The organism is Pseudomonas sivasensis, assembly GCF_013778505.1.
GTDB classification, from domain to species: Bacteria; Pseudomonadota; Gammaproteobacteria; order Pseudomonadales; family Pseudomonadaceae; genus Aquipseudomonas; species Aquipseudomonas sivasensis.
This window is the reverse complement of record NZ_JAAOWU010000001.1, coordinates 225502-283172: the sequence shown is the minus strand read 5'-3', so window position 1 is coordinate 283172 and position 57671 is coordinate 225502. Positions and strand designations below refer to the sequence as shown.

Sequence of the window (57671 nt, the reverse complement as noted above, 5' to 3'; positions counted from 1 at the left end):
CTGCGTCGAAGCAGGCGGGCCGTGCACCTACACCGGTGACAGCATGGCCGAGAGTCACAAGGGCCAGAATGTGAGCCGCAGTGACTTCAATGCGTTGGTGGAGGATTTGATCAAGGCGATGGACAGCGAAGGGATCTCGGTGCCGGTGCAGAATCGGTTGATTGCACGGTTGGCGGTGATGCGCGGTGAAGTGATCGAGCACTAGTTTCATGAGTGCCGGCGGCAAGCGTGGGAGGGGGATTGCTCCCGATAGCAGTGCGCTAGTGACATGAGCATTGGCTGACCCACTGCCATCGGGGGCAAGCCCCCTCCCACATTTTGATCTGTGTTGTTTATGAAAAAGGCGGCTACCTGTGAGGGTAGCCGCCTTTGTTTTGCCGCCGGTAACGCTTAATCCGGCAGTTTGAACGCCATTACGTAGTCACCCTGTTTGGTACCCAGGGAACCATGACCACCCGCCACGACCAGCACGTACTGCTTGCCGTCCTTGCCGGTGTAGGTCATCGGTGTGGTTTGCGCACCCGCTGGCAGGCGGCCTTCCCACAGTTGCTTGCCGTTTTTCACGTCATACGCACGCAGGTACTGGTCGAGGGTACCGCTGAGGAAGGACACGCCACCGGCGGTGGTGAAGGTGCCGCCCAGGCTAGGTACGCCCATGCTCAGTGGGATCGGAACCGGCGAGCTGTCGCGCACGGTGCCGTTCTTGTGCATCCAGATGGTTTTGTGGGTGGTCAGGTCGACCGCTGCCACATAACCCCACGCCGGTGCCTGGCACGGCAGGCCCATTGGCGACAGCATCGCTTCCAGGATCACGCCGTACGGCGCGCCTTTGTTCGGCTGCACGCCTTCGGTTTCGCTGACGCGTGGACCTTGCTTGGCGATGTCGGCAGCTGGGATCAGCTTGGACTTGAACGCCATGTAGCTTGGGTTCACGAAGGCGATCTGGCGCACTGGATCGACAGAAATGCCACCCCAGTCGAACACGCCGAAGTTACCTGGGTAAACGATCGAGCCTTGCAGCGATGGCGGGGTGAACGGACCGTCGTAGCGCATGGATTTGAAATCGATGCGGCACAGCAGTTGGTCGAACGGCGTCACGCCCCACATGTCGCGCTCTTTGAGCGGCGGCGGCATGAAGTTCAGTTCGGACTTCGGTTGGGTAGGGGAGGTACGGTCGCCCGCCACTGCGCCCTGCGGAACAGCCACTTCATGGATCGGCACGACCGGCTGACCGGTTGCGCGATCCAGCACGTAGATGCTGCCTTGCTTGGTCGACGCCATGACGGCCTGCTTCACGCCGGCTTCGGTCTTGATGTCGATCAGCGACGGCTGGCCGCCTACGTCCATGTCCCACAGGTCATGGTGAGTGAACTGGAAGGTCCACTTCACATGGCCGCTGTCGATGTCCAGGGCGGTCAGGCCAGCGGCGTATTTTTCGGAATCGTCGGTACGGTCGCCGCCGTATTGGTCGGGCATCTGGTTGCCCATCGGCAGGTAAAGCATGCCGAGTTTTTCATCCACGGCGAACATGGACCACATGTTCGGCGAGTTACGGGTGTAAGTCTTACCCTCGGCCAACGGGGTGGTGTCGTCCGGGTTGCCGCTGTCCCAGTTCCACACCAGCTTGCCGGTGTGCACGTCGAACGCGCGGATTACGCCGCTTGGCTCGTCGACCGAAACGTTGTCGGTGACGTGACCGCCGATCACGACCAGGTTCTTGGTCACGGCCGGTGGCGAAGTGGAGTAGTAACCACCTGGGGCGAAGCTGCCGATGTTGGCACGCAGGTCGACCTGGCCTTTGTCGCCGAAGTCTTCGCACATCTTGCCGGTGTCGGCGTTCAGGGCGATCAGGCGGGTGTCGGCGGTCGGCACGAAGATGCGTTTCGGGCAGGCATTCGGCGCAGCGGCCGGGCTGGCGCTGCCGGTTGGGCTCTGCTCGGAAGCGTAGACGGCGTCATCGTGATACGACACGCCACGGCAGGTCATGTGCGCCCAACCTTTGAAGTTCTCAGCGCCTTGGCTGCTGATCTTCGGATCGAAGCGCCAGATTTCCTTGCCGGTGTCCGGGTCCAGGGCAATCACTTGGCTGTGCGGCGTGCACACGTACAGCATGCCGTTGACTTTCAGCGGGGTGTTTTCCGCGGTGGTCTCGCCTGGATCGTTCGGGCCAGGGATGTCGCCGGTGCGGTACGTCCACGCCGGAACCAGCTTGTGGGCGTTTTCCGGGGTGATCTGCGCCAGTGGCGAGTAACGATCACCAAAGGCCGAACGACCGTAGGAATTCCAATCGCCATCAGCCTGGGACGGCGCAGCATTGGCCATGCCCGGCACCGCGTCGCGGTCCAGTTGGCCTTTGATCTCACCGGGGTTGGTGAATTGGCTGGCAAGGGCGGCAGCGCCGGCCAACACCACGGCCACGCTCAGCGCGCCAGTGCCCAGCGGGGCAGGTTGGCCACGCAGCAACGGACGGCGAAACCACGGGAGCAACATGACGATGCCGAGGGCGAACAGCAGTGCCAGACGTGGCACCAACTGCCACCAGTCCAGGCCGACTTCCCACAATGCCCACACGGTACTGGCGAACAGCACCAGCGCGTACAGGCCCAGCGCTGCGCGGCGGGTAGCCAGCAGCAGGACGCCGGTGAGGGCGATGCCGATACCGGCCAGCAGGTAATACAGCGACCCGCCGAGCATCGTCAGCTTAATACCGCCGGCCAGCAGGGCCAGGCCCATGATCAGCAGCAAGACGCCTAGCAACCTGGGCAGCAGGCGGCTTGGGCTTGAAGCACCATCAGTGCTCATAGTGTGTTTCTCCGTGACGTTGGAATAATTGTGTAACCCCGTGCTTCACTCACTGTAGATGACGATTCGGCACAGGCTTGGTTCAGCGTTAATTCGGTTTTTCTGAGGATTGCGAGGGTTATCCACAGGCGCGCGATTTATACCCAGGCGCAGGTCGATGTAAGACAGCGCTGTCTTGGTGTGTGGGAATATTCAGCAAGATGGGGTCGACCGGGGAGTGAAACGTTTCAGGTTATTGCCGACAAGGATAAAGCGCGGACGCGTCGAGAGAAAGCGCAAATCGCAAGATGCATCATTTCCGATTTGGTAACAGTGACAGAACGTCGCTGCACAATAAGTGTGGGAGAAGGCTTGCTCCCGATGGCGGTGGATCAGACACCGTTGGGTTATCTGACCGATTGCCATCGGGAGCAAGCCCCCTCCCACAAGGGGTTAGCGGTGTGCGTCAGAAGGTGGTGCGGATGCCGAACTGCACACTGCGACCGGGTGCCGGTGCGATGTCCCGCAGAATCGAGCTGGCATAACGCACAGTCTGGTTGGTCAGGTTTTCACCGTTCACAAACGCCAACCACTGGCTGCCACCGACATTGAAGTGATAACCCGCGCTCGCGCCCAATGTGGTGTAACCGTCGGTGCCGCTTTCGTTATCCGGAACACGGCCTTGGCCTGCCGCGTGTTCCACGTCAATGCGTGCCTGCCAGCGGTCGAGTTCCCACAGTAATCCGCTGTTCAAACGCAGCGGCGCAATGCGCGGCAAGGCGTCGCCGGTGTCGAGGTTGGTGGCGCGGGTATAGTCGCCCGACAGCTCCAAGGCGAATTTGCCGTAGGCGCCTTCGCCGAGCTTGATGTGATCTTGAGCTTCAAAGCCGGCGAAACGTGCACGCACGCCGGAATATTCGTACTCAGGAATGCCATTCGCGTCTTCTTCACCTTCGTCGTTCAGGGTACGACCCGTGCCGAGCAAGCCGATGTAGTTGGAGAAGCGGCTGTAGAACACACCGAAGCTGCCCTTATGCGTGCCATTGTCAAAGCGCAGGGCCAGGTCGCTGGACACGGCTTTTTCTTTCTTCAGGTTGGCATCGCCCAGTTCGTAGGTGCCGGTGGCGACGTGGGCGCCATTGGCGTACAGCTCGTAGAAGGTCGGCGCACGTTCTGTGTAGCCCAGAGTCGCCGCCAGGGACCAGATCGGCGTCAGCGTATACACCGCACCCGAGGACAGGCTGCCGGCGGTGAAATCGTTGGTTTTGTCGGCGCCGGCAAAGCGCGCGTTGCCCTTGGCATCCGGCTCGACGCTGGTGTGTTCCAGGCGTCCGCCAAGGCTGAGTGTGAGGCGCTCGGTGGCCTGCATTTCTTCGAGGATAAACAGCGCGCCGGCGTTGGTGTCGGTCTGCGGTACGAAGGCTTCTTCGCCCAGGGCCGAGAACTCGTTGCGGGTCACTTGGGCGCCGACCACGCCATCGAACGGGCCGATGGGCTGGTGACGCGCTTCGACGCGGGCTTCATAGCCTTTGTTCTTGAAGATCGTACCGGTTTCGCCGCCTTCGATTTCGCGGTGCTCGTAGTCGGTGTAGCCCGCGTCGAGTTTCACCGAGGTAAATGGGCCTTGCAGGTTGCGGATCTCGGACGCAAAGGCGTAGTGATCCTGCTTCATGCGGATGCGCACGTCCTGTTCGGCCGGCGAGCCGTAGTTGGCGTCGTAGCTGCTGTAGGACAGCCCGGCGTAACCGTCGTCCCACGTGTAGGAACCGCCCACCGCGCCACCGTCCTGACGTCCGTCGCTGTTGCCCAGGCGACCGTTTTTGCCGGGTCCGTCTTCGCTTTCCGGTGCATGGCGGCTGCGGGCCTGGCCGGGGATTTTCAGGTCGTTGAATTCCCGTGCGTTGGCGTCCAGGTGCAGGGCGAACGTGCCGTTGCCGGCTTCGAGTTTGCCCGCGCTGCTGCGTGTAGTGTCGGCGCCGCCATAACGCAGTTCACCGGCGCCGTGGATGCCTTCAATGGCTTCGGTGGGGATGCGGTTGTCGAAGGTGTTGACCACGCCACCGATGGCGCTGCCGCCGTACAGCAATGCAGCGGGGCCGCGCACGATCTCGATGCGTTCGACGTTGACCGGGTCCAGCGGCACCGCATGGTCATAAGACAGCGACGACGCGTCCAGGGCGCCCACGCCGTTGCGCAAGATACGAATACGATCGCCGTCCTGGCCACGGATGATTGGCCGGCTGGCGCCTGGACCAAAGTACGAAGACGACACACCCGGCTGCTTGTTCAGTGTTTCGCCAAGGCTGCCTTTTTGTTGCAGGGTCAGGTCATCGCCTTCCAGCACGGTGGTCGGTGAAGCGAGTTGCTCGCTGCCCAGCGGGTTGCCGGTGATGACTTGGGGTTGCAACTCCAGGGCGTGGGCTTCGGAGCTGATCAGCAGGGCGGCGGCAAGCGGGGTCAAGCGCCACAGAGAAGAGAGGGACATCGGACATTCCTTGGCAAAACGACGAAAAGATTTGAAAGTTATAGTTACAATATAACATCTCTTTTTCGCGAGCCACGGGAACTTTTTATCCCTGAGCGGAGGGGGTGATAAGGTGTGCGCCTTCGTGATTACTTTTTTCATAGGCCTGGCATGACCGCGACAAGCAACGACCCCCTTCACGGTGTAACCCTGCAGCACGTCCTCACCACCTTGGTGGAGCACTACGAATGGGAAGGCCTGGCCGAGCGCATTGATGTGCGGTGTTTCAAGAGCGACCCGAGTATCAAGTCGAGCCTGACGTTCCTGCGCAAGACGCCGTGGGCGCGGGAGAAAGTCGAAGGGTTGTACGTAAAGCTGATGCGCACCAAACGTCCGCTGGATTGAATCCATGAAGCGGTTTATAGCGGCGACAGCACTGGCCGGTTGGGTGGGGTTGGCGATTCAGCAATACCTGATTTTCTATTCGCGCTGGTCCAGCGGCGCAAGCTTGCTGGGCGGGCTGATCAACTTTTTCAGTTTCTTCACTGTGCTCACCAACACCCTGGCGGTGGTGGTGTTGAGCTATGCCTTGGTCCAACGGGACTCGGCGGCGAAGCGGTTTTTTCTCAGGCCGGCGATCAGCAGCGGTATCACGGTGAGCATCTTGGTAGTGGGCTTGGCCTACAGCCTGTTGCTGCGGCATTTATGGCAGCCCGAAGGCTTTCAGTTGATCGCCGATGAACTGCTGCATGACGTGATGCCGGTGCTGTTTTTGATTTACTGGTGGCGGTGCGTGCCCAAGGGCAGCCTTCGCCTCAAGCACATCGGCGCGTGGATGATTTACCCGCTGGTGTACTTCGCTTATGCGCTGCTGCGCGGGGATTTGCTCGGGCAGTATCAGTACCCGTTCATCGATGTGGCCACCCTTGGTTATCCACAAGTGTTCGTGAATGCCGGAGGGATTTTGGCGGGGTTTGTGCTGATCGCGTTGGCGGTGGTGGGGCTGGATAAAGTTATCAAGCCCCGACCTTGATTCACGCTTCTTCACTGCCCTCGGCGCGCCAGTAGCCGACGGCCTTAAGGAACGTTTCATCGACCTTGTGCGTATCCAGCAGCACCCGGCGTACCTGGCGCGACACTTTGGTTTCGGTCGCGACGAAGCTGTACAGCGAGCCGCTCGGCAGCGTCAGGTTCTGCACGGTTTCCAGCAGATCATCCTGGCCGCGAATGACCCAGATCACCTCGACATCGGCCTGACTGTGCAGGACCTGTTTCTCTGCGGTATTCGCGATCTCGATCACCGCCAGCACCTTTCGCCCGGCCGGCAGTTCTTCCAGGCGACGACCGATGGCCGGCAGCGCGGTTTCGTCGCCGATCAGCAGGTAGCTGTCGAACATATCCGGCACGATCATCGAGCCCCGTGGCCCGCCGATGTACAGGTGCTGACCCACCTTGGCCTGCTCGGCCCAGGTGGAGGCGGGGCCGTCTCCGTGCAGCACGAAGTCGATGTCCAATTCGCCAATGTTCAGGTCAAAACGCCGTGGCGTGTAGTCGCGCATGGCCGGCTGCGGGCCGTCTCCCTTGATGCTGAACGTCGGGCTTTCCAGCGCCGCTTGCTCGGCGGCATTCTGCGGGAACAGCAGCTTGATGTGATCGTCGCTGCCCAGGCTGACAAAGCCCGCCAGTTCCGGCCCGCCCAGGGTGATGCGGCGCATGCGCGGAGTGATGTCGACCACGCGCAGTACGTCGAGGCGGCGGCGTTTGATTTCGTGGGTCACGCGGTGAATGGCTTGTGTATTCATTGGGCTTTCCCGTCGGCAATGGCTTGGGCGGTGCCGTTGAGCAGCGCCGCGACACGAACGATTTCTTCCGGGCTCCAATGCCCGTGGTGCGAATGCAAGGCGTGACGCAGGTTGTGCACCGCCTCGTGGATTTCCGGCGGGCGATCCTGGCCGCGCAGCGAGCGCTTGCTCACCTCCATGCGCTGGCGAATGCCGTCGAGCGCCACCGCCTGTTCGCTTAAGAAGAGACGACCGGCGTCGGTGATTGTGTAGCGTTTTTTTCCAGCGTCGGCGTCACCGCTGATCAATTCGCTCTCTTCGAGGAAGGTCAATGTGGGGTAGATCACCCCGGGGCTCGGGCTGTAGGCGCCGTCGAACAGGGCTTCGATCTTGCGGATCAGGTCGTAGCCGTGGCAGGGCTGTTCGGCAATCAATGCCGGCAGCAGCAACTTCAAATCACCCGGGGCGAATACCCGTGGGCCGCGGCCGGCACGTTCGCGGCCTGGACGTTTCTCGAAGCCGTCACCGGGTTCACGGTGGGAATGATGGTCTCTCATTGTCATGCTCTCCTTGTGTGGATAAGACATAACGTAAGATATATCTTAATGGATGCATAGCCACAGACGACCAACGGTCAGTGTGGCCTATCGCACATTGCAAGCATTTGGATTGACTTATTAGTGGTGCGGCGATCCAACTAATATTAGAGTTGGAACTCGTACTTTCAAAGAGTCTTTTATAACTTCTGTTTTTTTATGTGTGGTGTTTTTCCTACGGAATATTCACAACGAACGTTGTTGAATAATTCATGTAGTCCATGTCTTACGGAGAAAATTAAAGTTTTGGCAAAGTGCCATATTTTTCTGTATTTGCCCGTATACATTGGCTACGAAGGCATGGGAAGCAGCCTGCATACCTGTTTTTAAAGTTAGTGGATCATTCCTCTCGCGTTGCACTCACTTACGTCTCGCTGCAGCGGACCTCATTGTGTGTTGAATTCACTGTTCAACTTTCAATGGGGCACTAACTTGTCCTCAAAACAGGAACTCATCATGTTCAAGAAGTTTGCAATTGCTGCTCCATTGGCCTTTCTGGCATTGAACGCCTCGACGGCCTTCGCTGCCGGCGAAGCCAACCACACCGTCAACATCAAGGCGAATATCCCTACCACGGTGTTCCACGCGCAGCCACGTGATCCGAACTTCGGCCGCGACGAAACCCTGACCTACAACATCGTCAGCGGTGAGCTGGCGCCGTTGAGCGCTATCTACGACCTGAAGAACACCAGTGGTTCGGTCCACGCCTACATCGAAGGCGGCCCGGCTGTTCTGTTCAACGGCAACGTCGCGCAGAACATCCCGCTGACCACCACCCTGCACGGCGTTGAACTGACCGGCACGCCAAAAGAAGTGGTGAACGAAGCCGACTCCACCCCGGGCGTGGGAGCTGAACTGCGCATCGTGGCAGCCAAGCCTACGGCCACCCAGCGTGGTGCCTACACCTCCGCTGTGGCGCTGGTGTTCGATGCGGTGCCGCCAACGCCAGCACCTTAATGGTGTAGGTGCTCGCCGGGCTTTCTTGCCCGCGGGCATTTGCGTTCGGGCCGGCCGATTTTCCCCCATTGGTCGGCCTGTTTTTTATCAAGTCTCCTGGCCCTCAGAGAGTTCCTTTCATGTTCCCGATGACGCCCATCGCGGTTGCGCTTGCGCTAGTGATTTGTACGAGTGCCTTGGCCGCACCCACGCCAGGCACCGTCACGCCTGGCAGTTTGTTGACCCAGGCTCAGGGTTTGCCTGCCGGGTTCGGCGACCATTTTTTCGACGTACCGCTGGCGGTACAGGTCGAACTGGATCAGCAACCCCTGGGGGAAGCCTTGATTGTGCTGTCCCAGGACGAACGGGTGACGCTGCTGGAGTTCACCGATACCGGCGACAGCAAAGTCCCCGCCACCACCCGCGACACCTGGCAAGCCTTGCTGGAGAGCGGCGTCGGCCTTGGCGCATGCACCCAGGCGTGCCCGCAGCAACTGGTGTCAGTGCACTACAACCTGGAAAACTCACTGCTGTCGATCATCACCCAGAACGTCGAACACACCAGCGACGCACCGCGTTTTCACGCGCAGCCCGAAGGCGGTAGCCGTGGCTTGATCATCAACAACCAGCTCAACCTTAACGGCGGCCAGGAAGAAAACCTGGGCGGACGTTATGGTTTGCAAGCCAGTGCCAGCCTGGGCAATTGGACCCAGGTGTTCAACTTGCAGCTGGCGCGCCAGAGTGGCGACGAAGAACAACTGCGCCATGCAATCCATGAGCTGTATACCCAGCGAGAACTGGAAGGCCAGTTTTTGCGCCTGGGCCATTTCACCCCCAATTCCGACGGCCTTACCCGGCAGTTGCGCAGCTTTGGCGCCAGCCCGGATACCGCGTTAGGCGTCATGTACGGCAGCTCCGACAGCCTGGCGATCAACAATGCCAAGGCCAGCGTTTACCCGATCTACGTCACCGCCAATCGCCAGGCCGCCGTGGAGATTTACCGCAACGGTCTGCTGATCAACACCCAGGCGGTCGCGGCCGGTTTGCAAACCCTGGACACGCGACCGTTGCCCGGCGGCATCTACGAAGTCGAAGTGCGCCTGGTGGAAGACGGCCTCACCGTCAGCACCTCCCAAGAGCTGGTGTACAAACCCAGCAACTGGCGCAACGTCGATGACCGCTGGCGCTACAACCTGTTTGCCGGACGCGAAACCAAGCTGTTCAGCAACTGGGATGAACAGTCTTCCGGCTCGATCACCGCGGGTGCCTCGGTCAATTACCTGGTGCATCCCCGGGTGATTCTCGGCCTGTCGGCGCGGGAAGTGCGTGAGCAACTGCAATACGGCGGTTCGGTGGACTGGACGGTGGCTAACAACACCAGCCTCTACACCAACCTCTACCAGACCCGCGAACACGGCACCGGCCTGGACGTTCAGGGCCTCTACACGTTTGGCGCCACCAACCTGGTGCTCAGCCATAACCGCAGTTGGCTCGACACCCGCGACACCTTCGAGACCCTGCCCGACGGCACCCGCCTGCGGCGCAACACCTTTGTTGGCCAGACCAGTAACTCGGCACTCTCGGTGAACCACCGGGTCGACGCGCGAAATTCCTGGAACCTGCGCCTGTCCCACAGCGAGGGCAATGCCGAAGGCGCCGGGCTCGACCTGGGCTGGAGCCGCCGCGACACCTTGTGGGGCAGCGACGCCAACTGGCGTTTCTCGGTGTTCGACCGACCGGGCACGTCCGGCACCAACGACAAGCGCAACCGCGGCGTGGACCTCTCTGTGAGCCTGGCCCTGGGCGGAGATGGCCGGCAGATTTCCGGCAGCATCGGCACCCGCACCGCGCGGGACGGCGGTCGCGACAACAATGCGTCGGTCACCGTTCGCCAGGACCTCACCGACCACCTGCTGCAAAGCGTCTCGGCCACCGCCATCACCGACACCTACGGCGTCGGGTTCTCGGGCATGGCCAGTTTCGACAGTGATGTGGTCAGCGGCGACGGCTTCATCCAACGCAGCTCGTTCAACGGCGACCTCAGCGGCGGCCTGAACCTGCACAGCACCTTCGTTGCCGGTGGCGACCAGATGCTGATGACCAGCCAGTACCAGAGCAATGGCGCGGGCATGATCGTCGACGTCGAAACCGATCTGGATGAGATCACACTGCGTGCCGACGACTTCAGCGGCGGCGGCGCGATCCTGCGTCCGGGGCGCAACTTCGTACCGGTGGCGGCCTACAAGAGCAGCACGGTGAACTTCGACTTCGACGGCAACCACCCACCGGCGGCCAATATCCAACCGGCGCGGACCACCTACCACCTGAACAAGGGCGGGGTGGACTACCGGAAAATCACCGTCATGAAAACCGTGTCGGTACTCGGGCGCCTGCTCGATGCCCAGGGCCAGCCGCTCAGGGGCCATCACGTGATCAACCACGCCAGCCGTGGGGTCAGCGAGGCCGACGGGTTCTTCTCCATGGAAATGAGCGCCAGCTCGCCAACCCTCGAAGTGCGCTACCGCAACCAATTGCTGTGCCAGTTCCGCCTGGACCCGGCCACCTCCGCCAATGAACAGGACGTGTTGATGATCGGTGACCTGCGCTGCACGCCGGACACCCTCGCCGAACACATATCCAGCACCCAGACCGCAGGTTGAGTGCCATGACGAGAACACTCACGATGAAACCCTTCAACACCTTGATCATGGCCATGGGCGCGTCGCTGTTGTTCAGCGCCAGCGCCTCACTGGCGGACGAGAACATCACCGCGCGGTTCCGGCCTGACCCGGCCAACCCGATGAAGAATGACTTCGAAAACACCACGCCGATCAGTTCGATCTGTGCGGCGCATATTCCGTCCCAATGCAAGGCGTTAGGTATTTTCAGTCTGCGGGATAACGACTTTTCCGCGCTTTCCAATCAGCCAATCCTGGCTAACCATGAAGATGAGCGCAGAGGTTTCATGGTCAAGGTGCCGTCCGACTGGCGCGATCTTCATGTGACCCACGCCGCCACTGGCGAAACGGAAACGGTGCAACTACGGATCGCCGGCATCGGTTCGCTGTGGCATGTCCCTCGACCACCGGGTGTATCCGCTTGGGCTATACCGGGAGCTACTTGGCAGAGTCGATGGACGAATGCGCCCAGCCCCTGTCAGCGTACCGGCCACATTGCAGCGGGGGTCAACTTCGCCTCCTATTTCTGGCTGACACCGGAAGGGGCAGGCCCCTGTAGTCGCCAACCATCTGTTGACCTTAGTTATCTGAGGTTCAACACCATGGAATACGCCTACGAACTCAAGACGCCCAACCCATTAACCATGTCCGGCGGCCAATACTACGGCAGCATCACCTACACCATGGGCCCTGGCGGCGATTATGACTTTGGCGACGTCATGGTCCCGAATAAAAACGCCATCACGTTCAACTTCACCCTGAGCGTGGAGCACGACCTCAAAGTCGACCTCCCACCCGGCGGCAACCGCATCGAACTGATCCCCGACGGCGGCTGGCAAGCCTGGCTCAACCGTGGACGCTCGCCCACGCGGCTGTACCGCGACCAGACCTTCCGCATCGCCGCCAGTTCGCGTTTCAAGATGCAGTTGGAATGCTCGATCGTCATGGGCAACACCTGCGGCCTGCGCAACGCCAATGGCGATGAGGTGCCGTTGCAGGTCGCCGTGACGCTGCCCAGCGGCATCGATGGGCGCGGTAACCAGGCCGTGCTCAAGCGCCCGTTGCGCCTGGACGGTGACGGCACCGAACTGTTCCAGCCGCTGTTCTACGTGAACGACCGCCCGGGCACCTTGCACTTCGAGGTGTTGCGCGACGACATGGCCGACATGCTCAACCATCCGGGCAGTACCTATTCGGGCGTGGCGACCGTGATCTGGGACTCGGAAATTTAGATCGGCCCCACTCCAACGGCGGGCCAGGCCCGTCGCAGTCAATCAACGAGGCGAAGTAAACGATGAAACAAGCAGTGTTATGGATCGGGTTGTGCCTGATGTCGCTCACCGTCCAGGCCGGGCCGCTGATCAACGTCGGGGTGGTGTACGACTACCTCGAAAGTGATCGCAGTTCCTACCTCAAGCGCGTGTTCAATGGCGGCACCAGCACCGCGTTCATCAAGGTCAACGTGTTGGAAATTGTCTACAACGCAGATGGCACCACCCGCGAAATCCCGGTGCCCTCGATCATCGATGACAAGGGCGTCACGACCAGTCGCGACGGCCTGATGGCCAGCCCGTCGCGACTGATCGTGCCGGTAAACGGCCGACAGGGCACGCGCCTGTTGTACATGGGCCCGCGCGACAAGGAACGCTATTTCCGCCTGCGCTTTATCCCCGTGGTCCCGGAAAAGGACGACAACTTCGGTATCAGCGACGAGGAGCGCGCCGACTACAAGGATCACCTGGCGGCCGGGATCAACGTGATGGCCGGCTACGGCACGGTGTTTTTCGTACGGCCCAAGGATGCGCGGTTCGACACCCGCATCAACGAGAGGCCTGACCAATACCAACTGCGTAACGCGGGCAACAGCACCGTGGTGCTCGACGAGTTCCACGACTGTTCGGTGACCAACCCCACTGACTGCGTGCCCACCACCAAGCACCACATCCTGCCCGAGCGACAACTGACGTTCGAGAAAAAACCGGGCCGGCGTTACAGCTTCGTGCTGGTGGAAGGGCTGGATAAAAAACCGCTGAAGGTCGAGAAGACTAACGGGTGATCATGATGTTCAAGCAGCTGACAAGATTCGGTGTACTGGCGGCCTGCATGCTGGCGGGCGCACCCACCTCGGCGATCCAGGAACGTCACTCGTTCGATGTCTCGGTGACCATCCCGGTAAACGAGGCCTATGTGCTGCCGTCCGAACCGGACTGGATGGGCCAGGACCAACTGCTGGCGTGGAACCTGGTGACTTCGCAACTGAGCCGCCTGCGCAAGAACTTCGACGTCAAGCACCTCAACGGCGGCGTCGCGGCCCGCCTTGGGGCCGAGCCGTACTTGTTTAACGGGCGTAACCGTATCGACCTGCAGGTGCAGTTCAACCAGGTAGCGCTGACCCTCGACCCGGTGGAAGTGGTCGGCGCCGCTGAAGCTCGAGTGGGACGCCGGGCCGAGCTGGACATCGCCGCCGTAGAGCCCGAAGGCGGCTATCGCGGCGGCGAGTACTACGGCACGGTGCACCTGGTGTTCGATTTCCTGGCGCCGTGATTGCCTACTCAGTGCTGGCCTTGAGCAAGGCTTCACGGGTCAAACGCCGCGCCAGCTCGTTATAGTCATGCTGGATATGGTCGTAGAAACCCAGCACCGTGCTGTCTGAAAACGCCTCTTCAGTAAGCACCACGCTGTACGGGATCACCAGATCGTCGGCCAGGCGGGTCAACTGCTCGCGCACACTGTCCGTCGGCGCAGCGACCCATTGCTCGTGCAATTCGAGCAGGTCCTGCAGGTGGCTGCCGGCCTCCGTGCGCAGCCTGCGCTGGGCGTTGAAGGCGCCCAGATAGGCCTCGTGCAGATAATCGCTCCAGAACGGCTGCTCCAGCAGGCCATTGATCAGACCATCGCCTTGTTGCAGCTGGCGAATGGCGTGCGCCGCTCGGTCGAGATGGGCCTGAGTGACCTGGGCCGTGTTGCGATACACCATGTGTTCAGACAGCCATGGCAGGTCCAGGCGCGCCTTCAGCCCAGTTTGATAGGCGAGATACACCTGCACGTCATCCACCTGGCCTTGACCGATGCCCAGTGTTTGTCCCAGGCCGCCTTCGTTGATCGGCAGGGTACGGCGCCGCACTTCTTCGCGGGCCAGACGGTTGACTTGGTCCAGGCGCCAGGCTTGCCGCGCCAGTTTTACCAGGCGGCTTTCGCGCTGGAGCATAGCCTGTGGGGCGTCGTCCTTGAGGATCTGCTCAAGCAGGGTTTCGACGCCCATGCGATTGAAGATATGCGCGCCGGCATCCGCGCAATTGGGCGGCGTCGCGGCCAGGCTGAAGATGCGTTCACGAAAGCTCGGGTTCTGGTCCACCGTGAACAGCAACTGCCACACCCGGATGGCCAAATCTTCCCGCCCCTGCTGGAACAGTTGCGCGTCGATCTCGGTCTGGAACTCCACGGGTGGACGCAGCAGTTTGAACAGGTCAAACAAGCCCTGGGAGCCATGCTCCTGTTCCACGTCCTCCCAGACTTTGATGGCCTCGTCGCGCGCCTCGCCGCTCAAGCCAATCAGCCAGTATTCACGGTCGGACGGCTTGCTGCGCGGCGTGGTGCGGTAGGGATCGAAACCGAAGGCACGCCGATACGCGACCACGCGATCTTCGTCTGCCGGTTCCAGGCGGCTGCGGTCGAGCCAACTGCTGGCGACGATGCGGGCGCCCACCGAATCTTCGGCGAACGGTGGAACGCTGGTGATTCGGGTGTGGGTCAGGTCCAACTCAGGGATGGCCAGCCTTGGACTGTCGAGGCCCGCCGGCCATTGGCTGATGCCGGTCCTGCGCAAGGTCAGTCGCCGCAGTTCGGGCAGCGGGCCGATGTCCGGCGGCACGCTCATCAATGCGTTGCCCTCCAGGTTCAGCGAGCGGAGCAAGGGCAGGTGCTTGAGTGCCTCGTAGTCGTAGCGGCCCCAGCGGATAGGGTTGTCGCGCAGGTTCAGCGCGGTCAGTGCTTTCATGTCGGTCAGTTGGGACGGCACGCCGGTCAGTTCATTCTCGGACAGGTCGACGATGCGCGTGGCGGGGAAATTGTCGAGAAAGCCCATTTCCTCGTCCTTCAGACGCGTGCCGCTCAGGTTCAGGCGGGTGACATGGCTGAAGTCCGCCCGCAGCGGCTCCATGTGTTGCACGTAGCGCCCCAGCACCAGATTGCTCAAGTCCAGGAGCGTGCCGCGCGGCTGTGGTTGTGGCGGCACCATGCGCAGGTAAGCGCCGTCTTCCCAGCAGCTTTGCAACTCTTTGATGATCAGCCCGCGCATGAGCAGCTCGTTTTGCGCGAGCACGCTGCCGACCGCACCGAGAGGACGCTGTTTGCGGAGGCTGCGCAGGTCTTCGCCCAGCAACCGGTGGTCGGCCTCCAGCGTGCCCAGCAGCGCCTTACCTTGCGCAGTGTCGAGGAACGGCGAGACGCTGGCGATCTCTTCTGCGTTCAGTCGTGGGCACAGCTTGGTCAGGGTCTCTGCGGGCGTCGGTGCCGGGGTGGGTTGCCTGCGAAACAGGCGGCGGAAGGCCTCGAAGCCAGGTTTCTGCAGCAGGCGTTGGGTGCTGCGGTCGTCGGCCAGGCGCCCGGTCGGCGGTTCCAGCAGGGTGCGGCGCACGGCCAATGGTTCAAGTTGCGCCCTGAGCCAGGCCTTGAGGTTTTCACCCTGGCCAGGGCGCAAATCAACAGCCCCGTCAGGAAGCACGCGCAATAGCGCTTCGAAAAAACGGTAGTGCGCGGGCGGTGTCGACGCCGGTACCCCGTGGATCCGGTAGCGGCCCTGACCCTGGTAGATCAGGACTTTCTGTGTGGCGGCCGCCGCCGGGCCTACCCGACACCGCAAGGCGCCCTCCGGCGATTGCTCATGGATGGCGATACTCAGGTCCCCCAAAGCATCGGTGTTCAGACGCAGGAGATTGAGGACCATGCGCTCGGTGTCCGGCGTCAGTAGGGCATCGTCATGCAAGCCTTCACTGGCGTGGCTGGCGCGGACTTCGTTGGCCAGTTCCCGGGCGAGGTTTTTCAGGCGCAGAGGGATGCGCTGTTCACGGCTCATCACGTCCAGTTCCTGGGGCGATGTGCGCAGTAGCAGCGTCGTCACCAGCTCTGCGGGCAACTGCGGGAACTGCTGTTGAATCAGTTGACCGTGAGGGGTGTCGAGCACTTCGCGTGCGCTGTAGAGGTGATTGAACATCGCAACGGTGTGTGGCGTGAGCCGATCGGCCAGTTGGTTGCGCAGCGCAGCGACCCGCGCGGTTTGGGTCTCGGGCAGGGGCGAGGGCAGCAGGGCGTCGAGTTCCTTTTCGCTGAGAAACGCGAGGACTTGCTCTGGCAACGAGCCAGCCTGCACCTGCGCATGGCTGATGTTCAGGGTGTCGGCGGGCAATGCATCGGCGGCGCCATAACGCATGGCGTAGCCGCTCAGGTCCGGTTCGATGAACACGTCGATGGCTTTGTGCGACGGCCAGCCAGGTAACTCAGTGGTGGTTTGCACCGACCAGTTGGTCGGCAGCTCGGCCGGGGCGCCGGTGCGGATGCGCTGGGGTGTCTGTTCGACGTGCCGACGCAGTTGCAGGCGCTTGAGGCTGTCGGCCAGAAGTGACGGAGGAGGTGAGCGGTCGGCATACATCATGCGCAGGGCGCCGTCGTGAGTTCCGCTGGTGGCGCAGGCTTGTGCCCGTTGCGCGGGAGTGAGGCCTTCCACCAGAAGAGGACCAAGGCGCTCGTGCAGCGCCGCGCTGTCCCAGGTGCGCGGGTCTTCTCCTTCATGCAGCCAGGCGCCGTTGTCATTGTGTTCGAGTCGCGGGGAATAGGCCTCGGGGCGGGTCGGGTGCTGGATGCGGTAGGTGTCACTGGCGGCCTCGTGCGCGACCACGTAATGGCGGTCCTTCAGGCGCAGGATGCGTTGGTTCTGATGCTCGTGAAGACCCAGCGCGTCGGGCTGTGCATCGGCCGGCAATTGCAGATCATGCCGGGCATAGGGCGCCAGATCCGGGTTCCACAGGCGTGGTTGCCCGTTGACCTCGACCACCCGCAGATCATCGACGAACAGTGAGCGCCGCAACGCACCGCCCACGGCGGCGCCGGCGGCAAACGTGCCCAGTTGCACCACTTCGCTGGTCACGCTCACCACATGTTCGGCGGCTTCGCGATATTGGCCCTCGGCCAGGTCGACGACCCCTTCAATGATCTCGCTGCTCAATTGATAAACGGTGTAGGCCAGCATCAACTCACCGAGAAACGGCACGAACGGCGTGATCACCATCAGGGCGGCGTTGAAAATATCCGTGATCATTTTCGTGGCGTTGTCCCACCAGGCCCAGCGCTCGGCGCGGTCGGCATCGGAGGTGGACACCGCCATGCTGCGCCCGTCATTGAGGATTTTATTCAGCGCCTGCTGGTAGCGGTGTTCCCACAGGTCTGCGTCGATCCTGATGGCTGAAAATGGCAGCCGTTGGCCCAGCCCGGCAAAGAAGTGCCCGCGTTGGTTATGCCCGACAAACTCGCTGAAGAACTGCTGATAGGTTTGCTGGCCGCGTGATGGGATCGCTGCGTTGGCGTGCAGCTTGCGTGTCAGATCCGTCATGAACGCCACGCTGGAGTCGTATTCCTTGACGGGACTTTCGGGGTCATGAGGGATGTAGGCGATCAGTTTCGACACGCTGGACACGCGGTCCAAATCCGCCGCAATCAGCAGTATGCCGGCCAGTGGCGCATCCAGGATGTTCAAACGGTAGAACTGCAGCACCCCACGCTCACCGCGCAGCGCTTGCAGCAGCACTGCGCACGCCGCGGGCCCCAGGTCCTTTTTCAGCACGGCCAATTGCGCGGCAGCCTTGAGCGCGGCCTTTTGGCTGGCAATGATGCGGGTCTTGAGCGTGGCGCGCAGCGCGAGGTCGGTCGGCAACAGATGCTGGTTCAGGTGCTGTTGATAGCGGGCGCCGAGGTTCAGTTCGCGGCACAGCGTCTTGAACTGCAGAAGGGGCATTCGCTCGGCCAGTGGCAGGATGTCGAAGTGGCCTCGGGCGTCCGGTTGGGTGATGTAGCAGGAGTCTTTTTCAAAGCTTTCACCGGCGGCGAAGTTATGCAACGCCGCATCCAGCAACGACACTCTGCGGGTGGTCGCCCCCTTGGAAATATCCAACGCATACCAGGGCAGTTGCGTGGGGATATACAGGTTGAGGTAGGTGGTTTTGACGTTCAGATCCAGGCCGTGTTTTTCGCGGATGGCCTCCTGCAACAGCGGCTCGGAAAAACCATACAGGTCCTGCACGTCGCGAAGGTGTTGGTCCACGGCGTTTTGTGCGCGCCAGCCCTCGGCATTCGCCAGCTGCAGCGTGGTGTGTTGATCGGGTGAGGCGCTGGCGTACCAGTCCGGTCGGGACAGCGTGGTGCTGTTGAACAGGCTGATTCGGGCGGGGACGGCGGTGGTGAGCCAGTCGGGAATTCTCTGCTGTATCAGCGCGTAATGAGGCCCCTTGTAGGGCGTTGCCAGAGGACTGGCAGGAGGGGGGGATTCGGGCATGCAATGGCGCTCGCTAAGGGATTTGAAGCCATTAGCGTATCCACTGAAGACTAGAACAAAAGCTCAAAATCCTGGGCGGTTCGGTGCGTTGAGCACCCGTTATTCGAATGAAAGATGCGCATAACTAACACCCTGTTTCGGCGGTTGGCACAGGGTCTGCGCGTCGGGTTGCAGGTAAGGCGTGAGGATCGGTGCCATACCCTTGAGCACCTGCACCGGCAGCGCCGACGTGAACGTGAATTGCTGCGCCGAAATGCCCGGAACGAATGCGGTGAGGGTGCCGAAGTGGTGCTCGCCGATGTAGAACACGAACGTCGCGGTGCGGTTGATGGACTTGGAACTGAGCACACGCCCACCGGCGCCGATGGCTTCGATGCGGTTGTCGCCGGTACCGGTCTTGCCGCCCATGATCAAGGGTGTGCCGTCAGTCAGCTTGAAACTGCCGGCCACGCGTTTGGCGGTGCCGGCGTCCACCACTTGCGACAACGCGCCACGCAGGGCGGTGGCGACTTCGCTAGGCATGACGCGTTTGCCGCGATCGGGGTTGTTGACCAGGCGGGTTTCATAGGGGGTGTCGGCGGCAAAATGCAGGCTGTCGATGCGCAGGGTCGGTTCGCGTACGCCGTCATTGAGGATGATCCCCACCAATTCCGCCAGCGCAGCGGGGCGGTCGCCGGAGCTGCCGATGGCCGTGGCCAGCGATGGCACCAGATGGTCGAAGGGGTAGCCGACTGCCTGCCAGCGCTGGTGAATATCCAGAAACGCTTCGATTTCCAGCATGGTGCGGATGCGACTGTCACGGGCGCTCTTGTGGCGGCTCTTGAACAGCCAGCCATAGACTTCCTGGCGCTCATGCTCACTGGCGGCGACGGCCTGGGTGAAGGTGGCGTCGGGGTGTTCCAGCAAGTAGCCGAGCAGCCACAATTCCAGCGGATGGACCTTGGCGATGTAGCCTTGGTCCGGCAGGTCGTAGGCGCCCGGGCCGTAGGCCTGATAGAGCTTGGTCAGGCGCTCGTCGCTGAGTTTTTCCGGTTCCTTGCTCTTGAGGTGAGCGCGCACGAACCCGTTGAAACTCTGCTGGCTGGCCTGGGGCAGCAGGTAGCGGTGCACGGCGGCCAGGCGTATGGCGGTGGGGTGCATGCTGTCGAGGAAGGTGTCGAGCCGCGCCTGGGTGTCCTTGTTGCGGTAGCGTTTCCAGAAACGCAGCAGAAAGGTGGTGCCCTCACGGTCGGCGAACTGGGCCAGGTATTCCTGGCGGCGCGGGTCGCTGTCGTCCTTGAGCAACTCGGCGCTGTTGTTGGGGCCGTGGTAGGTGCTGTAACGCACCAGGTCGCGCATCAGGCGAATGAACGGCAGGTTGATCGACTCGCGCAGGGCATCGCGCAGGCTCGGGCTGCGACCATTGTCTTCGTTGCGAAAATTGTGGAAGCGGTGCAGGCCGCCACCGGTGAAAAAGCTCTCGCCAGGGCTGGCGGAATACTGCCGGTCGAGGGCTGCGTCGAGCATCTTCGGCAGGCTGCGGTCGGTGCTTTGCGCCAAGTAGTCCACGGCCCAGCGCGACAGGCGATCCTGCTCGTCGACGCTGACTTTTTTCAGTGCGGCGGCGGGCTGTGCGCCATAGCGATCATGCAGTTCGCTGATGATCTGCAAATAGGTGGTCAGCACCCGTAGCTTGGCGGTGGAGCCCAACTCCAGCTTGCTGCTCTCGTTGATGTCGAAGGGTTGGTCGGTGTTGTCGGTCTGCACACGCACCCGTGCGCCGTCGGCGGTCATCTCGTAGAGGGTGAAGCTGTAGCGCACTTGCGCGGTGCTGGCCGGCGTCAGCAGCCGTGGCCCGAGCAGACCCAGTTGCGCGGCGAAGGCAGGGTCAGCGAGCTGCTTGAGGTAGGCGGTGGCCTGGGTTTGCAGGTCGTTCTGCAAGGTGCTGGTGGCGGCCAGATCGAGGCGGTCGAGGTCGTACAGCGATCGGTTGAGCAGCGCGGCCAGGCGACTGCGCGCAACGCTGATGCCCTTGTTGGTCTCGATCGGTTGCAAGGTCGGTTGCTGCTGCCAGTCGCGGTACGTCACCTGACTCGCCAGCGCGGCATCGGCCAGGGCCGGTTCAATGACGCCGTTCTGTTTGAGCAGACGCAGGTGGCTGTCGGTCAGGTCCGCAAGTTCCGGGCGGCCTTTGGACAAGTAATGGGACGGCCGGCGCTGGGCGATCATCAGCGACAAGACTTCGCGCAGGGCCACACCTTTTTGCTCGAGGTTGCCAGTGCCGGCGTCGGCCAGCAGCGCATTGGTGCGCTTGAAGTCGGCGCCGTACCACACCCGCAGACCTTCGGCCATGCCGTGCACTTCACCATGGCCAGGCACAGCGGACAGCGGCACGCTGTTGAGGTAATCGCGCACGATGTTCTGGCGCGCGAGCAAGGTCTGCGGGCCGTCCTGGTAGGCGCGCACGCTGGCAGAAAACATCTGGCGCAGCTTCTCGCTACCGGACAGGGTCAGGCCGTCGGGGGAGTGGCGGTATTTTTCCAGTTGGGTGGCGAGGGTGCTGCCGCCGGCGCTTTGCCCGGGCAGGTGCAGCACGCGGGCGACTTGCGACCACGCGGCCTTGGCGAAGCGCGGCCAATCCACCGCCGGGTTGGCCTGGGGCTGTGCGGGGTCCAGCAGGTCACGGTTTTCGATGAACAGCAGGCTGCTGACCACCACCGGCGGGATCGCGGTGAAATCCGGGTAAAACTGCTGGGGGTAGCTGAACTGGTACAGCGGCGTGGCGCGGCAGTCGTTGATCGACAGGCCGGCCTGGATTTTTTCGGCGTAGGGCACAAACAGCCCATGGGCGGTGTAGTCCATCAAGGCGTCGGAAAACTGCGCCTGGCTCTGGATCAGGAAATTGCGCTTGAGCAGGCGTGGCAGGAATTCATCGATGGCGCTGTAGCCCAGGCGTTTGTCGAAGGGCCCTTCACCGGGGTAAACGATGCGGTCGCTGGCGCCGGGCTCCACCGTGTAGCTGAGGGTCGTGGCCAGACGGCTCAGTTCGCGGGACTGCCAGTCGGCGCTGCGCATTTCGCGCTGGGCGACATACGCTGCGGCAATCAGCGCGATCACCAGTAGCAGCCACACCATTCGCCACCTGTACAACCGCTTGCGGGGGCGTCGTGGCAATGGCTGTTCATCCTCGCTGTCGGCAGGCGCCGCAGCTTTGGTTGAATCGGTTTGCCATAAAGCGCCCATAGTCGATTGATCCCATCCCGGCAGATTGATCGGACTTGTCTCAAGCGTAGACGCTGATTGGCTTGCGTGAGGAATTTGTCGACCGGGCCGGGCATGGGCAAAGCCCGATGACAGCGTAGGTGGCTTGAAGGGTCGCACCATTGGTGTGCGATACTCCCACCGCTAAATCGTATTAAGGCGGCAATTCCCGCTGAATATTGCCTTTTATAGAGTGAAAATCACTGGGTTGAGCTTTTTATACTGCATCCCCCCGATCTGGCCCCGCCGGACCGGTTTGCCCACAAGGTGAACCGGCGATGGCATGTCACGGCAGACCCGCCGCGACGTGCTGGACTCGGAGGCTCATATCCAATAACAAGACGAGGTTGTATTCCTATGCCAGTCGGCAACCACCTGCCCCATGGCGAGACCGCTTCGGGCGGCCCGCTCAAACGCGAACTGGGTGAGCGGCATATCCGCCTGATGGCGCTCGGCGCCTGTATCGGTGTCGGCCTGTTCCTCGGCTCGGCCAAGGCCATCGAAATGGCCGGCCCGGCCATCATGCTCTCCTACATCATCGGCGGCCTGGCCATCCTGGTGATCATGCGCGCCCTCGGCGAAATGGCCGTGCATAACCCGGTGGCCGGCTCGTTCAGTCGTTATGCCCAGGATTATCTCGGCCCGTTGGCGGGCTTTCTGACCGGCTGGAATTATTGGTTCCTGTGGCTGGTGACCTGTGTGGCCGAGATCACCGCCGTGGCGGTGTACATGGGCGTGTGGTTCCCCGACACCCCGCGCTGGATCTGGGCCCTGGCGGCGCTGATCAGCATGGGCACCATCAACCTGATCGCGGTAAAAGCCTTTGGTGAGTTCGAGTTCTGGTTCGCGCTGATCAAGATCGTCACCATCATTGCCATGGTGATCGGCGGCGTCGGCATCATCGCCTTCGGCTTTGGCAACGACGGCGTGGCGCTGGGGATTTCGAACCTGTGGGCCCATGGCGGCTTCATGCCCAATGGCGTGCAGGGTGTGCTGATGTCGCTGCAGATGGTGATGTTCGCCTACCTCGGCGTGGAGATGATCGGCCTCACCGCCGGTGAAGCGCGCAACCCGCAGAAGACTATTCCGAGCGCAATCGGGTCGGTGTTCTGGCGCATCCTGTTGTTCTACGTGGGCGCGTTGTTCGTGATCCTGTCGATCTACCCGTGGAATGAAATCGGCACCCAGGGCAGCCCGTTCGTGATGACCTTCGAGCGTCTGGGCATCAAGACCGCAGCGGGCATCATCAACTTCGTGGTGATCACGGCGGCGCTGTCGTCGTGCAACGGCGGCATCTTCAGCACCGGGCGCATGCTCTACAGCCTGGCGCAGAACGGCCAGGCGCCGGCCGCGTTCGCCACCACGTCGAGCAACGGCGTGCCGCGCAAAGCCTTGCTGCTGTCGATCTTCGCCTTGCTGCTCGGCGTGCTGCTCAACTACCTGGTGCCGGAGAAAGTTTTCGTCTGGGTCACGTCCATCGCCACCTTCGGCGCAATCTGGACCTGGGTGATGATCCTGTTGGCCCAGCTCAAGTTTCGCAAGAGCCTGAGCCCGGCCGAGCAGAAAGCCCTGAAGTACCGCATGTGGCTGTACCCGGTCAGTTCGTACCTGGCGCTGGCATTTCTGGTGCTGGTGGTGGGCCTGATGGCGTACTTCCCGGACACCCGCATCGCGCTGTACGTCGGTCCGGTGTTCCTGGTGCTGCTGACCGTGTTGTTCTACGTGTTCAAGCTGCAACCGAACACCGCCAACGCGGCGCCAGTGCACTCCGCCTGACGCCTGACGCCTGGCAAGGCCCGCTGCGTGCGGCGGGCCTTACCTTTCAGCTGGCCTGTGTGACCAGCTTGTGCGACTGATCCAGGCGCTTGTTGAATTCCAGCCACAACCCCATCATCACCATCAATGAAGCGCCGACCAGCGCTGTCAGCAGTTGCATCAGCAGCGCATCGCCAGCCATCGCATTGACCATGTCGGCCAACGGTGCCAGCACGACGCCCAGGCAAAACACTTCCAGTGAATAACGGCCCATGCGGCAGGTGTGCTGCGCCAGCCAGTTGTCGGTCCAGCCGCGTCCGGGCAACAGCTTGGCGGTGACATACGCCAGTGCGAGGAAGTGCAGCAGGCGCAGCGGCGACAGGTCGGTCTTGCTGATTGGGTAGATCAGATCGCTGACCGCCGATGGCATCCACGTATCGTGCACTTCGGGCCAGCGCCACGACAGTGTCAGCACCGCTGCAGCCAGGGTGTAGATCGCCGCCGCCATGAACAACGGCTGCCGGCGCAGTGGCCGCAGTTCGGCCGGGCGCTCGCGGCTGGCATGAATCGCCGCCGCGCCACCGAGGATGAACAGAAACTGCCAGGTCACCGGGTTGAAGTACCACACGCCGTCGGCAATCGCCCGCAGGTTCCAGCCCATCCACGGCGCCAGCAGGTACACCGTCATCGACGCGCCCACCACCAGCCAGGTCTTGCGCAGCAACAGCGGCAACACCAGCGGCAAACCACCGAGCAGCACGATATACAACGGCAGCGGGTCCATCAGGTTGGGCTTGAAGCGCAGCAGAAGTTCATCGGTCAGCGCCTGCTGCGGGTGGGTGACGAAGTGCGTCAGGCCCATCTCCTCGACGAGGTCGCGGGTTTCCACATGGCTGTTGGCGAAGAACACGATGCCCATCAGCATCGCCAGCAAGAAGATGTGCACCACGTACAACACCCAGGTACGGCGCAGGATCTTCAGCGTGGCGAACCAATAGCCGTCACGCTGCAGGATCTTGCCGTAGGCCAGCACAGCGGCGTAGCCGGCGAGGAACACGAAGACTTCGGCCGCATCGCTGAAACCGAAATTGCGTAGGGTGATCTGGCCGAGGGGATTGTGGGGAACGTGATCCCAAAAAATGAAGATCAACGCCAGGCCCCGAAAAAAATCGATGCGCGGGTCGCGTCCGTTCAGCATGGCAGCGGGCTCTTTGACGAAAGGTTTAGTAATGACAGGCGCAGGCGCGAATTGTCGTACGCCGCAGGTCGGGCGGGCGCAGGTTGGCGGTATTTCCAAGCAATTGCAAAGGCTGGATATTACTGAATGTCTCTAGACGTCAATGATCTCTGACGTGCCCTGGGTATCGGGGAGTACGGCATGAGAGGAGGCTGCTTTAACAAGGTACAACTGAACCGTCTCTCCGGGGATTTCGTTAACAACGATGCCCTCGGTGGTCCGGTTCAGTCTGGAAAGGCTGGGTCAGAACGCATCCATCAACAGCACTTTGCATGGCTTGGCCTGGTGCTCGTTTATCTGCGGCACCAGCCGGGTAAAGTGTTCGGTCTGGCAATGCGTGTCGAGCGCGGCCTGGTCGGGCCATTGCTCAATGAAAATGAAGTGCCCGGGGTCGTCCTGATCGACAAACAGGTCGTAGGCGATGCACAGCGGTTCCTGGCGGGTTTTTTCCACCAGTTCGGCGTACCAGGGACGTACCGTGTCGAGGTGTTCGGGCTTGATGAAATCTTCAGCGATGACCTTCAGCATGGTTAGCGTCCTTAAGCCGCGGCTACGTCGTGGGGCTCAAAACTGTCCGCACGCGCCATCTGCCACATCCGCGAATAGAATTCGCCGTTCACCTCGCCGGTGAGCAACTCGCCGGGCTTGAGGAACACATGCAACTGCGAGAACAACTTGATCTCGGTCGCCGACATGCGCCGCACCAGGTGCTTGGCCGACAGTTGCGACGGATGATCCAGGCCTGCCGCCGCGAGCATCTCGGCCAGGGCCTTGAGCGTGTTGCGGTGGAAGTTGAACACACGCTGGGCCTTGTCCGGCACCACCAGGGCGCGCTGGCGCAGCGGGTCTTGGGTGGCGACGCCGGTGGGGCATTTGTTGGTGTGACAGCTTTGCGATTGGATGCAGCCGATGGCGAACATGAAGCCGCGCGCCGAGTTGGCCCAGTCGGCGCCGATGGCCAGGACGCTGGCGATGTCGAAGGCGCTGACGATCTTGCCGCTGGCGCCGAGCTTGATCTTGTCGCGCAGGTTCAGGCCCACCAGGGTGTTGTGCACAAACAACAGGCCTTCACGCAGCGGCACGCCGATATGGTCGGTGAACTCCACGGGCGCCGCGCCGGTGCCGCCTTCTTTGCCGTCTACCACGATAAAGTCCGGAAGGATGCCGGTTTCGAGCATGGCCTTGGCGATGCCCATGAATTCCCACGGGTGGCCCAGGCAGAACTTGAAACCTACCGGCTTGCCGCCGGACAGCTCGCGCAGTTGGGCGATGAATTGCATCAGTTCGATGGGCGTGGAGAACGCACTGTGGCGCGACGGCGAGATGCAGTCTTCGCCCATCAGGATGCCACGGGTCTCGGCGATTTCTTTAGTCACCTTATGCTTGGGCAAGATCCCGCCATGGCCGGGTTTTGCGCCCTGGCTCATCTTGATTTCGATCATGCGCACCTGTGGGTTCTGCGCCTGCACGGCAAAGCGCTCCGGGTCGAAGCGGCCGTCGCTGGTGCGGCAGCCGAAGTAACCGCTGCCCAGTTCCCAGGTCAGGTCACCGCCGTTTTCGCGGTGATAGGGGCTGATGCTGCCTTCGCCAGTGTCATGGGCGAAGTTGCCCAGCTTGGCGCCCTGGTTGAGCGCGCGGATGGCGTTGGCACTCAATGAACCAAAGCTCATCGCCGATATGTTGAACACTGACGCCGAGTACGGCTGTGTGCACTGCGGACCGCCGACCATCACGCGAAAGGCGCTGGGGTCACTCAACGGCGAGGGGCGCATGGAGTGGCCGATAAATTCGAAGCCCGCCTGATACACGTCAATCAGGGTGCCGAAGGGCTTGTCGGCGGTTTCGTTCTTGGCCCGCGAGTAAACCAGTGAGCGTTGCGAACGCGAGAAGGGCAGGGCGTCGCTGTCGGACTCCAGCAGGTACTGGCGGATTTCCGGGCGGATGGCTTCTACCAGGTAACGGATATTGCCCAGGATCGGGTAGTTGCGGCGCACCGCGTGGGGACTTTGCAACAGGTCGAAGATACCGATCAGGCTCAACACGCCGGTGACCAGGGTGATGGGCCACAGCCATTCGTGTTGGATAAAGGGAAGGCTGGCGAGGGTGAAAATGACGCACACGGCAAAGAAGGCGTAACGGCTTAGCAAGGACAGGCTCATACGGTTTCCTTGGGTTCGGACTCTCAGGTCGATCCGGCATTCTGCGCCAGTAAGGAAAGCCCGGACAACCCACCGTGGTATTCAGCGAGCGCGTGTGGGGGGCTCGGATGGGCCTGAGGCAGAGAGTTCACGGCTGTCCGTGACCTCGAACCGAGCCTGATGGGTGGTGGTCGAATCGCCGCCGACGAAGACGGTAAAAGTGCCGGCCTCTATTACCGGCGAAAAATGTTGATTGAGCAGTGCGAAGTCCTGTGGGCCAAGATTGAAGTTCACGCTGCGCGTCTCACCGGGCGCCAGGTGGATTTTGCGAAAGCCGCGCAGTTGGCGGACCGGGCGAGTGACGCTGGCGACGTCGTCGCGCAGGTACAGCTGGACGATTTCATCACCGGCGCGCTGCCCGGTATTGGTGACGTTCACGTGTACCGTCAGGGACTCGGTGGACGCTAGCCGCTCGGCGCTGATCCGAGGCGTGTCATAGCTGAACGAGGTATAGCTGAGGCCGAAACCGAAGGGATACAGCGGCGTCCAGAGTTCATCGATGTAGCCGGACTCATAACCGCCGGCACCGGTGGGCGGGCGGCCGGTGTTTTTGTGCGCGTAGTAGAGGGGGATCTGCCCCACGTTACGGGGGACGGTGATCGGCAGTTTGCCGCTGGGGTTGATGTCACCGAACAGAACATCGGCCACCGCGTTGCCCATTTCACTGCCCAGGAACCAGGTTTCCAAAAGTGCCGGCGCCTCGCGCACGGTCTTCGAGAACACGAGCGGGCGGCCATTCATCAGCACGATGACCACGGGCTTGCCGGTGTCCAACAGGGCACGCAACAACGTGTCCTGGGCACCCGGCAGGCCCAAGTCCGTGCGACTGCGAGCTTCACCGCTCTGATCGGCGCGCTCACCGAGCACCGCGATCACCACCTCGGCATCGCGGGCGGCCTGCAGGACTTCTGCCAGGTCATCAACCGCGTTGCTGATGGGCGATGCACCGCCCAGGTAAACCACCTCGGTGTCGGGGGCGACGGCATGGCGTATGCCCTGCAAGACCGTGATCGAATCTTCAGGATGAGCCGCCAAGGCCCAGGGGCCGATCGTGGCTTCGGCATCCGTGGCCAGGCTGCCGACCACCAGTACGTTGCGCAGGTGCTTGGACAGGGGCAGCAGTGCGTCGTTGTTTTTCAGCAGCACAATGGATTTCTGCGCAGCCTCCCGGGCCAGGGCACGGTGCTGCGGTGTCAGGGTATTGGCTCGCTGCCGCGCCTCATTGCTGTAGCGGTAAGGGTCATCGAACAGGCCCAAGCGTTGTTTAGTCTGGAGGACGCGGCGCACCGCAGCATCCACGGCGGCCATGGGGATCTGGCCAGTGCGCACCAGTGTCGGCAGGTATCGGCGGTACATCTGGCTGGCCATGTCGACGTCCACGCCGGCGGTGAGTGCCAGCCGCGCCGTGTCGGCCGGAATATCCGCTACGCCGTGCTGACTCAACTCCCAGATCGCGTTGAAGTCACTGACAATCAGGCCGGTGAATCGCCATTGATTGCGCAGCACCCCGGTCAATAACGCGGTGTTGCTGTGCAGGGGTGTCCCGGCTATTTCGTTGAACGAGGGCATGATTGCATCAACGCCCGCCGCGACGGCCGCCCGGAAAGGCGGTAAGTGCACTTCCTGCAAGGTGCGTTCCGACACGTCGGCGACGTTATAGTCCCGCCCACCCTCGGCCGCGCCGTAGGTGACGAAGTGTTTCGCGGTCGTCAGCATGAACGAGCTGTCGTGCGGCCCCGCACCGTGGAACCCCTTTACCTTGGCACTGGCCAGCGCTGCGCCCAAAAACGGATCTTCGCCGGTACTTTCCACCACACGGCCCCAGCGCGGGTCGCGGGCGATGTCGACCATGGGCGCGAACGTCCAGTGCACGCCGCTGGCCGTCGCTTCAATGGCAGCCGCGCGAGCGGTGCGCTGCGCCAGGTCGGGGTCCCAGGCCGAGGCTTCCGCCAACGGCACGGGAAATACGGTTCGAAAGCCGTGAATCACATCGAATGCAAACAGCAGCGGTATGTGCAGGCGCGAGTGGGTGATGACGTGTTTCTGCAGCGCGAGAGTCTGCTCGAAACCGTACGCGCCAAGGATCGAGCCGACCATGCTCTCGGGCAGATGCGACAGTGTGCCTTGGTCGATGACAGGGCCGGTCGGTGTGTCCTGAATGCCGAGCTGGCTGAGTTGGCCGATTTTTTCTTCGAGCGTCATCTGTTGCAGCAAGCCTTCCACCCATTCCTGCTCATTGGCCTGCAGGGCCGCGGTGGTGACACTGAGCGTCAGGTAGAGCAGCGTCAATTGACGAAAGCGCTTCATTGCCGGTTGCCGGTGTCAGCCATTGAAGCGACTCCGATTGCCGTCGAATCCGAGTTGAAGGGGTGGTACTGATACAGCCAAGTCTCTGACAGCGGCTGACCGTCCAGGCGCAGGAACAGGCGCAGCTCCACCGGTTCCTTGCCGTCGACGGCTAAATCGAACTGTGCTCGCCAATGACCGACGACGCCGTCCGGCACGGCTTCGGTGAATACAAGTCCAAGCTCGCCTCGGGAGCAACTGATCACGGCCTCGGGCTTGACGCCCGGTGCAAGTTTTTCCAACGGCGCGCCTTGAAATTCGACGACAAATTTACGCACTCCCGCGGGACGTGTCTGCCCGGGTTGGCCGCCTTTGCCCAGACGCGTGGCCAAGCACACCGCCAATGGCGAAGCGTAAGGCTCCTGGGCCAGCCAGTGCAGGCGATAACGTAGCGTATAGCGATTGCCCGCTTCGGCGGGGGCCGAGGGCACCCACATGGCGACGATGTTGTCGTGGATCTCATCGTCAGTGCCATTTTCCATCAGTTGTACGCTGCCTTCGCCCCAGTCGCCCAACGGCTCGACCCATAGGCTGGGGCGGCGCTGATAATTCACGCCATCGAGGTAGTGGTCAAAATTGCGGTCACGTTGTAAGAGGCCGAAGCCCTTCGGTTGATGGTCGCTGAACGCCGAAACCACAGTGCGCGGCGGGTTGTTCAGGGGGCGCCAGATGCGCTCGCCGTTGCCGGTCCAGAGCGCCAGTCCGTCGCTGTCGTGGACTTCGGGGCGCCAATCGGCGGCGGTTCGCTTGGCGGTTTCACTGAACCAGAACATCGAAGTCAGCGGTGCAATGCCCAGCCGGCGGACGCTCTTGCGCAGGAAGAACGTACAGTCGACGTCCATGATCACGCCCTGCGTGCGGTCGATCACGAAACGGTAGGCGCCGCAGATACTGGGCCCGTCGAGCCGCGCATAGAGGGTCATGGACGTGGCGTGCAGGTCCTTCGGCGGTTCGAACCAGATGTGGGTGAAGGCGGGAAATTCTTCGGCCTTGCCGGCCTCAGCCACGTCCAGGGCAATCGCCCGTGCCGACAGACCGTACTGGTACAACTCGCCGATAGCCCGGAAGTACGATGCGCCAAGAAAGGCCACCCAGTCGTTCTGTTGCCACGGGAGTTTGGTCTGGTTGCCCAGACGGCTTTCCTGGATGCGAAAACCGGCGAATCCACTGTTACGGGGCAAGGCGTGGGCCGGGCTGTCGCCGGGCATGTCGAAGTTCGCCGGGTCGTAAACGATCTCGCGGGCGACGCCGTTGTCCAGCGCATACACCCTCACCGGTGTGCGAAAAAATGATCCCAGATGGAAGAAGGTCACGGGAAACTGCCCCGGCCCCTTGGCAAACAGAGCTAACTCGGGTTTGAAGCGGATCTGGCCGTGGGCGGCGTAGTCGAGTTTCGTCAACAGCGCGTCCGAGTCCGTGTTGGGATAACGGTAGGGTTTCAAGGCATCGACTTGTGCCTGTTCGATCAAGCCCTCGAAGGAAAAGGGGCCGGCCTGCTCGGCACTGTCGGCAGCCAGGGCGCCCTTGCCCAGATGCGTGAGCAGGGCGGTCAGCGAAGCGTACGCCAGGAACTCGCGACGTGTGGACATGGTGACCATTCCTTGGACGAAGAGGAGCCATCTTCACGATCAACACGCCGCCGGCCTGCAACCGTGTTGCTTGCCAGGAGTTTCGAGGGGGGGAAGGTGCCTGTCTACTGTCAGAAATAACAGGTCCCAGAGGCAGCTGATGAGCAGGGCAGGCGCGCGGCGCTTGTCATCGGCGCTTATTCAATAGGTCCTCGTTTGGGGCGAGTCCGGAAAAAACGAGACGTGAGGCTGATTACGGTGGCGTGTCCCACGCCACCGTCTGCCGAATCGGCAACACCACGCGAAACGTCGTGCCCTTACCCAGCTCGCTGCTGACGGAAATATCACCACGGTGTTTCTTGACGATGCCGTAGGAGAGCGACAATCCCAAGCCCGTCCCTTCGCCCACCGGCTTGGTGGTGAAGAACGGATCGAAGATCTTTTGCAGCGCATGCGGGGGAATTCCACAGCCGTTGTCAGCCACTTCCAGCCAGATGTTTTCGCCCTCCACGCCGTTGCTGATGGTTATGGTGCCGCGCTCCGGCCCCATGGCTTGTGCGGCGTTGATCACCAGGTTCATCACCACCTGATTGAGCTGCGAAGCCAGGCATTCGATGTCCGGCAGCGGCGCGTAATGCTTCACCACATCGGCCTTGTACTTGAGTTCACTGGCGACGATGTTCAGCGTCGAGTCGATGCCTTGTTGCAGATTGGCAAATTGCCAAGTCTGATCGTTGTCCACCCGCGAGAAGTTCTTCAGGTCTTTGACGATCTGGGCCACACGACCTATGCCCTCCTTGGATTCGCGGATCAGGAGTGGAATGTCTTCCTTGAGAAAATCCAGCTCCAGCTCGTTGCGCAAGGCCTTCAGTTGATCGCGTTGTTCACCCGGTGCGAGGCTTTCCTCGGCCTGGCGGTAAGCGTCCAGCATCTGTTGCAGCTGGTTGAAGTAGGTGTCGAGGCTGCTGAGGTTGGACGAGATAAACCCCACCGGGTTGTTGATCTCATGGGCCACACCCGCCGCCAGTTGCCCCAGGGACGCGAGTTTTTCCGACTGCACCAGCTGGCTTTCTAGCTGCTTGCGCTCGTCGATTTCCAGTTGCAGCGCTTGGGTGCGTTGCTCCACCAATTGCTCCAAGTGGATGGTTTTCACCGAGGCGCGCCGGGCCATGTCCCATTTGTTAGCCAGGGTGTTGGCCATCTGCTGGACTTCGATATTGTCGAAAGGCTTTTTCAGGATCAGCAAGCGATCGTGGCCATGCAGGCGATACAGCAGGTCATCCCAGGAATAATCCGAATACGCGGTGCACACCACCACCTGCAGGCCGGGGTCGATTTTCCACAACTCCTCGATGGTTTTGGCCCCGTCCCACCCCTGAGGCATGCGCATGTCCACAAACGCCAGCGCGTAGGGTCGTTGCTCTGTCATCGCGGTGATGAGCAGTTGCAGGCCTTCTTCGCCGCCGTAGGCCGAGTGCAGCTCGAAGGTTTGCACCGTGGGTTTGCTGGTGTCGCCAAACAGCGCCGACTCCATCTCATCCAGCGCCTCGTTCGACTCGACAGCGGGCATCAGGATCTTGCGAAAGTCGTCGTGAATCGAGGGGGTATCGTCGATCAGCAAAATACGCCGGTTAGGGGGCTGGTTCATGGCGGGCTTCCGGCAACGGTGAGAGGGATTTTCAAGGTGAACACCGCGCCCAGGCCCGGCCCGTCGCTGTGGGCGCTGAGCTGGCCGTTCATTTCCACTGCGGCCAGGGCGCAGCTGTGCAGGCCGAAGCCGTGGCCTTCCTTGCGGGTGGTGAAACCGTGGGTGAATATCCGGGTCATGTTTTCGGCGGGGATGCCTTCGCCCTCGTCCTTCACGCTTATCTGCAAGGTGCTGTCCTCCAGTTGTTGCACCGCCAGGGTCATCTGTCGTGGCCGGTCGGTGAGGTTGGACATGGCGTGCTTGGCGTTGCTGATCAGGTTGACCATGATCAACAGCAACCGGTGTTTGTCCGCCATGATCTCCGGTACCCGCCCATATTCCTTGACCACCGTGACGTTGTGGCGGCTAAGCGAACCGGCGTTCATGCGCAAGGCGTCCTCCATCAAATCGCTGATGTGCACCGGTTCCATCAGCGTGGACACGCCGGCATAGGATTGCTGGGTGGAGACGATGTCCTTGATGTGATCGACGCTTTTGCTCAGTTGCGCCAGCTCATCGGTCATGGCCTGTTGTTCGACGGCAATGGCGTCCACCAGTTGGTTCAGGTAGCCCGGCAGCAGCTTGCCTTTTTCATCCAAGGTCAGGAAGGCGCCGAGGTCTGCCTGGTGCTCGTTGATCAGTTGCATGGCCTTGCCCAGGCCCAACGCCTTGCTGCTGCGCAGTTTGCGTGTGACCAGCTCGGCGGAGATATTCACGCTGTTGAGCACGTTGCCAACGTTATGCAGCACGTTGGTGGCGATCTCCGCCATGCCAGCCTGGCGCGCGCTGTCCAGCAGTTCGCTCTGCGCATCCTTGAGCTGCTGGGTGCGGCGTTCCACCCGTTGTTCCAGGGTTTCGTTGGCGGCCTGCAACGCTCGGTTGACTCGATTGATCTCGGCAAAACTACGCAACAGGCGCACGGCCAGGTAGAGCAGCAGCACCACCAGTAACGTCGAGAAAACCAACAGGTAGCGGTGATATTGATGGTCGATCAGGTCAGATGCTTGCTGGTCCTGATCGAGGTGGGTGGTCAAGTCGTCCAGACGCTCGGCCACGGGTATGGAGGCAATGTGTTCGAGCAGGCTGTTGACCACCGGCTGCTCACGCAGAATCAGCGAAATGTGGTTGCTGAGGATGTCTATCGGGCCCTGGAACTCAGCGGGCAGGCTCTCCTTGTTGATTGCCAGCTTGCCCAACCCCACCAGAATATCTGCGGCGCGATCGTCGCTGGTGACCTGGGCGAATTCGAGGCTACTGAGCAACAGGTCGTAAATGTCCGTGGCCACATCCTGCAGTTGCAGGCGGCCTTCATTGTCAATGCGATTGAACTGGGCCTGGATGTCGTCCTCGGCTGTTGGCAAAAACGCCAGGGAATTGCGCAGCACCGCGTTGTGGGACTTGAACTGGTCGACCAGCCTGGCTTTTTCCTGGATCGCCGCCTGATAAGCCTCCTGGCTGGTTTGCCAGCGACTCAGGTCTTGCGGATCGTGGTAGGTATCGCGGGTATTGAGTTCGGCCCAGAGCCGGGTCATTTCCGTGAGTGGGGTGACCAGCGGATCGTAGTTGTGAGTGATCGCGATCCGCGCCTTAAGCACTTCGCTGTCCCATTGGGCGTTGAGCTGCTGCAACTGGCGGATCAGATCCCGCGATTGGGTGTAGCCGGCGGTCTGGTCGCGTGAGGATTTGAGGTACAAAAACACCAGCGTAGAGGCCAGCAACAGGGTGATCAGGCCAAGCAACACTTGGCTGGTGCGACGGCGGGAGGGGGTCATGACGGTATGCTCATAGGGGCTTGCCTGCCCATTCGCCGGTCAGGGTCTTGAGAAACTGGATAATCAGGTCTTTGTCTTCCTGGGAAGGGTTGCGCCCCAACTGGTACTTGAACATCACATCCACCGCCGCTTCCAGGGTCTTGGCCGAGGCATCGTGGAAGTACGGCGCGGTGACGGCCACGTTGCGCAGGCTGGGCACCTTGAACACGTGGCGATCTTCTTCGTCCAGGGTCAGCAGGTAGCGCCCCAGGTCGGACTCCACCGGGTTGCCGCGCGCCTTGAAGTAATCACCCATCACGCCGAACTTCTGGAACATATTGCCGCCGATATTCACGCCCTGGTGACAAGCGATGCAGCCGTAATCCTTGAAACGCTGGTAGCCGTATTTTTCCTCGATCGTGAGAATCTCCGTGTTGCCCAGCAGGTACTGATCGAACCGCGAGTTAGGGGTGAGCAGCGTGCGTTCATAGGTGGCCAGGGCGTTTTGCACATTGTCGACGGTGACGCCGTCGGGGTACGCCTGCTTGAAGGCGCTCTGGTAGGCGGGCACGTCTGACAGTTTCTGCACCACGGTTTTCCAGTCGCTGCCCATCTCCACGGGGCTGATGACCACTTGTTCGACCTGCGCTTGCAACGTGTCTACGCGGCCATTCCAGAACTGCTTGAAGTTCAGGCTGGCGTTCAAGACCGAGGGGGTATTGATTTGCACCGGTTTGCCGTCGAAACCTATTGAGAACGGCTTGTCGTCAGCGCCGCCGGAGGCCAGTCGGTGACAGCTGGCACAAGACAGGGTGTTATTCACCGACAGGCGCGGTTCGTTGAACAGTTGCCGACCCAGCTCGACTTTGGCTGAGTCCAGTACTGGAACCGTCGGCAAAGGTTTGAGTGCCTCATCCAGCGGCGCGGCCATCAGTGACACACTGAGTCCCATCATAAGGACCAGGCCGAAACCGTGAGTTGCGACGTCGCTCAAGCGAGCACTCCTTGCATCGTGTGGACTATTGATAGGTTATCGGCATGGCGCAGCCCAACTGCAGCCATTGGGCAAAATCCTTTGTCGACGCGGCCTTGCTGAATAGAAAACCCTGGCTCTTTTCGCTCTCCCGGGTTTTGAGGAGGGCCGGTTGCCCGGCAACGTGCTGTTGGGCAACCTGGCGCGGCGGGGCACTGACCTGATGTCACAGCTTAGTCGAGCTCCCTTGAATTCGGCGGCCAGTTGGCGTCAAATCAAGCCCGCGCCTTGGGCGAGGGAACACGGCTTAGTACCAGGGTTCAATTCAGCTCCATTCAGTTCAATGTGAAGGCGCAGTAGGCATGGATGAACAACTTGCGACGAAACCCACTATTTTGCTGGTCGACGATGAAGAGTCGATCCTCAACAGCTTGCGCCGCCTGTTGCGCGGCCAACCCTTCGATGTAGTGCTCGCGGGCAGCGGCGCGCAGGCCCTGGAGATCATGGCCGCCCAACCCATTGACCTGGTGATGAGCGATGCGCGCATGCCGGGCATGGACGGCGCACAATTGCTGGCCGAGGTTCATCGCCTTTATCCCGCTACCAGTCGCATTCTGCTCAGCGGCTACGCCGACCTGCCGACCATCATCAAGGCGATCAACGAAGGCCAGATCCACCGCTATATCGGCAAACCCTGGAACGACGACGAACTAAAGCTGATCTTGCAGCAGGCTCTGGAGCATCAGCGCCTGGAGCGCTTGACCCAGGAGCAGAACGAGCAGCTCAAGGCGCTCAACAACACGCTGGAAAAACGGGTGGCAGCGCGCACGTCCGAGTTGCAGCAAACCGCCGATATGCTCGATCTGGCCTATGACGAGCTCAAGCGCAGCTATGTGACCGGCACCGAAGTGTTTTCGTTGTTGGCCAACCTGCGTCTACCCAAGGACAAACAGACCAACCGCGCGCTGATCGAACTGGTGCGCGTGTACTGCACCGCCCAGTCCATAGACGACGCCAGCGCCCGTGACTTGGCCATGGCAGCTGCGTTGTACAACATCGGCAAGCTGAGCTGGAGCGACAGCATGTTGATCGAACCGGCCGACAAGCTGCACAGCACCGATCGCGAACGGTACCGCGGTTATCCGACCCAGAGCGAATCGCTGTTGATGACACTGGAGCCGATGAAGGATGCGGCGCGGATGATTCGTCACCATCAGGAGCGCTGGGACGGCAGTGGTTTTCCCGACCACCTCAAGGGCGATGCGATTCCGTTCGGTTCGCGCCTGCTGAAGCTGGCGGTGGACTTTATCGAACTGCAGAAGGGTCTGATCCTTGAGCGGCATCTGAACAGCGATGAAGCGCTGTTATATATCCGCAAATACGCCGGGCGCCTCTACGATCCAGAGCTGATCGAGGACTTCGTCCAGGCTTGCGCGGCATTTCTCAGTGATGTGACCCTGGGCGACCCGACCGTCAAAGTGTTGAGCACCCGGGAACTGGCCGATGGCATGGTCCTGGCGCGCAACCTCAATGCCGACAACGGGATGTTGCTGCTCAACGCCGGCAAGGTGCTGAACCTGCCGTTGGTGGACAAGCTGATTGCGTTCGAAGCGATGGAAGGCGCCAAGTACAGCGTGTTTATCAAGAAGCCGGACGACACCGAAGCAGTGCTCCAATAATGTTTATTTTTGAATTCAAGGTGTTCAATTCATGCCTACCACTATCCGTATCGCCGCCGCCCTGCTGATCGGCGCTGACGGCCGAACCCTGCTGGTGCGCAAGCGCGGCACCCAGGCCTTTATGCAACCCGGTGGCAAGATCGACGCCGGTGAACAACCTGCCGAGGCCCTGGCCCGTGAGTTGTACGAAGAGCTGAACCTGCACATCAAACCCAGCGACGCGGTCTACCTGGGTAACTTCTCGGCCCCTGCGGTCAATGAGCCCGGATTTACCGTGCAAGCTCAATTGTTCCAAGTGCAGATCGATGCGCAGGTCAGTCCGGCTGCTGAAATCGAAGAGGTTCGCTGGATCGACCCTGCCGGTGATGGCGGCCTGGTGCTGGCGCCCTTGACCCGTGACCAGATCCTGCCGTTCTATCGCTCATCGCTGGCCATTACTGCCTGACGCTCAGGCGCAAAGGACTCAAACGTGATCATCCGTACGCTGGGCGGCAACGACGCCGAGGCTTATCGAGCGTTGATGCTGGAGGCGTATGGCGCTTATCCCCAGGCATTCACCTCCAGTGTGGCCGAGCGCGCAGCGATGCCGTTGAGCTGGTGGGAAAAGCGTCTGGACGGGCGCCAGGATCGTTTGCTCGGCGCGTATTCAGGGGATGAACTGGCTGGCATCGTCGGCCTGGCGTTCGAGCTTCGGGAGAAGGCGCGGCACAAAGTGACCTTGTTTGGGATGTACGTGACCGAGGCTTATCAGCAGAAGGGCTTGGGCCGACGGTTGGTGGAAGCGGCGCTGGATGAAGCGCGCCAACATCCGCGCCTCAAAGTCATCCAACTGACCGTCACCGCCGGCAATGATGCAGCGTTTGCGCTGTACCGACGTTGCGGATTTATCCAGTACGGCCTGGAGCCGCTGGCGGTGCGGGTGGGCGTGGATTACTTCGATAAAATCCACATGTGGCGCGAACTCAAGGCTGACTGAGATCCAATGAGGGAGGGTGCTAGCCCCCCGATAGCAGAGTGTCAGCAAACAGAAATGTTGAATGTGCAATCGCCATCGGGGGCAAGCCCCCTCCCACAGTTGGAACTGTGTGGTTTCAACGCACCGCGCTGACTCCGTCCAAAGTGGAAAACGACGTGTCCTTGGCCGTCAGCAAAAAGTCGCGCATATACGGCGCATCCAGCATGTCCGCACGAATCCCCGCATACAGCGTCGCAAACAAACCTTTCTCACCCAGACGCTTGGCCTTTACGTAGCCACGCGAGCTGTATTCATGCAGCGCCCAATGGGGCATGCCGCACACGCCACGGCCGCTGGCGACCAGTTGCATCATCATCACCGTCAGTTCCGAGGTTCGCACCTGGGTCGGCTCGATGTCGGCGGGCTCCAGGAAGCGGGTGAAGATGTCTAGACGATCGCGCTCCACCGGGTAGGTGATCAAGGTTTCGGGAAGCAAGTCTTCGGGCACGATGAACGACTTGCTCGCCAGCGCGTGCTGGTTGGCCACCGCGAGCATGGCTTCGTAAGTGAACAGCGGCACATAGGTGATGCCCGGCAGTTCCAGCGGGTCGGAGGTCACCACCAGGTCGAGGTCGCCACGGGCGAGGGCCGGCAGCGGCGCGAAGGCGAAGCCTGAAGCCAGGTCCAGTTCGACTTCGGGCCAGGCATCGCGGAACTGGTCGATGGTTGGCATCAGCCACTGGAAGCAACTGTGACACTCGATCGCCATGTGCAGACGCCCGGCGGTGCCGCCGGCCAAACGTGCGATGTCGCGCTCGGCGCCGCGCAGCAAGGGCAGGGTGGCGTCGGCCAGTTGCAGCAGGCGCAGACCGGCGCTGGTGAAGCGCAGCGGTTTGGTCTTGCGCACGAACAGTTGCATGCCCAGGCGTTCTTCCAACTCCTTGAACTGATGGGACAGCGCCGATTGCGTCAGGTGCAGGCGCTCAGCGGCTTCCACCAGGCTGTCGGCTTCGCGCAGGGCGTGCAGGGTCTTGAGGTGACGGATTTCGAGCACGAGCTCTCCATGAAGACAATTTGTGACGAAGTTGAATAGCGTGAGTTTGTCTCATGTTGCAAGGCATGTCGACCACGACCACTGGGCACTCTTCATCAAACTGTCATGGAAGTGTGGCAGCGCGCTTGAACAAACTTCATCAGACTCGCGCTCTACTGGGGTTCTGCGTTTCGGTGTTTTTCATGCGCGTGTTGCTTTTACTGGCCGCCTTATTGTTCGGCCTGCCGTCTTTTGCGGCGTCTCGATGTGATGTCAATGTCCCGACCCAAACGGTCGACCTGGAAAAGGTGAGCATCGCCTACCAGAGTATCGGCCGTGCGTCCGACCCGGCCTTGCTGCTGGTGATGGGCCTGGGCGGGCAGTTGATCCACTGGCCGGACGAAGTGGTGGTTGCCCTCTGCCAACAAGGCTTTCGGGTGATCCGCTATGACAACCGTGATGTCGGCCTGTCCACTTGGCGCGAGGCGCCGGCCAACGCCAATCTCACGTTTGAAGTGCTGCGCTACAAGCTCGGCTTGCCGGTGGCGGCGCCTTACACCCTGACCGATATGGCCGATGATGCGCTCGGGCTGATGAGCGCGTTGCAGATTCAGCAGTTCCACGTCCTCGGCGCGAGCATGGGCGGCATGATCGCCCAGCACTTGGCGGCCATGGCGCCGCAGCGGGTGGAGAGCCTGACCTTGATCATGACCAGCTCTGGCGCTGAAGGCTTGCCGGCACCGAGTGCGGCGCTGGTGCAACTGTTGTCACGGCGCGGCGCGCCCAATCGTGAAGTCGCGTTGGAGCAACAGGCTGACTTGCTGGCCGCGCTGGGCAGTCCGACTATCAAGGATGATCGCCAAGCGTTGCTGCACCAGGCGGCGCTGTCCTACGACCGCGCCTTCAACCCGGAGGGCGTGAAACGCCAGATCATGGCGATTCTCGCTGAGCCGAGTCGCGTGCCGTTGCTCAACCAGTTGCGTGTGCCGACCCTGGTGGTCCACGGCACCGCCGATCCGTTATTGCCGGTGATGCACGGCGTGCACCTGGCGGCGCATATCCAGGGCAGCCAATTGAAACTGATTCCCGGCATGGCCCATCGTTTTCAGGAAGCCTTCAAGGCGCCGCTGCTGACGGCCGTGTTGCCGTACCTGCAAGCTCATCGTGAAGACGCTGCCCATTGGGCGCAGATTGATCAGGCGGCGCCTGCGAAGCTGCTGTGAGGTGGTGTATCGTGCAACCTTTGCGGCGTATGACTGCCAACGAGGTTGCCTACCATGAGTACTCCCCTGAAAATCGATTTCGTCAGCGACGTGTCCTGCCCCTGGTGCATCATCGGCCTGCGCGGCCTGACTGAGGCCCTCGACCAACTGGGCACCGAGGTGCAGGCCGAGATTCATTTCCAACCGTTCGAACTGAACCCGAACATGCCCGCCATGGGTCAGAACATCGTCGAACACATCACTGAAAAATACGGCTCGACCGCCGAAGAGTCCCAGGCCAACCGTGCGCGTATCCGCGACATGGGCGCCGAGTTGGGCTTTGCCTTCCGCACCGATGGCCAGAGCCGTATCTACAACACCTTCGATGCCCACCGCCTGTTGCATTGGGCTGGCCTTGAAGGTTTGCAGTACAACCTCAAGGAAGCGTTGTTCAAGGCCTATTTCACCGATGGCCAAGACCCGTCCGACCACGCCACCCTGGCGATTATTGCTGAGAGCGTCGGCCTGGATATCAAGCGCGCCGCCGAGATTCTCGCCTCCGACGAGTACGCCGCCGAAGTCCGTGAACAAGAGCAGTTGTGGACCTCCCGTGGCGTGACGTCGGTGCCGACCATCGTGTTCAACGACCAGTACGCCGTCAGCGGTGGCCAGCCGGCGGAAGCCTTTGTGGGCGCGATTCGCCAGATCATCAACGAAGCCCGAGCCTGACCGTGTTCCCATGTGGGAGGGGGCTTGCTCCCGATAGCTGAGTGTCAGTCAACACCTGTATTGACTGAACCACTGCTATCGGGAGCAAGCCCCCTCCCACATGAGATTCTGTGTGAATCTGAATATCTCGCTGGCCCGCCCCTTGCATTGACCCCCTAAAGCCATAGGGGAAACATTACCTTGAACATTCTTGACCTCGACCACAGCCTCACCGGTCAGGCACCGATTGCCCGGCGTTTGGCCAGTGGCCGTGCCACGCGCATCGACCTGCTCGACCTGGGCCCGAAGTTGCGCCTGTGGTCCACCGAAAAAACCTGGAAACGCTTCGCCGAACGCCTGGCCCAACGGCCACGGCCCACGGATGCGCGACCGGAAATCCTATTTGTCGGCTCCGGCGATTATCACCACCTCACGCCAGCATTCCTTGCCGATCTCAAAGAACCCATCAGCCTGATCCACTTCGACAACCATCCCGATTGGGTGCGCTTTGCGCCCAAGCGCCACTGCGGTTCGTGGGTCAACAGCGCGCTGAAGATGCCGGCGATCAAACGCATCGTCACCCTCGGCCCGTGCAGCGATGACCTGCACAACCCGCAGCTGCGCGGCGGCAACCTTGGTGCGCTCAAGCGCGGGCATTTGCAGCTGTTCCCGTGGCAACACCCGCCGTCGAAAGTGTGGGGCAGGGTCGGCGATGGCGCCGGTCACCAACAGCAGGAAAACCACCTGCACTGGCGCAACCTTGCTGAGCTGGATTGGGCCGCGTTCCTGGAGCAGATGATCAGCAGCCTGCCCACTGACGCGATCTGGATTACCGTCGACAAAGACGTGCTCGCCAGCGAAGACGCGGCGACTAACTGGGACCAGGGCGGCATGCGCCTGACCCACTTGCTGCAAGCCTTGCGCGCGCTGGCGGCACGCAAGCGAATCATCGGTATCGACGTGTGCGGCGAGTTCGCTACACCGGCCTTCAGCAATGCTTTCAAGCGCTGGGAAGCCAAGTCTGACCAGCCTCCAGCGGAGCGTTGGAGCCCCGAGGATTTGCAGCGCAACGCCGCCACCAATGAGGCCCTGATCGACCTGTTTGAGGAGCTGTTCCCGTGACGTTGACCGTGGTGTTGCTGGTGGCGTTTTCCATCGTGCTCGATGTGATCGGCCAGTTGTGTTTCAAGCTCGGCCTGGACCGTTTGCCGGAGCTGGAAGGTGGCTTTCGCCTGAACGCGTTCTGGGGCCAGGTGTTTAATGCGCCGTTGCTGTGGACGGGGATCGGGGCCTACGTCATTGAGTTTTTTATCTGGCTGGAAGCCTTGTCCCGCGCGCCGTTGAGCCTGTTGTTTCCAGCCGCTGCGCTGGCGTATTGCGGGGTGGTGCTGGCGGGCAAAGTGGTGCTGGGCGAAACCGTCAGCCGCCGCCGTTGGCTGGGCACGCTGGTGATTACCTTGGGGGTGATGTTGGTGGCGATTGCAGGGAGTCAGGCATGAATTCGCACGCGTGGTTGCATGGGCGTTTTGGCACCGTGGTGCTATGGGCCTTACTGATCTGCACCGAGAGCGCCGGGCAGTTATTTACCAAAGTCGCCGGTGACCAGTTGGGGCAAATGGATTTCAACTGGCAGTGGCTGGCCGACGTGGCGCGTAACCCTGGGATCCTCGCAGCGATTGCCTGCTACATCGGCGCGTTTTTCGTGTGGATGCTGATCCTGCGGCGCAGCAGTTTGTCCTTGGCGTTTCCGCTCAGTTCACTGGTGTTTGTGGTGGTGCTACTGGGGTCGTGGCTGGGGCTGGGGGAACATATCAGCCCGCTGCACTGGGTAGGCGTGGCGGTGATTATCGGTGGGATAGCGCTGCTGGCCGAAGGCGAAGAAAACTGAAATGCGGCCCCATGTGGGAGGGGCAAGTCCCTCTCACATGGGGCCGAAGTGATCAATCGAACGTGTAGCTGATCGCCGTCTGTACCTGGCCCTGGTTCACGTCGCCGGTCTGCTTGACGATGCTGCTGTTGGCCGCCGAGCCCACCAGGTGCACCCAACTTGCGCTGGTCAGCAGTGACCAATTGGGCGCAAGGGGGAATTGGAAACTCTGGCTCAGGGTTACGTTCTGGAAGCCGCCACTGGCGTTGTAGGCCTTGAAGCCTGTGGCCGCCGCTTCGTTATCATCCACCCCGAAAAACGTCTGGGTCTGGCGTGCATCGGCGAAATGCGCCACCAGGCCGCTGCTGCCGATGATTCCACCGCCTAGCGGGTAACCGAGCTCACCGCCGACCTTGCCCAGCGCGCCGCTCTGGGAGTGCCCGCCACCGACGGCCTGGCCCAACTGGGCGTAAACCCGCCAGAAGTCAGCCGGCGCGTACTGGATAAAACCCCCGACCTCGGCCATGTCCGACACATTGCGCATCCCCTGCAGCGAACCGTTGGAGGTGCGCCCCTGCAAGTAATTGATATACGGACCGGCACTTAAACCCTGTGTGTTCAGCGCGCTCCATCTCAGCCCGTCGTCGGTGCTCAGGCTCACGTTGCCCCAGTCCAGGTCGAGATAGGGCACGGGCCGGGTTTCGTAGCGGCTGCCGGTCGGATCGTGGGGTTGGTAGCTGACGCCTGCGCCGACGTCACCGCTGATGCCTTCGGCCTGGGCGGCGAGGCTCAGTAAACCGGCGAACGCCGCGCATGTGATCCTCAACATGGTCACAGTTCCTAAGTGAATACACGCGCATGAACGCGCAAACCATCGCCCCCATGCAAGCACTCATCTTGTTTGTAGCAAGCTACAAAAATTGTAGCTCTCACGACACAAATTCCCCGCTTACACCCGTTAAACCCCCAGCCCTGCGGGGCTTTAACCAATTGGCACACTCCCTGCTCTAGCTCTGATGAAAGCGCAGACAGCGCACTCCATCAAGGTAACCACAATGATTGATTGGCATATCGTGTGCGACTTCGACGGGACCATCACCCCCACCGATGTCATCGACAACGTCCTCCAACGCTTCGCCGGCCCCGAATGGGAAACCATCGAGCAGCAATGGCTGGACGGGCATATCGGTTCACGCGAATGCCTGAGCCGCCAACTGGCGTTGATCAAGGCCACCCCCAGCGAATTGCTGGCGTACTTCGACAGCGTTGAGATCGACCCGGATTTCCCGGATTTCGTCGATCACGTGATCGGCCTGGGCGCGTCCATTGAGGTGGTCAGCGACGGCATCGAACAAGGCATTGCGCGGATCCTGTCGCGCAACTACGTGACCTTGCTGCCGATCCTCGCTAACCGCCTGCGCCAGGTCGACCAGAACAGTTGGCGCATTGACTTCCCCTATTCCAGCGATGCCTGCCGCGCCGCGTCCGGCAACTGCAAGTGCAAATCCACACCGCGCAACAAGCGCGTGCTGGTGATCGGCGACGGCAAGTCCGACATGTGCGTGGCGTCCACCGCCGACTTCGTGTTCGCCAAAGGCAGCCTCGCCCAGTACTGCGAGGCCAACAACATCCCTCACGCGCGCTTCGACACCTTCGCCGAAGTGCCTGCGTTGCTGGCCCGACTGCCTCTGGGCATCGCCGCCAACGCTACCTCCTTCACTGCCGACACTCAGGAAATTTTCCACCATGTCTGATATCCGCATCGCTACCGCCGAAGACCAGGTCCTCCTGGATAAAGAAGCCAAGTACTGCTCCTACGGCGACACCGTTCACTACATCGAACCGCCGCGTATTTTCAGCCGCTGCGAAGGCTCCTATGTGTGGGACACCGAAGACCAGGCCTACCTCGACCTGCAAATGTGGTACTCCGCGGTCAACTTCGGCTACGCCAACCCGCGCTTGAACAATGCGCTGAAACAGCAGATCGACACCCTGCCGCAAATCGCCAGCCAGTACCTGCACAAAGGCAAGATCGAGCTGTCGGAAATGATCGCGGTGGACGCCAAGAAGAAATTCGGCCTCGACGGTCGCGTGCACTTCAACGTCGGCGGCTCGCAGTCGATTGAAGACTCCCTGAAAGTGGTGCGTAACGCCACCAACGGCAAAAGCTTGATGTTCGCCTTCGAAGGCGGCTACCACGGGCGTACCCTCGGCGCCTCGTCGATCACCTCCAGCTACCGCTACCGCCGCCGCTACGGCCACTTCGGTGAACGCGCGCAGTTCATCCCGTTCCCGTACCACTTCCGGGGCCCCAAAGGGATGACCAAGGAAGAGTACGGCAGCCACTGCGTGCAGCAATTTGCCCGCCTGTTCGAGACCGAATACAACGGCGTGTGGGACCCGAAAGTCGGCCAGAGTGAATACGCCGCGTTCTACGTCGAGCCGATCCAGGGCACCGGCGGCTACGTGATCCCGCCGATGAACTTCTACCGCGAACTCAAGCACGTGCTGGACCAGCACGGCATCTTGATGGTGTCCGACGAAATCCAGATGGGCTTCTACCGCACCGGCAAGTTGTGGTCGATCGAACACTTCGACGTGCAGCCGGATGTGATCGTGTTCGGCAAGGCGCTGACCAACGGCCTTAACCCACTGGGCGGTATCTGGGCCCGTGAAGAGTTGATCAACCCGAAGATCTTCCCGCCGGGTTCCACCCACTCCACTTTCGCCTCCAACCCGTTGGGCACGGCGGTGGGCCTGGAGATGTTCAAGATGACCAACGAAGTCGACTACGGCGCGATGGTCATGGCCAAGGGCAAGTTCTTCCTCGAAGGCCTGCAGGACCTGCAGAAACGTTTCCCGATCATCGGCGACGTCGACGGTCTGGGCCTGGCGTTGCGCTGCGAAATCTGCGGACCGGATGGCTTCACCCCGGACAAGGCGACCCTGGATTACATGGTTGAAGAAGGCATGAAGGGCGACATGGTGGTGGATGGCCAGAAACTCGGCCTGATCCTCGATGTGGGCGGTTACTACAAGAACGTGATCACCCTGGCACCGTCCCTGGAAATCAGCTACCCGGAAATCGAACTGGGCCTGAAGCTGCTTGAGCAGTTGCTGGTGCGAGCGACCAATCGGTGAACAGTGCAGAGATCGACCTCGGTGAAGGTGATGCCGGATTCGTTCTCGGTGATGGTCCGGTCGGGATCCTGTTGATCCACGGCCTGACCGGCACTCCGACTGAATTGCGCCAGGTCGCTAAAGGCCTGGCCAAGGCCGGCAATTGCACGGTGTACGTGCCGACGCTGGCGGGACACTGCGGCGATAACAGCGACCTGCAGGCCACCGGCTGGCGCGACTGGTATGAAGGCGTGCGCAAGACCTTCGTACAGATCAAGCGGCGCCACGCACAGGTGTTCGTTGGCGGTTTGTCCATGGGCGCGGTGATGTCGATGTACGTGGCCTCGGAACACCCGGGGCAGGTCGCCGGGCTGCTGATGTACTCGACCACCTTGAAGTACGACGGTTGGAGCATCAACAAAATGGCGTTCATCACGCCGTTGCTGATCCGGATTCCCTTTGGTGTGCGTCTGTTTCGCTTCACTGAGAAACCGCCCTACGGCATCAAGAATGAGCGCCTGCGGGCGATTGTCGAACGCCAGATGAAAGAGGGCGAGAGTAGCGAAGCGGGGTTGTTGACCATGGAAGGCGTCACCGTGCGCGAGTTGCATTGGATGAACGCAGTGGTCAAAAAACGCATGCCCCGGATCAACGTGCCGGCGCTGGTGCTGCACTCCATCGAGGACGACATCACCAGCCGCTGGAACGCCGACTATGTAGAGCGCCACCTTGGCGGCCCAGTGACCAAGATTCTGCTGGATAACTGCTACCACATGATCACCGTCGACCTGCAATACCGGCGGGTGATTGAGTTGAGTGCTGCGTTCATCGAGCGGCATACATCTGCAGCGGGCTCCGGCTCAGTGTTTGCTGAGCAGGGGTTTTGTGGTGGGCAGGGCTGTAGTGGTGAGCAGAGGGGTTGTGATGTGCAGGGCTCCAGTGGTGAGCAGGCTTGCCCTGCGCTGGGGGGCGAAGCCGCCCCAAAACCTGCCATTGCGGTCTAGCTGGAGAAACTCGTTGCCTGGAGTGGGGCTGCTTCGCAGCCCAGCGCGGGGCAAGCCCGCTCACCACAAAAAGTACCGCTCACCACAAAAGGTGCCGTTCACCACAAAAAGTACCGCTCACCACAAAAGGTGCCATTCACCACAAAAAGTACCACTCACTACAAAAAACCTTTCATCACAGATAGCCCCATTCACCTCAAAAAATCGCCGGCCCCAGGCCCTGAATATGGAAACGATGTGATCACCACCCAAGCCTTCCCCACCATCCGGACCCTCCAGAGTGTTGTGGTATGCAGGGCTCTAGTGGTGAGCAGGCTTGTCCTGCGCTGGGTGGCGAAGCCGCCCCAAAACCGGCCATTGCGGTCTAGCTGGAGAAACTCGTTGCCTGGAGTGGGGCTGCTTCGCAGCCCAGCGCGGGGCAAGCCCGCTCACCACAAAAAGTACCGCTCACCACAAAAGGTGCCATTCACCACAAAAAGTACCGCTCACCACAAAAAGTACTGCTCACCACAAAAAGTACCATTCACTACAAAAAACCTTTCATCACAGATAGCCCCATTCACCACAAAAAATCGCCGGTCCCAGGCCCTGAATATGGAAACGATGTGATCACCACCCAAGCCTTCCCCACCATCCGGGCCCTCCAGCGCAGTGCGTGGAACGATTGCTTCCCCGGTGCCCTGGAAGACTGGGACTATTACGTCGCCGTGGAAAACGCGGCCCTCGATGATTTCCAGTGGCGCTACCTTGCGGTCTACGAAGACGGAACCCTGGTGGCAGTCGCCCCCGCGTTCATCACCCATTACCGCCTCGACACCACGGTTTCAGGCGTCGGCAAGCGTTTCACCGAACGCCTTGAGCGACGGTGGCCGGGGGTTTTGACATTGGGCCTCTATGCCATCGGCTCGCCGGTGGCCGAGCGCTGTGATGCCGGATTTTCCCGCCACGTCCCCGAGTCGCGCCGCCCGTTGTTGCTCAAGCATGTGCTGGACGCCGCACGCCACGACGCCGATGACTTCGGTATCGGCCTGGTGGCGGTCAAGGACGCGCCGAGCAACGATCCGCACTGGGCCGACAGTTGTCGCGCCGCCGGTTTCCAGACCATGCCGAGCCTGCCCACCGGTGTGTTGCCGTTGCCCTACGGTTCAGTGGACGCCTACCTGGGCTCTCTGGGCAAATCCACGCGCAAGGATCTGCGTCGCAAACTGCGCGCACCGGGGCCACGGGTGGAGTGGCGGCGCAACATCGACGATGTACTGCCTGAGGTCATGCGCCTTTACGAAGCCACACTCACCCGCGCCGAGCTGCAATTCGAACGCCTGCCTGCGGGCTACTTCACCGGTGTGCTTGAACGCCTTGAGTCACGCGCGGTGTGTGCGCTTTACTGGGTGGACGAGCAGTTGGTGGCGTTCAACCTGATGCTGGTGGATGAGCATCGGCTGGTGGACAAGTTCTTCGGGCATGACGTGAACTTCACCCGCGACTACAACCTGTATTTCCGTAGCTGGCTGACCAACGTCGACTATTGTATTGAGCACAATATTGCGGTGTACGAGTGCGGGCAGGCCGGGTATGCCAGTAAGCTGCGCCTGGGCTGTGAGTTCCAGGGCAACAGTGTGTTTTTCCGCCACCGCAACCGGCTGGTCAATGGCCTGCTCAAGCTTGTAAAACTGTTTATTCGACCGGACCGTTCCGACCCTGCCATGGCTGCTGCGATAAGCGAAACCCGATGATCACCAAGACCCGCCAGAAAGCCCGTCCCTTTGCCATTTCGCGCTGGAGTGTCCAGCGCAAGCTGGTGCTGGCATTCTGGTTGGTCAGCGTGATTCCCACCATGATCGCGGCGGAGTTGGCCGCTACCACGCTGTCGCAGATTTTCGACAGCAACGTGCGGATCTGGCTGCAGGAGTCGACCAAGATCGTCAAGGACGAGATCGGCGACATCCTTCATGACAACGCGCGCATGGCCAAATTGTTCCTGCGCTACACCAGCCCGCCGGAGAACCGGCAAGCTGCCCGGCACGACCGGCTGACGGCCGACATCGCCGATGCCACGGACATTGACGTGGTCGCGTTGATTCGCGTCAGTGACCACAAAACGGTGTTCAGCACCGCCTCCGACGACATCGTCAAGCAGATCAGCCTGACCAGCAACGCGGTGTTGCAGACGGTGCAGGTGGCGGGCGTGAGCACGGGCATTGTGGTCTCTACGTTCGACACTTCCCGGGACGGCGTCGACTACCAGTTGCTGGTGGCCACTTACCTGGACAGCAGTTTCCTCACCAGCGTGGCCGATGTGCACTCCCTTGACCTGCGCCTGTACCTGGCCAACCCCGAGGGCTTCTCGGAAATTTTCTCGACCCAGCGCTTCGAGGATCACCCGTCGCGCATCCCCAAAAATGTTGAAGCGGCTATGCGCAGCACCAAACAGCCCAGCGAGCAATTCACCAATAACTACAGCGGTTTGTACTGGCCGATCTTCAACGACGCGGGCGATTTGCAGGGCGTGATTTTCAGCGGCCTGCTGCGCCATAGCAGCCTGGTGGGGCTGGTCAACCAGAGCAATCTGTTCGTCTTGATATTCCTGGTCAGCTCGGCGCTGTCATTGGCGGCGGGGGTGTTGGTGTCACGGCGCCTGACCCGGCCGCTGCGAGACTTGTCCCAAGGCGTGAGTGCGGTGATTTCCGGCAATTACACCCATCGCGTAGCGGTCAGCGGCGGCGATGAGCTGGCGCAATTGAGCAGCACCTTCAACCATATGACCGAGCGTCTGGGCGAGTTGCATCACCTCGAAGCCCAGTTGCGCCGCCGCGATCGCCTGCATGCACTGGGCGAAGTCGCCATGGGCCTGGCCCACGAGATCCGCAACCCCCTGGGCATCATCAAGACCGCTACCCAGTTGCTGCACCGCCGCGCCGACCTGGCGGACACCGATAAGCGCCACCTGGAGTACGTGATCAGTGAAGTCAGCCGCATCAACGACCTGATCACCGAGTTCCTCGATTTCGCGAAGCCCAATCCGCCGCTACGTGTGGTGCAGCCGGCACGTCCGCTGGTGGAGGAAATCTTCGGTTTCTGCGCCCCGGAACTGGCTACTCACAACATCGATGCGCAGATCGACGACCAGGCACCGGGCGCGACTATTTACGCGGATGCCAAACAGCTCAAACAGGCGTGCCTCAATCTGATTCTCAACGCCATCGACGCGATGCCCGAAGGCGGGCGCCTGACCGTGGGGATTCGCACAGTGGGCGACAACACCGTTATCAGCATTGCCGACACCGGCCAGGGCATTCCGGCAGAGATGGTCGAGCGCATCTTTACGCCCTTCGTCACCACCAAGGCCTCGGGTACTGGCTTGGGTCTGGCCAAGGTCTATTCGATCATGGAAAGTCACGACGGCAGCATTGAATGCGCCAGCGAGAAAGATGCCGGCGCCACCTTCAGCCTGTACATTCCGGCGATGGGCGAAGACGACGAGGACAGTCATGACGCATAACATTCTAGTGGTCGACGACGAACCCAAGCTCTGTGATCTGCTGGCGTCGGCCCTGAGTCAGAACGGCATCCAGGTATTTATCGCCGGTAACGGTCTGCACGCGCTCAAGGTGCTGGAGCAGGAAGATATCGACCTGGTGATCAGTGACTGGCGCATGCCAGGTATGGACGGGCCGGCGCTGCTGGCGGAGATCAAGGTGCGCTACCCCCATGTGCCGGTGATTGTGATGACCGCCTACAGCACGGTGAAAAACGCCGTGCAGTCGATGCGCAACGGCGCCTATGACTACATCGCCAAGCCGTTCGATATCGACGAGCTGGACATCACCGTCAGCAAAGCCTTGCAGTTTCGCGACATCATGCGCGACAACGCACGCCTGCGCGCCGAGCTGGATGAGCATGCCCAGTTCGACAGCCTGGTGGGTGACAGCCCGGCGTTTCGCACGGTGTTGCAAGCGGTGGAATCGGTGCGTGACAGCAGCGCCACTGTCCTGCTGACCGGTGAAAGCGGCACCGGCAAGGAAATGGTCGCCCGTGCCATCCACAAACACGGCAGCCGTGCCGACAAACCCTTCGTGGCGGTCAACTGCGCCGCAATCCCGGAAGGGCTGCTGGAAAGCGAGATGTTCGGCCACCGCAAAGGCGCATTCACTGGCGCGGTAGCGGACCGGGTAGGGCGTTTTATGCAGGCCGACAAAGGCACGCTCTTCCTTGATGAAGTCGGCGATATGCCTCTGGCGTTGCAGGCCAAGATCCTGCGCGCATTGCAGGAGCGGGTCATCGAGCCGGTGGGCGATCCCCGCGAGCGCAAGGTGGATGTGCGAGTGATCGCGGCCACCAACAAGAACCTGTTGGAAGCGGTGGCCAAGAAGGAGTTTCGCGAAGACCTGTATTACCGCCTCAACGTGTTCCCGATCCCTTTGCCGGCCCTTCGCGAGCGCGTCGAAGACATCGCGCCCCTGGCCCGTCACTTCGCCCAGACCCTCAGCGCCACTGCGGGCAAACGCATCACCGGCTTCAGCCCCGAAGCATTGCAGGCGATGGCCGCGTATCACTGGCCCGGCAATATCCGCGAGCTGCAAAATTGTGTGGAACGCGCAACGATTGTGGCGGCATCGCCGGTCATCGAGGATATCGACCTGCCGGGTTACCTGTTTGCGTCGAAGCCGAGCGAGCTGGGCGTGACGACGATTCTCAGCGACGGGCCAGGGATTCCTCAGGACTTGGATGCGGCGCTGGCGGAGGTGGAGAAGGCCTACATACTGGCGGCGTTGCAGGAGAGTAATGGCGTGCAGGCTGCGGCGGCGGCGAAGATCGGGATCTCTGAGCGCAGTTTCTGGTATCGCCTGAAGAAGCTGGGCATCCAGGTCGACAAGATAGTCCGCTGACACACCTCGATTAAAAATGTGGGAGGGGGCTTGCCCCCGATTGCAGTGGATCAGTTAAAGATGAACTGACTGACACACCGCTATCGGGGGCAAGCCCCCTCCCACATTTTTTGACCGAGTCGGGTCAGGTATGGAGGCGTACCCAGATACTCACCAGGATCGTCGCGGCGATCAGCCACGCTACCGCGGCTACGGCTAAAGAGGCCTCCAGCCGCATGCGGTCAACCATCACATACAACGTCGCCAGATACACAAAGTACGGAATGATCGACCACATCCCAAACAGGATCGTGGTCTTCAAATCGTCTACCGAACGGCCCTTGCCGACGATGTAATGGGCGATCAGCGCAAAGGTCGGAAACAGCGGTACCAGCCCCGCGATGTAATAGTTTTTGGTCTTGGCCAATGCGGCCAATATCAGTACCACCGCCGCGCCGAGGGCGGCTTTCAAGAATAGATCCATCAGTGACTCAACCCGTATTTCTTGACCTTGTCGAAGAGGGTGGTCTTGGCCATCCCCAGTTCCTGGCTGGCCTGGGTCAGGTTGCCGCCGCTGCGTTGCAGGGCGTCGCTGAGCAGGTTGCGCTCAAAGGCTTCCACCGCTTCGGTAAACGCCAGGCCGTGGCTGCCACTGCTGGCGCCGCTTTTTTTGAAGGCGGGCAGGCCGAGGGCGAAACGTTCGGCGACGTTGCGCAGCTCACGCACGTTGCCGGGCCAGTCATGGCTCATCAGGCTGGACAGGGTCTGGTTGTCCAACTCCGGCGCGGTGCGGTCGAAGCGCAGGGATGACTGCTGCAGGAAGTGTTCGAACAGTTGCAGGATGTCTTCGCGGCGCTCGCGCAACGGCGGCAGTTCCAACGTGACCACGTTGAGGCGGTAGTACAGGTCACTGCGGAACTGGCTGGCGCGGCTCAGTTCGTCGAGGTCGGACTTGGTGGCGGCGATCACGCGGCAATCCACGGCGACGCTCTGGTTCGAACCCAGGCGTTCCAGAGTGCGTTCCTGCAACACCCGCAGCAATTTGATCTGCAGGTTGATCGGCATGCTTTCTACTTCATCGAGAAACAGCGTGCCTTCGTGGGCGTGCTCGATCTTGCCGATGCGCCGCTTGCCGGCGCCGGTAAATGCGTTGGCTTCGTGGCCGAAAATCTCGCTTTCGAACAGGTTCTCCGGCAGACCGCCGCAGTTGAGGGCGACGAACTGGTGCGAGTGGCGCCGGCTGAAATCATGCAGGCAGCGGGCGACCAGTTCTTTACCCGTGCCGGTCTCGCCTTCGATCAGCACGTTGGCTGAGGTGTCGGCGACGTTGGCGATCAGCTCGCGCAGGTTCTGCATGGCGGGGGAGCGGCCGATGATGCGGCCTTCCAGGGAGTCACGCTCGGCCAACTGACGGCGCAGTGACCAGACTTCCCGCGCGAGTGCGCGTTGCTCAAGGGCACGACGGGCGACATCCACCAGGCGTTCGGGAGAGAAGGGCTTCTCCATGAAATCGTAAGCGCCATTGCGCATGGCGCCGACGGCCATGGAGATATCGCCGTGCCCGGTGATCAGCACCACCGGCAGGCTTTTATCCAGGGCCTTGAGGCGGGTGAGCAGCTCCAGGCCGTCGATGCCCGGCAGGCGAATGTCGCTGATCACGATGCCCGCGAAGTTCTCGCCGATGCGCTTCAACGCCTCTTCGGCACTGCCCACGCCTTCGCTGGGAATATCTTCCAGCGCGAGGGCCTGCTGGCAGCCGAGCAGCACATGGGGGTCGTCTTCGACGATCAGCACGGTGAGGTCTTGAGGATCAATATTCATGTCGACTCAGCTTGTTGAGCGCCTACCAGCGGCAGGCTCAGGACAAAAGCGGTACCACCACTGGCCGGATGCTCAACGGCGAGCGTGCCGCCGGTGGCCGCCGCGAGGCTGGCGGACAGGGTCAGGCCCAAGCCCAGACCTTGCTCGCCGGGCTTGGTGGTGAAGAACGGTTCGAACAAATGCTTGCGCGCCTCGGCGTCGATGCCGTGGCCGTTGTCGCGTACATGCAGGCGGTATTTGCCTTCGGCGACACTGCCTTCCAGCCACAACTCGGGAGCGGGTTGTGCCTGCATGGCGTCAAGGGCGTTGCCGATCAGGTTGACCAGGATCTGCTCCAGGCGTGTCTGGTCGATCTGCAAATGGGCCGCAACGAAGTCGCGATGCACGGTCAGCGGCAGGCTGTCCAGGCGCGCGCCCAGTACCTGGAACGCAGCGTCCACCGCCTTGGCGAGGTTGGCTTCGCCCTGGTCGTCACCGCGCCGGGCAAAGGAGCGCAGGCTGGCAGTGATGCGGCCCATGCGGTCGATCAGTTCGTTGATGGTCTTGAGGTTGGCGCTGGCGGTGTCCAGGGCGCCGCGCTCCAGGAAGCGCACGGTGTTGCCGGACAAGGTGCGCAGCGCGGCCAACGGCTGGTTCAATTCGTGGGCAATGCTGGTGGACATCTGGCCGATGGCCGCCAGTTTCCCGGCCTGCACCAGCTCATCCTGGGCACGGCGCAGGGTTTCTTCGGCCTGGCGTCGTTCGCGGATCTGGCCTTTGAGCCGTTCGTTGCTGGCGCGCAGGTCGGCGGTGCGTTCGGCAATCCGACGCTCCAACTGGCTGTTGGCTTCCTGCAAGGCTTCCCGTGCGGCGAGGCGGGTGGCGATGACTTTGCGTCGCTCATTCCAGGCAATCAGCAGGAATGCCACCAGACCAAATGCGACAGCCACCAGAATGCCTTGGTTGATCGCTGCGCGGCGCAGGTCATTGAGGGGAGTGAGGAGGGTGAAATTCCACGGTGTGTCGTTGAGCGGTCGGGTTTGCGCCAGGTAGCTGACTTCGTGCTCGTCGTTGACCACTTCGCTGTTGGCCGGAAAGGTCAGTTTTTCGGTGCCTTCGTTCAAGCGCTCACGGGCCAGCGGTTCCAGCTCGTTCAGCGTGGCCCAGTAATATTGCAGGCTGTGGGCCAGGCGATCCTTGGTTTCATTGCTCAACGGACGCACGGCCTTGAGGCGGCGGGCCGGGTCGCTGGAGAGGATGATGATGCCGTTCTCGTCGCTGACGAAGGCTTCCAGGCGCGCACGTTGCCAACGTTCTTCCAGCGCTTCAAGGCGTACCTTGACCACTGCGACGCCGATGATCTTGCCGTGCTCTTCCAACCCGTGGGCCAGGTAATAACCGGGTTCGCCATTGGTGCTGCCGATGCCGTAGAAACGCCCGGGCTGGCCGCGCACGGCGTTCTGGAAATAGGCGCGGAAGGAGAGGTCTTCACCTTGGTAACTGTCGGCATCGCGCCAGTTGCTGGTGGCCAGCACCCGACCGGTGGTGTCCATCACGTAGATGGCCCGACTGCGACTGCGTCGGTTCAGGCCTTCGAGGTAGTCGTTGACGTTTTTGCGGGTTTCCTGGCTCGGGTCGGCGAGCAGCTGCGAGACGCTGGTCTCCAGCTCCAGCAGGCTGGGCAGGTAAGTGTATTTGCTGAGTTCACTTTCGACGGTGCGGGCATGCAGCTCCAACTGGCGTTCGCCCGTGTCGCTGAGGGTGCGGATGCCGTAGTACTCGCTGATCCAAAAGCCGATATAACCCAAGCCGATCATCAGGGCGACGATCAACGGCGGCAGGAACAGTTGGCGAATCAGACGAGGCTTCACGGCAAGTGATGGCGGTGCGGCGCGAAATTGGTTGGGGTCGCATTTCATCACAGATGCCTTGGGTCAACCAGAGCTGCCAGCCTGTGCGGTCCAGCATGGGAGGGGGCTTGCCCCCGATTGCAGTGTTTCAGTCGGTATATCTATCGCTGATCCACCACTATCGGGGGGCAAGCCCCCTCCCACATTGGCCCTGTTTCTACAGCAGGAGCTATGTAGTGCTTAGTGCTGCAGGATTTTCTCAAGGAAGTGCTGCGCACGCTCGGAGCGGGCGCTGATGTCGCCGAAGAATTCTTCTTTCGGGCAGTCTTCGATGATCTTGCCGGCGTCCATGAAGATCACGCGGTCGGCCACTTTACGGGCAAAGCCCATTTCGTGGGTTACGCACATCATGGTCATGCCTTCCTGGGCCAATTGCACCATCACGTCCAGCACTTCGTTGACCATTTCCGGGTCCAGGGCCGAGGTCGGTTCGTCGAACAGCATGACGATCGGGTCCATGGCCAGGGCGCGGGCAATCGCCACACGTTGTTGTTGGCCGCCAGAGAGTTGGCCAGGGTGCTTGTGGGCGTGCGCCGACAGGCCGACGCGCTCCAGCAGTTGCAGGCCTTTCTTGGTGGCTTCTTCCTTGCTGCGGCCGAGCACCTTGATCTGTGCGATGGTCAGGTTTTCGGTGATGGTCAGGTGCGGGAACAGTTCGAAGTGCTGGAACACCATGCCCACGCGCGAGCGCAGTTTCGGCAAGTTGGTCTTCGGGTCGGCGATGGAGGTGCCGTCGACCACGATGTCGCCTTTCTGGAACGGTTCCAGCGCGTTGACGCATTTGATCAGGGTGGATTTACCCGAGCCCGAAGGCCCGCACACCACGATCACTTCGCCTTTTTTGACCTCGGTGCTGCAATCGGTCAGCACCTGGAAGTCGCCATACCACTTGTTGATGTTCTTGATAGAGATCATACGGCAAACCTTTTTTGCAGACGCTTGACCAGCAGCGAGGCGGAAAAGCTGATGATGAAGTAGACGACACCGGCAAAGATCAGGAACTCATTGGAGCGGCCGATGATGTCGCCGTTGGAGCGGGCGGAGTTGAGGAAGTCCACCAGGCCCACGGTGTAGACCAGCGAGGTGTCCTGGAACAGGATGATGCTCTGTTGCAGCAGCAACGGGGTCATCTTGCGGAACGCCTGGGGCAGGATGATCAGACGCATGGTCTGGCCATAGGTCATGCCCATCGCTTGCGCTGCGCCCATCTGGCCCTTGGGAATCGACTGCACGCCGGCCCGCACGATCTCACAGAAGTACGCGGCTTCGAACATCATGAAGGCCACGACGCAGGAGGTGAACGCTCCGATGGGTGTGTCTTCGCCGGTGATCCAGCGCAGTACGAACGGTACGGCCAAGTAGAACCAGGTGATCACCAACAGCAACGGGATCGAACGGAAATAGTTCACATAGGCGCCGGCCAGGCGCGACAGCAGTTTGCTGGACGACAGGCGCATCAGCGCCAGGATCGTGCCCAGGGCGATACCGCCGATCACGCCCATGACCATCAACTGCAAGGTCATGACCATGCCGTTCCACAGGCCTGGGATCGCGGGGATGATGCCGCTGAAATCGAGTTCCATTATTTACCCCCCACGGAGATCAGGCCGGGCACTGCGACTTTCTTCTCGACCACGCGCATCAGCAGCATCAGGCTCATGTTCAGGGTGAAGTAGATCAGCGTGGCCAGGGTGAAGGCTTCAAACAGGTTGGCCGAGAACTCGGCGGTCTGCTTGGTTTGTGCCAGCAGTTCCATCAAGCCGATCAAGGACGCCACGGAGGAGTTCTTGAACACGTTGAGGAATTCCGAGGTAAGCGGCGGAATGATGATGCGGTAGGCCTGCGGCAGCAGCACGTTCCAGTAGATCTGCGGCAGCTTGAAGCCCATGGCGCGCGCAGCGGATTCCTGGCCACGTGGTAAAGCCTGGATGCCGGTGCGCACTTGCTCACACACGCGGGCGGCGGTGAACAGGCCAAGGCACACGACGACGCTC

45 protein-coding genes (2 of these 45 only partly in view) are annotated in these 57671 nt (G+C 61.3%); 23 read left to right on the top strand and 22 right to left on the bottom strand.

Annotated elements, in window-relative coordinates:
* Positions 1-205, top strand: partial view of a group I truncated hemoglobin gene (locus G9Q84_RS01265; protein ID WP_032891871.1) — the final stretch only. It extends 215 nt beyond the left edge of the window; the window shows 205 of its 420 coding nt (coding positions 216-420); the start codon falls outside the window, past its left edge; the stop codon is at positions 203-205.
* Between the two features lie 185 nt (positions 206-390).
* Here the strand turns inward: G9Q84_RS01265 and G9Q84_RS01260 are convergent, their stop codons facing one another.
* Complete coding sequence (locus G9Q84_RS01260) at positions 391-2802, bottom strand: glucose/quinate/shikimate family membrane-bound PQQ-dependent dehydrogenase (protein ID WP_032891870.1); 2412 nt, start codon at positions 2800-2802, stop codon at positions 391-393.
* A 445-nt stretch (positions 2803-3247) separates the two neighbouring features.
* On the bottom strand, positions 3248-5266 hold the full coding sequence (locus G9Q84_RS01255; protein ID WP_181642767.1) for a TonB-dependent receptor: 2019 nt from the start codon (positions 5264-5266) through the stop codon (positions 3248-3250).
* Between the two features lie 150 nt (positions 5267-5416).
* Between G9Q84_RS01255 and G9Q84_RS01250 the strand changes: the two genes are divergently transcribed.
* Positions 5417-5650, top strand: coding sequence for a VF530 family protein (locus G9Q84_RS01250; RefSeq protein WP_016977534.1), 234 nt, complete (start codon positions 5417-5419; stop codon positions 5648-5650).
* Positions 5651-5654: 4 nt separating this feature from the next.
* On the top strand, positions 5655-6278 hold the full coding sequence (locus G9Q84_RS01245; RefSeq protein ID WP_032891866.1) for a Pr6Pr family membrane protein: 624 nt from the start codon (positions 5655-5657) through the stop codon (positions 6276-6278).
* A 1-nt stretch (position 6279) separates the two neighbouring features.
* Here G9Q84_RS01245 and G9Q84_RS01240 read toward each other — a convergent pair whose 3' ends face one another.
* Positions 6280-7047 carry a siderophore-interacting protein gene (locus G9Q84_RS01240; RefSeq protein ID WP_181642766.1) on the bottom strand — a complete coding sequence of 256 codons (768 nt, stop codon included), beginning with the start codon at positions 7045-7047 and terminating at the stop codon, positions 6280-6282.
* Positions 7044-7583, bottom strand: a complete 540-nt coding sequence (locus tag G9Q84_RS01235) for a PadR family transcriptional regulator (RefSeq protein ID WP_032891863.1) — start codon at positions 7581-7583, stop codon at positions 7044-7046. The genes G9Q84_RS01240 and G9Q84_RS01235 overlap by 4 nt, the downstream gene beginning before the upstream one ends.
* A gap of 495 nt (positions 7584-8078) precedes the next feature.
* Between G9Q84_RS01235 and G9Q84_RS01230 the strand changes: the two genes are divergently transcribed.
* The 5 genes from G9Q84_RS01230 to G9Q84_RS01210 all read left to right on the top strand — a co-directional run bounded on the left by G9Q84_RS01230 (position 8079) and on the right by G9Q84_RS01210 (position 13780).
* Positions 8079-8579, top strand: a complete 501-nt coding sequence (locus G9Q84_RS01230) for a CS1 type fimbrial major subunit (RefSeq protein ID WP_032891862.1) — start codon at positions 8079-8081, stop codon at positions 8577-8579.
* 119 nt (positions 8580-8698) lie between these two features.
* A complete protein-coding gene (locus G9Q84_RS01225; protein ID WP_181642765.1) occupies positions 8699-11218 on the top strand; it encodes a CS1-pili formation C-terminal domain-containing protein in 2520 nt (839 codons plus the stop codon).
* A 5-nt stretch (positions 11219-11223) separates the two neighbouring features.
* A complete protein-coding gene (locus tag G9Q84_RS01220; protein WP_242461383.1) occupies positions 11224-12468 on the top strand; it encodes a hypothetical protein in 1245 nt (414 codons plus the stop codon).
* A 62-nt stretch (positions 12469-12530) separates the two neighbouring features.
* Positions 12531-13292 (top strand): pilus assembly protein, encoded by a 762-nt coding sequence (locus G9Q84_RS01215; protein ID WP_032891860.1) that lies wholly within the window; start codon positions 12531-12533, stop codon positions 13290-13292.
* Positions 13293-13297: 5 nt separating this feature from the next.
* The gene (locus G9Q84_RS01210) at positions 13298-13780 is read left to right on the top strand and encodes a CS1 type fimbrial major subunit (RefSeq protein WP_032891885.1); all 483 of its coding nucleotides are present in this window, start codon (positions 13298-13300) and stop codon (positions 13778-13780) included.
* A gap of 4 nt (positions 13781-13784) precedes the next feature.
* On the opposite strand, the gene G9Q84_RS01205 is transcribed toward G9Q84_RS01210, so the two are convergent.
* Together G9Q84_RS01205 and G9Q84_RS01200 are read right to left on the bottom strand one after the other, a co-directional pair.
* Positions 13785-18779, bottom strand: coding sequence for an NEL-type E3 ubiquitin ligase domain-containing protein (locus tag G9Q84_RS01205; protein WP_181642764.1), 4995 nt, complete (start codon positions 18777-18779; stop codon positions 13785-13787).
* Between the two features lie 99 nt (positions 18780-18878).
* A complete protein-coding gene (locus G9Q84_RS01200; protein ID WP_181642763.1) occupies positions 18879-22001 on the bottom strand; it encodes a transglycosylase domain-containing protein in 3123 nt (1040 codons plus the stop codon).
* Between the two features lie 375 nt (positions 22002-22376).
* On the opposite strand from G9Q84_RS01200, the gene G9Q84_RS01195 reads away from it, so the two are divergent.
* The gene (locus G9Q84_RS01195) at positions 22377-23795 is read left to right on the top strand and encodes an amino acid permease (RefSeq protein WP_032891858.1); all 1419 of its coding nucleotides are present in this window, start codon (positions 22377-22379) and stop codon (positions 23793-23795) included.
* A gap of 46 nt (positions 23796-23841) precedes the next feature.
* On the opposite strand, the gene G9Q84_RS01190 is transcribed toward G9Q84_RS01195, so the two are convergent.
* The 8 genes from G9Q84_RS01190 to G9Q84_RS01155 all read right to left on the bottom strand — a co-directional run bounded on the left by G9Q84_RS01190 (position 23842) and on the right by G9Q84_RS01155 (position 35516).
* Positions 23842-24972 (bottom strand): OpgC family protein, encoded by a 1131-nt coding sequence (locus tag G9Q84_RS01190; RefSeq protein WP_181642762.1) that lies wholly within the window; start codon positions 24970-24972, stop codon positions 23842-23844.
* A 282-nt stretch (positions 24973-25254) separates the two neighbouring features.
* Positions 25255-25539, bottom strand: coding sequence for a putative quinol monooxygenase (locus G9Q84_RS01185; protein WP_099601205.1), 285 nt, complete (start codon positions 25537-25539; stop codon positions 25255-25257).
* Between the two features lie 11 nt (positions 25540-25550).
* The gene (locus G9Q84_RS01180) at positions 25551-27170 is read right to left on the bottom strand and encodes an FMN-binding glutamate synthase family protein (RefSeq protein ID WP_181642761.1); all 1620 of its coding nucleotides are present in this window, start codon (positions 27168-27170) and stop codon (positions 25551-25553) included.
* A gap of 81 nt (positions 27171-27251) precedes the next feature.
* A complete protein-coding gene (locus tag G9Q84_RS01175) occupies positions 27252-29516 on the bottom strand; it encodes a glycoside hydrolase family 3 N-terminal domain-containing protein (protein WP_181642760.1) in 2265 nt (754 codons plus the stop codon).
* The gene (locus tag G9Q84_RS01170) at positions 29513-31144 is read right to left on the bottom strand and encodes an OpgD/OpgG family glucan biosynthesis protein (protein WP_181642759.1); all 1632 of its coding nucleotides are present in this window, start codon (positions 31142-31144) and stop codon (positions 29513-29515) included. Before G9Q84_RS01170 ends, G9Q84_RS01175 begins: the two co-directional genes overlap by 4 nt.
* A gap of 232 nt (positions 31145-31376) precedes the next feature.
* The gene (locus G9Q84_RS01165) at positions 31377-32771 is read right to left on the bottom strand and encodes an ATP-binding protein (RefSeq protein WP_181642758.1); all 1395 of its coding nucleotides are present in this window, start codon (positions 32769-32771) and stop codon (positions 31377-31379) included.
* The gene (locus G9Q84_RS01160; RefSeq protein WP_181642757.1) at positions 32768-34582 is read right to left on the bottom strand and encodes a DAHL domain-containing protein; all 1815 of its coding nucleotides are present in this window, start codon (positions 34580-34582) and stop codon (positions 32768-32770) included. The genes G9Q84_RS01165 and G9Q84_RS01160 overlap by 4 nt, the downstream gene beginning before the upstream one ends.
* Positions 34583-34592: 10 nt before the next feature.
* Complete coding sequence (locus tag G9Q84_RS01155) at positions 34593-35516, bottom strand: cytochrome-c peroxidase (protein ID WP_371260767.1); 924 nt, start codon at positions 35514-35516, stop codon at positions 34593-34595.
* A gap of 380 nt (positions 35517-35896) precedes the next feature.
* Here G9Q84_RS01155 and nosR point away from each other — a divergent pair, with 380 nt between their 5' ends.
* The 3 genes from nosR to G9Q84_RS01140 are packed head-to-tail and all read left to right on the top strand — an operon-like array spanning position 35897 to position 38189.
* Positions 35897-37213, top strand: a complete 1317-nt coding sequence (gene nosR, locus G9Q84_RS01150) for a response regulator c-di-GMP phosphodiesterase, NosR family (RefSeq protein WP_032891839.1) — start codon at positions 35897-35899, stop codon at positions 37211-37213.
* 31 nt (positions 37214-37244) lie between these two features.
* Positions 37245-37658: an NUDIX hydrolase gene (locus G9Q84_RS01145; protein ID WP_122680296.1), complete on the top strand. Its 414-nt coding sequence runs from the start codon at positions 37245-37247 to the stop codon at positions 37656-37658.
* A 24-nt stretch (positions 37659-37682) separates the two neighbouring features.
* Complete coding sequence (locus G9Q84_RS01140; protein ID WP_032891836.1) at positions 37683-38189, top strand: GNAT family N-acetyltransferase; 507 nt, start codon at positions 37683-37685, stop codon at positions 38187-38189.
* 115 nt (positions 38190-38304) lie between these two features.
* Here G9Q84_RS01140 and metR read toward each other — a convergent pair whose 3' ends face one another.
* On the bottom strand, positions 38305-39222 hold the full coding sequence (gene metR, locus G9Q84_RS01135) for a transcriptional regulator MetR (protein WP_181642756.1): 918 nt from the start codon (positions 39220-39222) through the stop codon (positions 38305-38307).
* A 182-nt stretch (positions 39223-39404) separates the two neighbouring features.
* On the opposite strand from metR, the gene G9Q84_RS01130 reads away from it, so the two are divergent.
* The 5 genes from G9Q84_RS01130 to G9Q84_RS01110 all read left to right on the top strand — a co-directional run bounded on the left by G9Q84_RS01130 (position 39405) and on the right by G9Q84_RS01110 (position 42999).
* On the top strand, positions 39405-40424 hold the full coding sequence (locus G9Q84_RS01130) for an alpha/beta fold hydrolase (RefSeq protein WP_032891831.1): 1020 nt from the start codon (positions 39405-39407) through the stop codon (positions 40422-40424).
* Positions 40425-40478: 54 nt separating this feature from the next.
* A complete protein-coding gene (locus G9Q84_RS01125; protein WP_032891830.1) occupies positions 40479-41132 on the top strand; it encodes a DsbA family oxidoreductase in 654 nt (217 codons plus the stop codon).
* A 180-nt stretch (positions 41133-41312) separates the two neighbouring features.
* Positions 41313-42233, top strand: coding sequence for an arginase family protein (locus G9Q84_RS01120; protein ID WP_181642755.1), 921 nt, complete (start codon positions 41313-41315; stop codon positions 42231-42233).
* Positions 42230-42610, top strand: a complete 381-nt coding sequence (locus tag G9Q84_RS01115) for a DMT family transporter (protein WP_181642754.1) — start codon at positions 42230-42232, stop codon at positions 42608-42610. The genes G9Q84_RS01120 and G9Q84_RS01115 overlap by 4 nt, the downstream gene beginning before the upstream one ends.
* Positions 42607-42999, top strand: coding sequence for a DMT family transporter (locus tag G9Q84_RS01110; protein WP_032891827.1), 393 nt, complete (start codon positions 42607-42609; stop codon positions 42997-42999). Before G9Q84_RS01115 ends, G9Q84_RS01110 begins: the two co-directional genes overlap by 4 nt.
* Before the next feature lie 52 nt (positions 43000-43051).
* Here the strand turns inward: G9Q84_RS01110 and G9Q84_RS01105 are convergent, their stop codons facing one another.
* On the bottom strand, positions 43052-43807 hold the full coding sequence (locus G9Q84_RS01105; protein ID WP_032891826.1) for a MipA/OmpV family protein: 756 nt from the start codon (positions 43805-43807) through the stop codon (positions 43052-43054).
* A 226-nt stretch (positions 43808-44033) separates the two neighbouring features.
* Between G9Q84_RS01105 and G9Q84_RS01100 the strand changes: the two genes are divergently transcribed.
* The 6 genes from G9Q84_RS01100 (at position 44034) to G9Q84_RS01075 (ending at position 51988) form a co-directional block, all read left to right on the top strand.
* Positions 44034-44732, top strand: coding sequence for an MtnX-like HAD-IB family phosphatase (locus G9Q84_RS01100; RefSeq protein WP_181642753.1), 699 nt, complete (start codon positions 44034-44036; stop codon positions 44730-44732).
* The gene (locus G9Q84_RS01095) at positions 44725-46119 is read left to right on the top strand and encodes an aspartate aminotransferase family protein (RefSeq protein ID WP_032891824.1); all 1395 of its coding nucleotides are present in this window, start codon (positions 44725-44727) and stop codon (positions 46117-46119) included. Before G9Q84_RS01100 ends, G9Q84_RS01095 begins: the two co-directional genes overlap by 8 nt.
* Complete coding sequence (locus G9Q84_RS01090; protein ID WP_181642752.1) at positions 46116-47102, top strand: alpha/beta fold hydrolase; 987 nt, start codon at positions 46116-46118, stop codon at positions 47100-47102. Before G9Q84_RS01095 ends, G9Q84_RS01090 begins: the two co-directional genes overlap by 4 nt.
* A 605-nt stretch (positions 47103-47707) precedes the next feature.
* Positions 47708-48835 carry a GNAT family N-acetyltransferase gene (locus G9Q84_RS01085; protein ID WP_032891823.1) on the top strand — a complete coding sequence of 376 codons (1128 nt, stop codon included), beginning with the start codon at positions 47708-47710 and terminating at the stop codon, positions 48833-48835.
* Complete coding sequence (locus tag G9Q84_RS01080; protein ID WP_095183944.1) at positions 48832-50601, top strand: sensor histidine kinase; 1770 nt, start codon at positions 48832-48834, stop codon at positions 50599-50601. Before G9Q84_RS01085 ends, G9Q84_RS01080 begins: the two co-directional genes overlap by 4 nt.
* A complete protein-coding gene (locus tag G9Q84_RS01075; protein WP_122680291.1) occupies positions 50591-51988 on the top strand; it encodes a sigma-54-dependent transcriptional regulator in 1398 nt (465 codons plus the stop codon). Before G9Q84_RS01080 ends, G9Q84_RS01075 begins: the two co-directional genes overlap by 11 nt.
* A 124-nt stretch (positions 51989-52112) precedes the next feature.
* Here the strand turns inward: G9Q84_RS01075 and G9Q84_RS01070 are convergent, their stop codons facing one another.
* From G9Q84_RS01070 to G9Q84_RS01045, 6 genes are all read right to left on the bottom strand, one after another.
* A complete protein-coding gene (locus G9Q84_RS01070; protein ID WP_095183946.1) occupies positions 52113-52451 on the bottom strand; it encodes a GlpM family protein in 339 nt (112 codons plus the stop codon).
* On the bottom strand, positions 52451-53788 hold the full coding sequence (gene aauR / locus G9Q84_RS01065; protein ID WP_032891818.1) for a two-component response regulator AauR: 1338 nt from the start codon (positions 53786-53788) through the stop codon (positions 52451-52453). The genes G9Q84_RS01070 and aauR overlap by 1 nt, the downstream gene beginning before the upstream one ends.
* A complete protein-coding gene (gene aauS, locus G9Q84_RS01060; RefSeq protein ID WP_032891816.1) occupies positions 53785-55686 on the bottom strand; it encodes a two-component sensor histidine kinase AauS in 1902 nt (633 codons plus the stop codon). The genes aauR and aauS overlap by 4 nt, the downstream gene beginning before the upstream one ends.
* 171 nt (positions 55687-55857) lie before the next feature.
* On the bottom strand, positions 55858-56592 hold the full coding sequence (locus G9Q84_RS01055; RefSeq protein ID WP_042560754.1) for an amino acid ABC transporter ATP-binding protein: 735 nt from the start codon (positions 56590-56592) through the stop codon (positions 55858-55860).
* On the bottom strand, positions 56589-57260 hold the full coding sequence (locus G9Q84_RS01050; RefSeq protein WP_032891811.1) for an amino acid ABC transporter permease: 672 nt from the start codon (positions 57258-57260) through the stop codon (positions 56589-56591). The genes G9Q84_RS01055 and G9Q84_RS01050 overlap by 4 nt, the downstream gene beginning before the upstream one ends.
* Positions 57260-57671: the 3' portion of an amino acid ABC transporter permease gene (locus tag G9Q84_RS01045; RefSeq protein WP_032891809.1), read on the bottom strand. It continues 335 nt past the right edge of the window; the window shows 412 of its 747 coding nt (coding positions 336-747); its start codon lies off the right edge, out of view; its stop codon occupies positions 57260-57262. The genes G9Q84_RS01050 and G9Q84_RS01045 overlap by 1 nt, the downstream gene beginning before the upstream one ends.

Excerpts from the sequence above, each read along its gene's own strand:
- G9Q84_RS01170 (WP_181642759.1), bottom strand. The coding sequence starts at position 31,144 with ATGTCCACACGTCGCGAGTTCCTGGCGTACGCTTCGCTGACCGCCCTG.
- G9Q84_RS01245 (WP_032891866.1), top strand. The coding sequence starts at position 5,655 with ATGAAGCGGTTTATAGCGGCGACAGCACTGGCCGGTTGGGTGGGGTTG.
- G9Q84_RS01210 (WP_032891885.1), top strand. The coding sequence starts at position 13,298 with ATGTTCAAGCAGCTGACAAGATTCGGTGTACTGGCGGCCTGCATGCTG.
- G9Q84_RS01100 (WP_181642753.1), top strand. The coding sequence starts at position 44,034 with ATGATTGATTGGCATATCGTGTGCGACTTCGACGGGACCATCACCCCC.
- G9Q84_RS01230 (WP_032891862.1), top strand. The coding sequence starts at position 8,079 with ATGTTCAAGAAGTTTGCAATTGCTGCTCCATTGGCCTTTCTGGCATTG.
- aauR (WP_032891818.1), bottom strand. The coding sequence starts at position 53,788 with ATGAATATTGATCCTCAAGACCTCACCGTGCTGATCGTCGAAGACGAC.
- G9Q84_RS01225 (WP_181642765.1), top strand. The coding sequence starts at position 8,699 with ATGTTCCCGATGACGCCCATCGCGGTTGCGCTTGCGCTAGTGATTTGT.
- G9Q84_RS01095 (WP_032891824.1), top strand. The coding sequence starts at position 44,725 with ATGTCTGATATCCGCATCGCTACCGCCGAAGACCAGGTCCTCCTGGAT.
- G9Q84_RS01250 (WP_016977534.1), top strand. The coding sequence starts at position 5,417 with ATGACCGCGACAAGCAACGACCCCCTTCACGGTGTAACCCTGCAGCAC.
- G9Q84_RS01075 (WP_122680291.1), top strand. The coding sequence starts at position 50,591 with ATGACGCATAACATTCTAGTGGTCGACGACGAACCCAAGCTCTGTGAT.
- aauS (WP_032891816.1), bottom strand. The coding sequence starts at position 55,686 with ATGAAATGCGACCCCAACCAATTTCGCGCCGCACCGCCATCACTTGCC.
- G9Q84_RS01165 (WP_181642758.1), bottom strand. The coding sequence starts at position 32,771 with ATGAACCAGCCCCCTAACCGGCGTATTTTGCTGATCGACGATACCCCC.
- G9Q84_RS01105 (WP_032891826.1), bottom strand. The coding sequence starts at position 43,807 with ATGTTGAGGATCACATGCGCGGCGTTCGCCGGTTTACTGAGCCTCGCC.
- G9Q84_RS01215 (WP_032891860.1), top strand. The coding sequence starts at position 12,531 with ATGAAACAAGCAGTGTTATGGATCGGGTTGTGCCTGATGTCGCTCACC.
- G9Q84_RS01110 (WP_032891827.1), top strand. The coding sequence starts at position 42,607 with ATGAATTCGCACGCGTGGTTGCATGGGCGTTTTGGCACCGTGGTGCTA.
- nosR (WP_032891839.1), top strand. The coding sequence starts at position 35,897 with ATGGATGAACAACTTGCGACGAAACCCACTATTTTGCTGGTCGACGAT.
- G9Q84_RS01055 (WP_042560754.1), bottom strand. The coding sequence starts at position 56,592 with ATGATCTCTATCAAGAACATCAACAAGTGGTATGGCGACTTCCAGGTG.
- G9Q84_RS01145 (WP_122680296.1), top strand. The coding sequence starts at position 37,245 with ATGCCTACCACTATCCGTATCGCCGCCGCCCTGCTGATCGGCGCTGAC.
- G9Q84_RS01185 (WP_099601205.1), bottom strand. The coding sequence starts at position 25,539 with ATGCTGAAGGTCATCGCTGAAGATTTCATCAAGCCCGAACACCTCGAC.
- G9Q84_RS01220 (WP_242461383.1), top strand. The coding sequence starts at position 11,224 with ATGACGAGAACACTCACGATGAAACCCTTCAACACCTTGATCATGGCC.
- G9Q84_RS01190 (WP_181642762.1), bottom strand. The coding sequence starts at position 24,972 with ATGCTGAACGGACGCGACCCGCGCATCGATTTTTTTCGGGGCCTGGCG.
- G9Q84_RS01160 (WP_181642757.1), bottom strand. The coding sequence starts at position 34,582 with ATGACCCCCTCCCGCCGTCGCACCAGCCAAGTGTTGCTTGGCCTGATC.
- G9Q84_RS01175 (WP_181642760.1), bottom strand. The coding sequence starts at position 29,516 with ATGAAGCGCTTTCGTCAATTGACGCTGCTCTACCTGACGCTCAGTGTC.
- G9Q84_RS01070 (WP_095183946.1), bottom strand. The coding sequence starts at position 52,451 with ATGGATCTATTCTTGAAAGCCGCCCTCGGCGCGGCGGTGGTACTGATA.
- G9Q84_RS01125 (WP_032891830.1), top strand. The coding sequence starts at position 40,479 with ATGAGTACTCCCCTGAAAATCGATTTCGTCAGCGACGTGTCCTGCCCC.
- G9Q84_RS01155 (WP_371260767.1), bottom strand. The coding sequence starts at position 35,516 with ATGATGGGACTCAGTGTGTCACTGATGGCCGCGCCGCTGGATGAGGCA.
- G9Q84_RS01260 (WP_032891870.1), bottom strand. The coding sequence starts at position 2,802 with ATGAGCACTGATGGTGCTTCAAGCCCAAGCCGCCTGCTGCCCAGGTTG.
- G9Q84_RS01130 (WP_032891831.1), top strand. The coding sequence starts at position 39,405 with ATGCGCGTGTTGCTTTTACTGGCCGCCTTATTGTTCGGCCTGCCGTCT.
- G9Q84_RS01050 (WP_032891811.1), bottom strand. The coding sequence starts at position 57,260 with ATGGAACTCGATTTCAGCGGCATCATCCCCGCGATCCCAGGCCTGTGG.
- G9Q84_RS01180 (WP_181642761.1), bottom strand. The coding sequence starts at position 27,170 with ATGAGCCTGTCCTTGCTAAGCCGTTACGCCTTCTTTGCCGTGTGCGTC.
- G9Q84_RS01080 (WP_095183944.1), top strand. The coding sequence starts at position 48,832 with ATGATCACCAAGACCCGCCAGAAAGCCCGTCCCTTTGCCATTTCGCGC.
- G9Q84_RS01255 (WP_181642767.1), bottom strand. The coding sequence starts at position 5,266 with ATGTCCCTCTCTTCTCTGTGGCGCTTGACCCCGCTTGCCGCCGCCCTG.
- G9Q84_RS01205 (WP_181642764.1), bottom strand. The coding sequence starts at position 18,779 with ATGCCCGAATCCCCCCCTCCTGCCAGTCCTCTGGCAACGCCCTACAAG.
- G9Q84_RS01235 (WP_032891863.1), bottom strand. The coding sequence starts at position 7,583 with ATGAGAGACCATCATTCCCACCGTGAACCCGGTGACGGCTTCGAGAAA.
- G9Q84_RS01200 (WP_181642763.1), bottom strand. The coding sequence starts at position 22,001 with ATGGGCGCTTTATGGCAAACCGATTCAACCAAAGCTGCGGCGCCTGCC.
- G9Q84_RS01240 (WP_181642766.1), bottom strand. The coding sequence starts at position 7,047 with ATGAATACACAAGCCATTCACCGCGTGACCCACGAAATCAAACGCCGC.
- G9Q84_RS01195 (WP_032891858.1), top strand. The coding sequence starts at position 22,377 with ATGCCAGTCGGCAACCACCTGCCCCATGGCGAGACCGCTTCGGGCGGC.